Source organism: Actinocorallia aurantiaca, assembly GCF_039533685.1.
In the GTDB taxonomy this organism is placed as follows: Bacteria; Actinomycetota; Actinomycetes; order Streptosporangiales; family Streptosporangiaceae; genus Actinocorallia; species Actinocorallia aurantiaca.
Map to the genome: position 1 here is coordinate 120,471 of NZ_BAAATZ010000029.1, position 41,073 is coordinate 161,543.

Annotated in this window: 40 protein-coding genes; 20 read left to right on the top strand and 20 right to left on the bottom strand. The window is 71.3% G+C overall.

What is annotated here, in order from left to right; all coding sequences use genetic code 11:
• Nucleotides 1-22: 22 nt before the first annotated feature.
• The 5 genes from ABD327_RS28450 to ABD327_RS28470 form a co-directional block, all read right to left on the bottom strand.
• Nucleotides 23-700 (bottom strand): TetR/AcrR family transcriptional regulator, encoded by a 678-nt coding sequence (locus ABD327_RS28450; protein WP_344454726.1) that lies wholly within the window; start codon nucleotides 698-700, stop codon nucleotides 23-25.
• Nucleotides 701-949: 249 nt separating this feature from the next.
• A complete protein-coding gene (locus ABD327_RS28455; protein WP_344454728.1) occupies nucleotides 950-1,462 on the bottom strand; it encodes a DoxX family protein in 513 nt (170 codons plus the stop codon).
• A 70-nt stretch (nucleotides 1,463-1,532) separates the two neighbouring features.
• The gene (locus ABD327_RS28460) at nucleotides 1,533-2,903 is read right to left on the bottom strand and encodes a cytochrome P450 (protein ID WP_344454730.1); all 1,371 of its coding nucleotides are present in this window, start codon (nucleotides 2,901-2,903) and stop codon (nucleotides 1,533-1,535) included.
• The gene (locus ABD327_RS28465) at nucleotides 2,900-3,100 is read right to left on the bottom strand and encodes a ferredoxin (protein WP_344454732.1); all 201 of its coding nucleotides are present in this window, start codon (nucleotides 3,098-3,100) and stop codon (nucleotides 2,900-2,902) included. The genes ABD327_RS28460 and ABD327_RS28465 overlap by 4 nt, the downstream gene beginning before the upstream one ends.
• A gap of 20 nt (nucleotides 3,101-3,120) precedes the next feature.
• Entirely contained in the window at nucleotides 3,121-3,981 is an 861-nt protein-coding gene (locus ABD327_RS28470) for a mycofactocin-coupled SDR family oxidoreductase (protein WP_344454734.1), read from the bottom strand.
• Between the two features lie 201 nt (nucleotides 3,982-4,182).
• Here ABD327_RS28470 and ABD327_RS28475 point away from each other — a divergent pair, with 201 nt between their 5' ends.
• The 9 genes from ABD327_RS28475 to ABD327_RS28515 all read left to right on the top strand — a co-directional run bounded on the left by ABD327_RS28475 (nucleotide 4,183) and on the right by ABD327_RS28515 (nucleotide 14,801).
• On the top strand, nucleotides 4,183-5,637 hold the full coding sequence (locus tag ABD327_RS28475; protein ID WP_344454736.1) for an aldehyde dehydrogenase family protein: 1,455 nt from the start codon (nucleotides 4,183-4,185) through the stop codon (nucleotides 5,635-5,637).
• Complete coding sequence (locus tag ABD327_RS28480) at nucleotides 5,634-6,845, top strand: CaiB/BaiF CoA transferase family protein (protein WP_344454738.1); 1,212 nt, start codon at nucleotides 5,634-5,636, stop codon at nucleotides 6,843-6,845. The genes ABD327_RS28475 and ABD327_RS28480 overlap by 4 nt, the downstream gene beginning before the upstream one ends.
• 230 nt (nucleotides 6,846-7,075) lie before the next feature.
• The gene (locus ABD327_RS28485) at nucleotides 7,076-7,555 is read left to right on the top strand and encodes a hypothetical protein (protein WP_344454740.1); all 480 of its coding nucleotides are present in this window, start codon (nucleotides 7,076-7,078) and stop codon (nucleotides 7,553-7,555) included.
• A gap of 546 nt (nucleotides 7,556-8,101) precedes the next feature.
• Nucleotides 8,102-10,447, top strand: a complete 2,346-nt coding sequence (locus ABD327_RS28490; protein WP_344454742.1) for a xanthine dehydrogenase family protein molybdopterin-binding subunit — start codon at nucleotides 8,102-8,104, stop codon at nucleotides 10,445-10,447.
• Nucleotides 10,444-11,319: an FAD binding domain-containing protein gene (locus ABD327_RS28495; protein WP_344454744.1), complete on the top strand. Its 876-nt coding sequence runs from the start codon at nucleotides 10,444-10,446 to the stop codon at nucleotides 11,317-11,319. The genes ABD327_RS28490 and ABD327_RS28495 overlap by 4 nt, the downstream gene beginning before the upstream one ends.
• A complete protein-coding gene (locus ABD327_RS28500; RefSeq protein ID WP_344454746.1) occupies nucleotides 11,312-11,803 on the top strand; it encodes a (2Fe-2S)-binding protein in 492 nt (163 codons plus the stop codon). Before ABD327_RS28495 ends, ABD327_RS28500 begins: the two co-directional genes overlap by 8 nt.
• Nucleotides 11,800-12,474: an SRPBCC family protein gene (locus ABD327_RS28505; RefSeq protein ID WP_344454748.1), complete on the top strand. Its 675-nt coding sequence runs from the start codon at nucleotides 11,800-11,802 to the stop codon at nucleotides 12,472-12,474. The genes ABD327_RS28500 and ABD327_RS28505 overlap by 4 nt, the downstream gene beginning before the upstream one ends.
• Before the next feature lie 169 nt (nucleotides 12,475-12,643).
• A complete protein-coding gene (locus tag ABD327_RS28510; protein WP_344454750.1) occupies nucleotides 12,644-13,480 on the top strand; it encodes a mycofactocin-coupled SDR family oxidoreductase in 837 nt (278 codons plus the stop codon).
• A 127-nt stretch (nucleotides 13,481-13,607) separates the two neighbouring features.
• The gene (locus tag ABD327_RS28515; protein ID WP_344454752.1) at nucleotides 13,608-14,801 is read left to right on the top strand and encodes a cytochrome P450; all 1,194 of its coding nucleotides are present in this window, start codon (nucleotides 13,608-13,610) and stop codon (nucleotides 14,799-14,801) included.
• A gap of 6 nt (nucleotides 14,802-14,807) precedes the next feature.
• Here the strand turns inward: ABD327_RS28515 and ABD327_RS28520 are convergent, their stop codons facing one another.
• From ABD327_RS28520 to ABD327_RS28565, 10 genes are read right to left on the bottom strand one after another with little or no spacing between them, the layout of a single operon-like run.
• A complete protein-coding gene (locus ABD327_RS28520; RefSeq protein ID WP_344454754.1) occupies nucleotides 14,808-15,902 on the bottom strand; it encodes an XdhC family protein in 1,095 nt (364 codons plus the stop codon).
• A 33-nt stretch (nucleotides 15,903-15,935) separates the two neighbouring features.
• Nucleotides 15,936-16,709, bottom strand: coding sequence for a hypothetical protein (locus tag ABD327_RS28525; RefSeq protein ID WP_344454756.1), 774 nt, complete (start codon nucleotides 16,707-16,709; stop codon nucleotides 15,936-15,938).
• The gene (locus tag ABD327_RS28530; RefSeq protein WP_344454758.1) at nucleotides 16,706-18,016 is read right to left on the bottom strand and encodes an MCE family protein; all 1,311 of its coding nucleotides are present in this window, start codon (nucleotides 18,014-18,016) and stop codon (nucleotides 16,706-16,708) included. Before ABD327_RS28530 ends, ABD327_RS28525 begins: the two co-directional genes overlap by 4 nt.
• 10 nt (nucleotides 18,017-18,026) lie before the next feature.
• Nucleotides 18,027-19,019 (bottom strand): MCE family protein, encoded by a 993-nt coding sequence (locus ABD327_RS28535; RefSeq protein WP_344454759.1) that lies wholly within the window; start codon nucleotides 19,017-19,019, stop codon nucleotides 18,027-18,029.
• The gene (locus ABD327_RS28540; protein ID WP_344454761.1) at nucleotides 19,016-20,071 is read right to left on the bottom strand and encodes an MCE family protein; all 1,056 of its coding nucleotides are present in this window, start codon (nucleotides 20,069-20,071) and stop codon (nucleotides 19,016-19,018) included. Before ABD327_RS28540 ends, ABD327_RS28535 begins: the two co-directional genes overlap by 4 nt.
• Nucleotides 20,068-21,093 (bottom strand): MCE family protein, encoded by a 1,026-nt coding sequence (locus ABD327_RS28545; RefSeq protein WP_344454763.1) that lies wholly within the window; start codon nucleotides 21,091-21,093, stop codon nucleotides 20,068-20,070. Before ABD327_RS28545 ends, ABD327_RS28540 begins: the two co-directional genes overlap by 4 nt.
• Nucleotides 21,093-22,157, bottom strand: a complete 1,065-nt coding sequence (locus ABD327_RS28550; RefSeq protein WP_344454765.1) for an MCE family protein — start codon at nucleotides 22,155-22,157, stop codon at nucleotides 21,093-21,095. Before ABD327_RS28550 ends, ABD327_RS28545 begins: the two co-directional genes overlap by 1 nt.
• A gap of 1 nt (nucleotide 22,158) precedes the next feature.
• Nucleotides 22,159-23,172, bottom strand: a complete 1,014-nt coding sequence (locus ABD327_RS28555) for an MlaD family protein (RefSeq protein WP_344454767.1) — start codon at nucleotides 23,170-23,172, stop codon at nucleotides 22,159-22,161.
• A complete protein-coding gene (locus ABD327_RS28560; protein WP_344454769.1) occupies nucleotides 23,169-24,035 on the bottom strand; it encodes an ABC transporter permease in 867 nt (288 codons plus the stop codon). The genes ABD327_RS28555 and ABD327_RS28560 overlap by 4 nt, the downstream gene beginning before the upstream one ends.
• Nucleotides 24,035-24,853, bottom strand: coding sequence for an MlaE family ABC transporter permease (locus ABD327_RS28565; RefSeq protein ID WP_344454771.1), 819 nt, complete (start codon nucleotides 24,851-24,853; stop codon nucleotides 24,035-24,037). The genes ABD327_RS28560 and ABD327_RS28565 overlap by 1 nt, the downstream gene beginning before the upstream one ends.
• 198 nt (nucleotides 24,854-25,051) lie before the next feature.
• Between ABD327_RS28565 and ABD327_RS28570 the strand changes: the two genes are divergently transcribed.
• On the top strand, nucleotides 25,052-25,657 hold the full coding sequence (locus tag ABD327_RS28570; protein ID WP_344454773.1) for a TetR/AcrR family transcriptional regulator: 606 nt from the start codon (nucleotides 25,052-25,054) through the stop codon (nucleotides 25,655-25,657).
• A gap of 88 nt (nucleotides 25,658-25,745) precedes the next feature.
• On the opposite strand, the gene ABD327_RS28575 is transcribed toward ABD327_RS28570, so the two are convergent.
• Nucleotides 25,746-26,543 carry an SDR family oxidoreductase gene (locus ABD327_RS28575; RefSeq protein ID WP_344454775.1) on the bottom strand — a complete coding sequence of 266 codons (798 nt, stop codon included), beginning with the start codon at nucleotides 26,541-26,543 and terminating at the stop codon, nucleotides 25,746-25,748.
• 218 nt (nucleotides 26,544-26,761) lie between these two features.
• Here ABD327_RS28575 and ABD327_RS28580 point away from each other — a divergent pair, with 218 nt between their 5' ends.
• The 7 genes from ABD327_RS28580 to ABD327_RS28610 all read left to right on the top strand — a co-directional run bounded on the left by ABD327_RS28580 (nucleotide 26,762) and on the right by ABD327_RS28610 (nucleotide 34,400).
• The gene (locus tag ABD327_RS28580) at nucleotides 26,762-27,940 is read left to right on the top strand and encodes an amidohydrolase family protein (RefSeq protein WP_344454778.1); all 1,179 of its coding nucleotides are present in this window, start codon (nucleotides 26,762-26,764) and stop codon (nucleotides 27,938-27,940) included.
• Nucleotides 27,941-27,950: 10 nt separating this feature from the next.
• On the top strand, nucleotides 27,951-28,943 hold the full coding sequence (locus tag ABD327_RS28585) for an acyl-CoA dehydrogenase family protein (RefSeq protein ID WP_344454781.1): 993 nt from the start codon (nucleotides 27,951-27,953) through the stop codon (nucleotides 28,941-28,943).
• Nucleotides 28,934-30,106 (top strand): acyl-CoA dehydrogenase family protein, encoded by a 1,173-nt coding sequence (locus ABD327_RS28590; protein ID WP_344454783.1) that lies wholly within the window; start codon nucleotides 28,934-28,936, stop codon nucleotides 30,104-30,106. The genes ABD327_RS28585 and ABD327_RS28590 overlap by 10 nt, the downstream gene beginning before the upstream one ends.
• A 10-nt stretch (nucleotides 30,107-30,116) precedes the next feature.
• Nucleotides 30,117-30,899 carry an enoyl-CoA hydratase gene (locus ABD327_RS28595; RefSeq protein ID WP_344454785.1) on the top strand — a complete coding sequence of 261 codons (783 nt, stop codon included), beginning with the start codon at nucleotides 30,117-30,119 and terminating at the stop codon, nucleotides 30,897-30,899.
• A 141-nt stretch (nucleotides 30,900-31,040) separates the two neighbouring features.
• A complete protein-coding gene (locus tag ABD327_RS28600) occupies nucleotides 31,041-31,817 on the top strand; it encodes a carotenoid biosynthesis protein (RefSeq protein WP_344454787.1) in 777 nt (258 codons plus the stop codon).
• Nucleotides 31,810-33,258: a phytoene desaturase family protein gene (locus ABD327_RS28605; protein ID WP_344454789.1), complete on the top strand. Its 1,449-nt coding sequence runs from the start codon at nucleotides 31,810-31,812 to the stop codon at nucleotides 33,256-33,258. The genes ABD327_RS28600 and ABD327_RS28605 overlap by 8 nt, the downstream gene beginning before the upstream one ends.
• Nucleotides 33,255-34,400: a glycosyltransferase family 2 protein gene (locus tag ABD327_RS28610; protein ID WP_344454791.1), complete on the top strand. Its 1,146-nt coding sequence runs from the start codon at nucleotides 33,255-33,257 to the stop codon at nucleotides 34,398-34,400. Before ABD327_RS28605 ends, ABD327_RS28610 begins: the two co-directional genes overlap by 4 nt.
• On the opposite strand, the gene ABD327_RS28615 is transcribed toward ABD327_RS28610, so the two are convergent.
• Entirely contained in the window at nucleotides 34,351-34,956 is a 606-nt protein-coding gene (locus tag ABD327_RS28615) for a glycerol-3-phosphate acyltransferase (protein WP_344454793.1), read from the bottom strand. The genes ABD327_RS28610 and ABD327_RS28615 overlap by 50 nt on opposite strands.
• Here ABD327_RS28615 and ABD327_RS28620 point away from each other — a divergent pair.
• A complete protein-coding gene (locus ABD327_RS28620; RefSeq protein WP_344454796.1) occupies nucleotides 34,931-35,638 on the top strand; it encodes a spheroidene monooxygenase in 708 nt (235 codons plus the stop codon). The two genes, ABD327_RS28615 and ABD327_RS28620, sit on opposite strands and share 26 nt — an antisense overlap.
• Nucleotides 35,639-35,670: 32 nt before the next feature.
• Here ABD327_RS28620 and ABD327_RS28625 read toward each other — a convergent pair whose 3' ends face one another.
• The 3 genes from ABD327_RS28625 to ABD327_RS28635 are packed head-to-tail and all read right to left on the bottom strand — an operon-like array spanning nucleotide 35,671 to nucleotide 39,097.
• A complete protein-coding gene (locus tag ABD327_RS28625; protein ID WP_344454798.1) occupies nucleotides 35,671-36,579 on the bottom strand; it encodes a phytoene/squalene synthase family protein in 909 nt (302 codons plus the stop codon).
• Entirely contained in the window at nucleotides 36,576-38,033 is a 1,458-nt protein-coding gene (locus ABD327_RS28630) for a phytoene desaturase family protein (protein ID WP_344454800.1), read from the bottom strand. The genes ABD327_RS28625 and ABD327_RS28630 overlap by 4 nt, the downstream gene beginning before the upstream one ends.
• Nucleotides 38,033-39,097: a polyprenyl synthetase family protein gene (locus tag ABD327_RS28635; RefSeq protein ID WP_344454802.1), complete on the bottom strand. Its 1,065-nt coding sequence runs from the start codon at nucleotides 39,095-39,097 to the stop codon at nucleotides 38,033-38,035. The genes ABD327_RS28630 and ABD327_RS28635 overlap by 1 nt, the downstream gene beginning before the upstream one ends.
• A gap of 489 nt (nucleotides 39,098-39,586) precedes the next feature.
• On the opposite strand from ABD327_RS28635, the gene ABD327_RS28640 reads away from it, so the two are divergent.
• Both ABD327_RS28640 and ABD327_RS28645 read left to right on the top strand, forming a co-directional pair.
• Nucleotides 39,587-40,873: a cytochrome P450 gene (locus ABD327_RS28640; RefSeq protein WP_344454804.1), complete on the top strand. Its 1,287-nt coding sequence runs from the start codon at nucleotides 39,587-39,589 to the stop codon at nucleotides 40,871-40,873.
• Nucleotides 40,873-41,061, top strand: coding sequence for a ferredoxin (locus ABD327_RS28645; protein WP_344454806.1), 189 nt, complete (start codon nucleotides 40,873-40,875; stop codon nucleotides 41,059-41,061). The genes ABD327_RS28640 and ABD327_RS28645 overlap by 1 nt, the downstream gene beginning before the upstream one ends.
• Nucleotides 41,062-41,073: the final 12 nt, after the last annotated feature.

Below are 41,073 nucleotides of genomic sequence, written 5' to 3' on the forward strand. Positions count from 1 at the left end.
CTCCCCGGCCGTTTTCAGCGGATCACTTCCGGCGGCGGGCCGGCTCCAGGGGCGGGAAGAAGCCCTTGACGGTGCCCTCGCTGATCAGGGTGATCGCGCGGTGGCGGTCGAAACCCCCGCCGTGGTGGCTCTCCAGGGCCAGGACGAGCGCGATGCCCATCACCGCGCGGGCCGAGATGTCGGGGGACTCGAACGGGTAGCCGTACCGGTCCTCCACCTCGCGCCAGGCCTCGGCCAGGCGGTCCATGGCCACGGTGAAGTTCTCCTGGTAGAACCGCCGGGCCACCTGCGGGTCGCCGAAGAGGACCAGGCCCAGCAGCGGGAGGATCTCCTCCAGCGTCGAGATGAGCTGCCGGTACAGGCCGGTCATCGTCCTCAGCTGCCGCTCGGGGGTGAGGGGCTGCTCCCGGTCGATGGACTCGGTCGCGGCGACGAGGTCGTCCACGGCCTGCTGGAGCGGCTCCACGACGGCCTCGAAGAACAGCTGGTCCTTGCTCTCGAAGTGGCGGTAGATCACGCCTTCGCTGATGCCGCTGTGCTCGGCGATCACCTTGATCGTCGTGCCGTTCATGTCACCGGTCTCGATGAAGGCGCGTCTCGCGGCGGCCAGGATCGAGCTCTTGCGGGCCTCGGCGGTGAGCCGGCGGCGCGGCCGCGCGGGCTTCTCGGCGGTCGGCGAGGAGGTGACCGGTTCGCTCATGGCCGGCTCCTGAAGGCCGGTCCTCCGCAGGAGGTGAGTGGGCACATACTTTCATATTAGTCGGTGCGGCCCCGCACTTGATCCAGACCCGGTGATCCAGCGTGTCCATCCGGGCACGCGAAGGTGAGCCGCCGGTGTCCCAGAGGACACCGGCGGCTCACCTTCGGTCTTTTTCAGGGCCTCGTCAGCGGCCGTGAAGGCGGGTTCGCCGGCCGGCCGCACGCCCTGCGGAACCCTCCACGCCGGGGGTCAGACCGGCGCTTCGGCGTCCTTCGGCTGCGGCCGCCAGAAGGTCGCGAGCATTCCGGCGGTCGCGGCCACGGCGACGCCGAGGGCGATGGCGCCTCCGGCCCAGCCCGTGATCGCGATGTCGGCGGCGTGGTCGAGCGACCAGTCGCCCGGGCCCAGCAGGGCCAGGGACAGGCAGACCACGGCCAGGACCAGGACGTACTCGTAGCCGTCCTTGAAGACGAAGAACCCGTTCCCCCGGTGGGCGAGCAGCCCCGCGACGAGCATCACGGAGATGACCGCGGCGCAGGCCAGCGGGGTGAGCAGGCCGAGGACCAGCAGCGCGCCCGCGCCGATCTCGGTGACGACGCTCATCCAGGCTTGGAGGGTGCCCTGCTTGAGCCCCAGCCCGCTGAACCAGCGGGCGGTGCCCTCGATGCGGCCTCCGCCCCTCCAGTGGTTGTAGCCGTGGGCGATCATGGTGACGCCCACGACGAGCCGCACGAGCAGCAGTGCGGCGGTTTCGGCTTCCATGCGTTCGATCCTCCGTCATCTCCGGGGGTGACCGCCGGACGGCGGGCATGCCCGCCGTCCGGAAGATCCGCTAATCGGCGACTTTAGCCCTCGCCTTGCGGACGGTCACGGGCTCGGCGAGGCGCTGTTCGTCGCAGACCTTCTGGAGCTTCTCGAGGGTCTCCTCGAGTCCGGGGCCCAGCCGGGGGCCCGGGGTGAAGGTCGCGGGGAGGAAGCGCATGCCGTTGATGACGGCGATCGTGTCGTAGTGCATCGTCCCCTCGGGGTCGCACACGTAGTCCGGCATCCGGTCGAGCACCTGGAGCATCATCCGCTTGAACACCGTGCGCGCGACGTTCGAGCCGATGCACCGGTGGATGCCCAGCCCGAAGCTGGCGTGCCGGTTGCCCTCCCGCTCCATCTTGATCTGGTCGGGGTCCTCGAAGACCGCGGGGTCGCGGTTGGCCATCGCCCACGACAGCCAGAGGCGGTCGCCCTCCTTGAACCGCACCCCGGCGACCTCGCAGTCGGCGGAGACGGTGCGCCCGTCGCCGACGGCGGGGGTGTAGAAGCGCAGGAACTCCTCGGTCGCCGAGTCCAGCAGGGTGTCGCGCTCGCGGCTGAGCCGCTCGCGTTCCGCCGGGTTCTCCGAGAGCCACTCGATGGCGTGGGCGCTGAGCGCGGTGGTGGTGTCGAACCCGCCGCCGATGAGCAGGCCGAGCACGCCGAGCAGCTCGTCGTCGGGCGCCTTCTTGCCGTTGATGTCGGCGTTGAGCAGCCCGTCGATCAGGCCCGGCCGGGGGTTCGCCTTGATCTCTCCGAGCCGCTTGACCAGCTCCATCCCCATCGCCATGTGGAGCTCCCCGACCCGCATGATGTCGGGCGAGGTCAGAGGCGTGTAGATGGCGGCGTGGGCGGGCTCGCAGTAGATGGTCCAGTCCTTGATGGGGATGCCCATCATGGCCAGGGTGAACACGGCCGGCACGATGTTGACGAGGTCCTCGACGAAGTCGATGCGGCCTTCCTCGATCTTCTCGTCCAGGCAGGCGCGCACCACCTCGTCGATCCACGGGATCCAGCGGCTGATGGCAGCGGGGGAGAGGTAGGGGTTGAGCGCCTGGCGGTAGTGCCGCTGCTCGGGCGGGTCCATCTCCAGGAACCCGCCGCGGCGGCCGCGCGCCCGCGGCGGCGCGGGGATGGAGATGCCCTGGTAGCCGCGGCGCTCGCCCTTGACGTCGTTGTCGTTGGAGAGGTACTCGGCGGACCGGGCGGCCAGCTCGAAGACCTCGCGGTTGCCGGCGGCGACCCAGTGCCCGCCGTGGGTCTCCGTCCAGGCGATGGGGCACCGGGAGTGCATCTCGTGCGTGATGTCCTCGAACCGCTCGCGGTAGCCCTCCGCGTGCCGGTCGAAGTGGAACGAGATCTTCTTGCGCTCCTCGTCGCTGACGACGTCGTCGCTCACGGTGCTCCCTCCACGGAGATGGCCCGCTCCGGGCAGGACTTGACGGCGTTGAGGACGTTGGCCTCCTGGCCCGCCGGGACCTCCGGGCTGATCGGCGACGAGTGGCCGTCGACGTCGTCCAGTTCGAAGACCTCGGGGGCCTTCATCGCGCACAGCGTGTGCCCCTGGCAGAGTGACTGATCGACTTTGACCTTCACGATGGTTTCTCCTTCGCCGCTCAGATGTGGAAGTCGTGCCACTTGAGGTAGCCGCCGGCGTCGACCCGCAGCTGCATGCCGGTCACGTAGCGGGCCTCGTCGGAGGCGAGGAAGAGGATGGCGTTGCTGATGTCCACCGGGTCGATGTAGGGGACCGGCATGGCCTGCTGCACGCGGAAGGCCGGCTCGGCGTCCTCGCGCTGCGGGTCCTCGAGGTCGGGGCGGAAGGACCGGTACATCGGCTTGCTCTGCAGCATCTGGGTGTTGACGTTGGTCGGGTGCACGACGTTGGCCCGGATGGAGCGGGGGGCGAGCTGGCGCGCCAGTTCGTGCGTGTAGTCCGACAGGGCGCGCTTGGCCCAGGCGTAGCCGCTGCCGCCGGGGTTGGAGCCCGGGTTCTGGACCATGCCCTGGGACATGAGGGCGGCGGCGGAGGCCACCGTGATGACCGAGGCGCCCTCGGACAGGTGGGGGAGGGCGGCCTGGACGGCGTTGATCGACCCGATGAGGTTGACGTTGACGACGTCGGTCCACGCCTGGAGCGGCGGGTTGCCGTGCAGCGGGGCGATGCCGGCCTGCGCGACGACCACGTCGACCTTGCCGAGCTCGCCGATGCCCTGCTCCAGGGCCTCGCGCAGCTGCGCCGCCTCGCGGACGTCGGCCTGCAGCGCCACGATGCGGCGGCCCTGCGCCTCCACCAGCCGGGCGGTCTCCTTCAGGTCGTCCGGGGTGGACATCGGGTAGTCGACGGTCCCGTAGTCCTGGCAGAGGTCGACCGCGATGATGTCGGCGCCCTCCTCGGCCAGCCGGACCGCGTGGCTGCGGCCCTGGCCGCGGGCGGCGCCGGTGATGAACGCGACCTTTCCCTCAACTCGTCCCATGGGGTGGCTCCTTCATTTTCGGGTCGTTCTGAGCACAGGGGAGAAAGCAGACCGCTCTCGCCGGGTGAGATCGGTTACTTTTTTTAGAAGCTCGATTTCAGCTAGAGAGAACCTTATTCTCGGAACAGTGTCAATGCCAGATATTGATGAGTGACCACTTACTTATCTAGAGTGACGGTCACTCGACGAGGAGGAGAACCGGTGGAAGAACAGGGCAGGCGCGCCAAGTTGCTCATCGACGGGCGGTTGCTGGACGACGGCAAGACGTTCGCTTCGCTCAACCCCGCTACCGGCGAGGTGGTCGGCCACGCCCCGGACGCCACGGTCGCCGACGCCGAGGCCGCCGTCGCGGCCGCGCGCCGCGCCTTCGACACGACGGCCTGGTCGACCGACACCGAGCTGCGCGTCCGCTGCCTCGACCAGCTGCACCGGGCGCTGGTCGAGCACAAGGAGGAGCTGCGCGAACTGGTGATCGCCGAGGTCGGCGCCCCCCGCATGATCACCTACGGGGCCCAGCTCGACGAGCCGATCGAGATCGTCCGCTACTACGCCGACCTGCTGAAGACCTACCCGATGTCCGAGGAGCTCGGCGAGATCGAGGCCAGGGGCCGGCGCCACCGCCGCTGGGTGGAGAAGGAGGCCACGGGCGTCGTCGCGGCGGTCATCCCGTACAACTACCCGGTCCAGATCGCGCTGGCCAAGGCGGCGCCCGCGCTCGCCGCGGGCTGCACGGTCGTGCTCAAGGGCGCGCCCGACACCCCCCTCGTCACGCAGGCCCTGGGCGAGCTCATCCACCAGCACACCGACATCCCGCCCGGCGTCATCAACGTCCTGTCCTCGACCGACGTCGCCGTGGGCGAGGCGCTCACCACCCACCCCGACGTCGACCTGGTCACCTTCACCGGCTCGACCGCCACCGGACGGCGCATCATGGCGGCCGCGAGCGGGACGGTGAAGAAGGTCTTCCTGGAGCTCGGCGGCAAGTCCGCCATGGTCGTGCTCGACGACGCCGACCTCGGCCTGTGCGCGATGGCCTCCGCGTTCATGATCTGCAGCCACGCGGGACAGGGCTGCGCGATCACCTCCCGGGTGCTCGTGCCGAGGGAGCGGCACGACGAGCTCGTCGGGCAGATCGCGGGCATGATGGCCGGGATCAACTACGGCGACCCCGCCGACCCCGCGGTCTACATGGGGCCGCTCATCAGCGAGCGGCAGCGCGACAAGGTCCACGGCCTGGTCCAGCGCGCCGTCGAGGCGGGGGCGACGCTGGTGGCCGGCGGCCAGAAGGTCGATCCGGGCCACTTCTACCAGCCGACCCTCCTCACCGGCGTCGACCCCGACAGCGAGATCGCCCAGGAGGAGGTCTTCGGGCCGGTGCTCGTGGTCATCCCGTTCGATGACGACGACGACGCGGTGCGCATCGCCAACAACTCGATCTACGGGCTCTCCGGCGCGGTCTTCGGCGCCGACGAGGAGCGCGCCCTCTCCGTGGCCCGCAGGATCCGCACCGGGACGATGAGCGTCAACGGCGGCTACTACTTCGGCGGGAACGCGCCCTTCGGCGGGTACAAGCAGTCGGGCATCGGCCGGGAGGGCGGAGTCCCGGGCATGGAGGAGTTCCTGGAGCACAAGACGCTCGCGACGGTGGTCTCATGACGTCCGGGCCGCTGGAGGGCATCAGAGTCCTCGAAGTCGCGATGTACGGGTTCGTCCCCTCGGCCGGCGGGGTGCTCGCCGACTGGGGCGCGGACGTCGTCAAGGTCGAGCACGCCGTCAACGGCGACCCTCAGCGCGGGCTCCGGCAGACCGGCACGATGCGCGTCGAGGGCGATCCGAACCCCAACTTCGAGCACGCCAACCGGGGGAAGCGCAGCATCGGCCTCGACATGTCGACGCCGGAGGGCCGCGAGGTCCTCTACGAGCTGGCCAAGCGGTCCGATGTGTTCCTGACCAGCTTCCTGCCCGGCCACCGCCGGAAGTTCGGCATCGACGTGGACGACGTCCGCGCGGCCAACCCGAAGATCATCTACGCGCGGGGCAGCGCGCTCGGACCCCGCGGCGCGGAGGCCGAACGCGGCGGGTACGACATGACGGCCTTCTGGTCGAGGGCCGGCACCGCCGCCAGCATCACCCCGCCGGACGTCGAGGGGCTGATCAACCCGCCGTCCCCCGCCTACGGCGACACCATCTCCGGCACGAACCTCGCGGGAGGCATCGCGGCGGCGCTGGTGAAGCTCGGCCGCACGGGCGAGCCGTCGGTCGTGGACGTCTCGCTGCTCGGCAGCGGCGTGTGGTCGCTGGGGCACGGCGTCGCACTGTCGGCTCACCTCGGCCAACCCCTGGCGGCCTCCGCGACGGGGACCCACGGCTCGCCGGTCAACCCCCTGGTCGGCCTGTACCGCACGGCCGACGGCCGGTACCTGTCCCTCGTCATGCTGCAGCCCGGCAAGTTCTGGGCGGACGTGTGCCGGCACATCGACCGCCCGGAACTGATCGACGATCCGCGCTTCGCCACCGGCGAGCTCGTCGCGGCCAACACGGCGGAGGCCGTCGAGATCCTCCGGGAGGTGATCGCCACCCGCACTCTGGCCGAGTGGTCGGAGCGCTTCGCCACCCTCGCGGGGCCCTGGGCCCCGGTGCAGGACTCCCTGCAGGCGCTCGACGACGGGCAGATCCGGGCGAACGACTACGTGGTCCAGGCGGGCGGGCTCAGGCTGGCGGCGAGCCCCGTGCAGTTCGACGTCCGCAGCCCCGCCTCGGGCCCGGCCCCCGGGTTCGCGGCCCAGACCGAGGAGGTCCTCCTGGAACTCGGCCTGGACTGGGAGCGCATCATCGAGCTCAAGACGGCCGGCGCCATCACCTGAGACCCGGCCGCGCGGCCTGCGGACGAGTCCTCCGCCCCGAGGCGCGGCTGAGGCCGGTTTCGGACGGAGGCCGCTCGTACCGCAGGCGGGGCGACTGACCTAACGTGTCTTCAGTAGCTCGGATGGAGAGGTCCCATATGGCTCATCGCCCCCTCGACACCGGTGAACGAGGTGTTCAGGGAGTACATCGCATCGCTCGCCCGGCGGCTCGCCGGTCCCGGGGCCACCTGATGAGGCAGCGGCTGCTGGTGGTCGCGCGCAGGCCCGCCGACATCGTGCGGATGGCCGGGGGCTGGATGGTCGACCAGGTGTTCGTCGGCTGGGAGGTCATGGTGCTCACCGAAGGCCGCGCCGATCCGGCGATGCGGATCCTGGGCGCGCGCTGCCACGACCTGGAGTGCGCGCTGGGCACGGCGGAGTCGGGCCGGTGGCCGACGGCCGTCGCGGTCGACCCCGGCCTCTACGATCGCGACGAGCGGGTCAGGCGGATGGTGAACGCGGCGCTCGAGAGCGGAGTCTCCGACTGCAGGTTCTGGTCCGATCCCGCGGCGCCCGGCGAGGAGGACGCCGCGGTGCGGCACCGGCTGAGCGCGGCGGCGCGGGCGTTCAAGGCCCAGGCCCTGGCCGCGCTGGCCGTGCCGGCCGGTCCGGTGGAGGGCACGGAGACGTTCCGGCCGGTCGCGCTGCTCCACCCTTTCGGCCGGATCTGATCGCGCCGAACAGGTCTTCACGGCGGTGAGGGAGCCCTGATCCGGCCCGGCGCGCGGCCGGGCCGGGAACGGGTTCGGCGGGGACGGCCGGACCCGTTCGCCGACTTCGGCGCCGGGCCGCCCTTTGCGCTGCCCTTGCCCGCCTGACGTGGCCGAATTCGGCCGAGGCGGATTCCGAAGCCCGCACTGCCCGCGTGAACGAGCCGCTTCCGGCGTGCTGCGCGCGGTGGCGAAACATGCCCGCTTTGTCGTGTTCTCGGGGTATCGGAGTGGGCGAACCTTGACGGCGGATTCGGCTGATGCTAGGCATGTGCTCAGCACTGCTGAGCAGTCGCCCAGCAGTGCGGGGCGCAGGCGCCCCGCGCACCTCGACGCGCGGTGGTGGCCGCGCATCTGGTCAGAGGAGGCCTGGGTGAGCGACTTCGGTCCGGTCGACCGCTTCGCTGGTGAACGTGTGATTTCTGATCCCCCCGGTCGTGGACCGGACCGGGCGCTCCGCGGCTCCGCCGGCCGTCCGGCCGCGAGCGGTACGAGGCCGGTGGGCCGGTGAGCGCGGAGGAGGCGCCGGCGCGCCGCTACGCCGGCACCCGGGTGCCCCGGGTGGAGGACGCCCGGCTGCTGACCGGCCGCGGGACCTACGTGGACGACGTGGTGCGCCCCGGCATGCTCCACGCGTGCTTCGTGCGCAGCCCCCTGGCGCGCGCCCGGATCGAGGGCGTCGACGCCTCCGAGGCGCTCGCCCTCGAAGGCGTCCACGCCGTCTTCACGGCGGAGGACCTCAACCCGACCGCGCGCGAGCAGTGGTACACCCTGATCGGCAAGGACGTCCCCGACACGCCGCGGCCCCCGCTGGCCGAGGACGAGGTGCGCTTCGTCGGCGACCCGGTGGCGCTGGTGATCGCCGACGACCGCTACATCGCCGAGGACGCCGCTGAACTGGTCGTCGTCGAGTACGAGCCGCTGCCGCCGGTCGTCGACTACGCGACGGGGCGGGAGTCCGGCGATCTGGTGCACGAAGGCTTCCCGAACAACATCGCGTGCGAGCTCGCGGGGCTTCCCGTCGAGGACCTGCCGGTGTTCGACGAGGCCGCGTTCACGGCACGGGAGACGATCTACCAGCAGGCCTACGCGGCGGTCCCCATCGAGACGCGGGGGCTCGTGGCCGAGTGGTCGCCCTCCACCGGCGAGATGACGATCTGGGCGGCGACCCAGTCGCCGCACGAGGTGCGCCTGTTCTGCGCCCGGCTGCTCGGCCTCGACGAGCACCGGGTGCGCGTCGTCATGCGCGACACCGGCGGCGGCTTCGGGCAGAAGGTCCTGCCGCTGCGCGAGGAGATCTGCGTGATGCTGGCCTCGGTGAAGGTGCCGGGCCCGCTGAAGTGGATCGAGGACCGGCGGGAGAACCTGCTGGCGGCCGGGCAGGCGCGCCACGAGCACGCCGACGCGCGGATCGCCTTCGACGCCGACGGCATGATCCTGGCCACCGCGATCGACTACGTCCAGGACGTGGGCGCCTACCCGACACCGGCTCCGATGAACACCTGCGCCGTCGTCGGCATCCTGTTCCCCGGCCCCTACCGGATCCCGCAGGGCACGTTCGCGACCACGGGGGTCTTCTCCAACACCGTGGGCCGCACCGCCTACCGGGGGCCGTGGCAGTTCGAGTCGGTGGCGCGCGAGGTGCTCCTGGACATCGCGGCGCGCGAGATGGGCAGGGATCCCGCCGAGCTGCGCCGCAAGAACCTGCTGCGGCGCGACGAGTTCCCCTGCACCAACCACAGCGGCATGCCCTACAGCGACGTCACCCCCCTGGAGACGTTCGAGCAGGCCCTGGAGATGCTGGACTACGACGCCTTCCGCCGGGAGCAGGAGCGGGCCAGGGCCGAGGGGCGCTACCTGGGCGTGGGCACGTCCACCTACATCGAGCCCACCACGGACTCGCTGTCGCTGCACGCCACCGAGGGCGCGACGATCCGGATCGAGCCCTCGGGCAAGGTGAACGTGTACGTCTCGGGCGGCTCGAGCGGCAACAGCATCGAGACGACTGTCGTCCAGCTCACCGCCGACGCCCTGGGCGTGGACATCGAAGACGTCAACACCATCCAGGGCGACACCGCCGTCACGCCGTTCGGCGGCGGCACGGGCGGCAGCCGGTCCGGCTCGATGAACGCGGGGGCCGTCGAGGCGACCGCCTCCATCCTGCGGGAGCGGATCGCCGCGATCGCCGCGGACCGCCTGGGGGTCTCGGCGGAGGACGTCGAGACGGTCGGCGGCCACGCGCGGGTCCGGGGCAAGCCCGAGACCGGCCTGCCGCTGTCGGAGATCGCGTCGATCGCCTACTTCCAGCCGGAGAGCCTGCCGCCGGGCGTGCCGCCGGGCCTGGAGGCCAGCGGCCGGTACCGGGCGCAGAGCCCGGTGATCTGGGCCAACGCCACCCACCTGTGCACCTGCGAGGTGGACCTGACGACGGGCGCGGTGAAGCTGCTGCGCTACATCGTCAGCGAGGACTGCGGCCCCATGATCAACCCCACCGTGGTGGAGGGCCAGATCGCGGGCGGCGTCGTCCAGGGGATCGGCGGAGCGCTGTACGAGCACCTCGCCTACGACGAGGACGGCAACCCCGTCTCCACGACCTTCATGGACTACCTCCTGCCCACGTCCACCGAGGTCCCGGTCATCGAGTACGGCCACATCGAGACCCCGGGGCCGGGCCCCGGCGGCTACAAGGGGGTCGGCGAGGGCGGCGCGATCGGAGCGCCTCCCGCGGTCGTGAACGCGGTCGCCGACGCGCTCGCGCCGCTCGGAGTGAAGATCACCCGCCTGCCGCTGACGCCGGAGTCGCTCGTGACGCTGGTACGCGAAGCGAAGGCCCGTCAGGAGGCGGCCGGATGAAGCCCGCAGCTTTCACCTACCACGCGCCCGAGACCGCGGCAGAGGCCGCCGGCCTGCTCGCCGACCTGGGAGACGAGGCCAAGGCCATCGCCGGAGGACAGAGCCTGGTCCCCATGCTCGCCCTGCGGCTGGCGGTCTTCGACCACCTCGTCGACCTGCGCCGCGTCGGGGGACTGCGCGGCGTCGAGCGGCGGAACGGGGACGTGTGGATCGGAGCAGGGACGACCCAGACCGAGGTCCAGCGGTCCGCCCTGGTCGCCGAGGCCGTCCCGCTCCTGTCCCGCGCCACCCCGCTGATCGGGCACTTCCAGATCCGCAACCGCGGCACGATCGGCGGGTCGATCGCCCACGCCGACGCCGCGGCGGAGTACCCGGCGGTGGCCCTGGCGCTCGACGCCCGGCTCGAGGCGCTGTCGCCTCGCGGCAGCCGGACCATCCCCGCCACGGAGTTCTTCACCGGCCTGTGGAGCACCGCCCTGGAGCCGGACGAACTGCTGACGGGGATCTCGTTCCCCGTCCGGGGAGCCCGCAGCGGGTTCGCCGTCGAGGAGTTCGCCCGGCGGAGCGGCGACTTCGCCATCGCGGGCGCCGCGGTCGCCGTCGAACTCGACGCCGACGGGCGCGTCCTCCGCTGCGGCATCGGCCTGTTCGGCCTCGGCTCGACCCCGAGGCGGGCCTCGGCCGCGGAGGCCGCGGCGACCGGCGGCGGCGCCGACTCCCTTTCGGCGGAGGAGATCGGGCGCGACGCCATCGCGGAACTGGACTCGGTTCCCTCCGACCTGCACGCCTCCGCCGACTACCGAAGACACCTCGGGGCCGTCATGGTGGCGCGCGCCTGGCAGAGAGCCGTCAAGGAGGCGAGCGATGCCTGACATCGAGATCCGGGTGACCGTCAACGGAAGGCCGAGGCGCGCGACCGTGCCGCCCCGGCTGACCCTCGCCGACTACCTGCGCGAGACCTGCGGGCTCACCGGCACCCATCTGGGCTGCGAGCACGGCGTCTGCGGCTCGTGCACGGTGCTCCTGGACGGGGAGGCGGTCCGCGCCTGCCTGATGTTCGCCGTGCAGGCCGACGGGGCGGAGGTCACCACCGTGGAGGGGATGGCCGCGGCGGACGGAGCGCTCTCCCCGGTCCAGTGCGCCTTCCGCGACCACCACGGGCTGCAGTGCGGTTTCTGCACCCCGGGCCTGGTCGTCTCCGCCACCGCGTTCCTGCGCGACAACCCCGACCCCACCGACGAGCAGATCCGCGACGGCCTCTCCGGGAACCTGTGCCGCTGCACCGGCTACCAGGGGATCCTCAAGGCCGTCCGGGCGGCGGCCGACGGCACGGGCGCCGCGGAGGAGACCGCGTGAAACTCCAGAACACCCTCAGCGTCCCCGTACCCGCCCGCGAGGCGTGGAAGGTCCTGCTCGACATCGAGCGGATCGCCCCCTGCGTGCCCGGCGCGACCCTGACCTCGCACGACGGAGACCGCTTCGGCGGCAAGGTCAAGGTCAGGCTCGGGCCGATCGGGCTGACCTACAGCGGCACCGTCGCCTTCGTCTCCCGCGACGAGGAGGCCGGAACCGTGGTCATGGAGGCCAGCGGCCGGGAGACCCGGGGCGGCGGGACCGCCAAGGCCGTCATCACCTGCACGCTCACCGACCACGGGGACACCACCGGCGTCCTCGTCGACACCGACCTCGCCATCACCGGCAGGCCGGCGCAGTTCGGCCGCAGCACGCTCGCCGACGTCGCCGCCACCCTCATCGACCAGTTCGCGGCCAACCTCGCCGCCGACCTGACCGCATCCGCGACCCCTGCCGCCCCCACCGCACCCGACGTGCGGGAGCCGGAGGCGGCCGACACCGCCGCCCCACAGCCCGCAACCCACGCCCCCCAGCCCTCCGCCGAACCGATCGACCTTCTTCAGGCGACCGGCGGAGGGCTCCTCAAGCAGTTCGGACCCGTCGCGGCCGCGACGGTCCTGCTGATCCTCCTGCTCACCATCCTGCGCCGCCGGCGAAACAACGGATCCGCCTGACGCCGGCCTACCCCGGACCCGCCCCGAGATCCGCCGAACCCGCTCGAGCCGTCCCGATCCCGCGTCCCCGACGCTCCCGGACGGCCCTCGGCTCTGTTCGCCATGCCCACCGCGCCGCCCACCGCCGGCGCGCCCCCCTGAGACAGCAATGTCAAGAAACGAGGTAACGATGTCCGGACGAGTAGAAGGAAAGGTCGCCTTCATCACCGGCGCGGCACGCGGCCAGGGCCGCAGCCACGCCGTACGGCTGGCAGAGGAGGGGGCGGACATCATCGCCGTCGACATCTGCAAGCAGATCGACACGGTGCCCATCCCCATGTCCACCCCGGAGGACCTGGAGGAGACGGCGGCCCAGGTGAAGGCACTGGGCCGGCGCATCGTCACCGCCCAGGTGGACGTGCGCGACTTCGACGCGCTGAAGGACGCCGTCGACGAGGGCGTGCGCCAGCTGGGCCGGCTGGACATCGTCGTGGCCAACGCCGGCCTCGCGGCCGCCGGCAACGAGATCCACAAGATGGAGAGGGAGCTCTGGCAGGATTCGATCGACGTCAACCTGACCGGTGTCTGGCACACCGCCAAGGCCTCGGTCCAGCACCTCATCGACGGCGGCCGCGGCGGCTCCGTCGTGCTGACCAGCTCCGTGGGCGGGCTGAAGGCCTACCCGAACGTCGGCAACTACATCTCGTCCAAGCACGGGGTGGTCGGCCTGATGCGCACCATGGCGGTGGAGCTCGCGCAGCACAACATCCGGGTCAACTCCGTCCACCCCACCCAGGTGAGCACGCCGATGCTGCTGAACGACATGACGTTCCGGATGTTCCGGCCCGACCTGGAGAACCCGACCGCCGAGGACATGGCGCCGATCTCCCAGATGATGAACGCGCTGCCCATCCCGTGGGTGGAGGCGGTGGACATCAGCAACGCGGTGCTCTTCCTCAGTTCGGACGAGGGCCGCTACATCACCGGTGTGACCCTCCCGATCGACGCGGGATCCATGCTCAAGTGACCGGGTGAACGCGCCGCACCCGGCCCGCGGCGGCGCAGGGACGGCCACCGCGTGACCCTCCGGCCGGAACCGGAGGAGGGCGCGCGGTGGCCTCGGGACGATCCGTACGATTCCTGGAGATGCGCAGATGGAAGCCAACGACGAGGTCTACTGGGACCCCTACGACGCCGCGTTCGCGAAGGACCCCTACCCGATATACCGGCGGCTCAGGGAAGAGGCGCCGCTCTACCACAACGAGAAATACGACTTCTACGCGGTCAGCCGCTTCGAGGACTGCGAGCGCGGCCTCCCGGACTGGAAGTCCCTCCCGTCGGGCCGCGGCAACATCCTCGAACTGATCAAATCGGACTTCGAGATCCCGCCGGGCACCCTCATCTTCGAGGACCCGCCCACCCACGACATCCGCCGCCGCATGCTCTCCCGCGTCTTCACCCCCCGGCGGATCGGCATGCTGGAGCCGCAGGTGCGGCGGTTCTGCACCAACGCCCTCGACCAGGTGGTCGGCGCGGACCGCTTCGACCTCATGGCGGCCCTCGGCGCCGAGATGCCGATGCGCGTGATCGGCATGCTCCTCGGCATCCCCGAGGCCGACCAGGCCGCCATCCGCGACACGACGGACGAGGTCCTGCGCACCGAGGACGGCGGGCAGATGGACTTCAAGGAGGGCGATGTCCTCAGCAACGAGGCGTTCGGCGAGTACATCGACTGGCGGATGAAGAACCCGTCGGACGACCTCATGACCGAGCTGCTGAACGTCGAGTTCGAGGACGAGACCGGCGTCACCCGCACCCTCACCCGCGACGAGATCCTGACCTACATCACGGTCGTCGCGGGCGCCGGGAACGAGACGACGGGACGGCTCGTCGGCTGGATGGGGTCCCTGCTGGCCCAGCACCCCGACCAGCGCCGCGACCTGGTGGCCGACCCGTCCCTGATCCCCGGCGCCGTCGAGGAGGTCCTGCGGTTCGAGCCGGCCGGCCACTCCATCGCCCGGTACGTGACCGAGGATCTGGAGTTCCACGGCACGACCGTGCCGGCCGGCAGCGCCCTGCTCCTCCTGGTGGCCTCCGCCAACCGCGACGACCGGCGCTATCCCGAAGGGGACGGTTTCGACATCCGCCGCACCATGAGCCAGCACCTGACCTTCGGCCTGGGCGGCCACTACTGCCTGGGCGCCGCGCTCGCGCGGCTGGAGGGCCGGATCGCGATGGAGGAGATCCTGCGGCGCTTCCCGGAATGGGACGTGGACTGGGACGGCGCGAAGCTGGCGCAGACCTCGACGGTCCGCGGCTGGGAGACCCTTCCGCTCGTCCTCGGCTGAACCGGATCAGCCGGACCGGTCCGCCACGGCCGCGACGTCGCGGTCGCGGTCGTGGTGGATGGGCCCGCCGGTCCGGCTCAGGGGCAGCGCGCCGCCCCCGCGGCGCGACGCGACGAACTCCGCCGCGATGGACACCGCGGTCTCCGCCGGGGTGCGGGCGCCCAGGTCGAGCCCGATGGGGGAGCGCAGCCGCGCCAGCTCCCCGTCCGTGAGCCCGGCCTCGCGCAGCCGGGCCAGCCGTTCGGCGTGGGTGCGGCGCGAGCCCATCGCGCCGACGTAGCCGACGGGCAGCCGGAGGGCCACCTTCAGCAGCGGTATGTCGAACTTCGCGTCATGGGTGAGCACCACGACGTTGGTGCGGGCGTCGACCTCGGTCGAGGCCAGGTAGCGGTGCGGCCAGTCCACGACGACCTCGTCGGCGTCGGGGAACCGGGCCTCGGTGGCGAACACGGGACGGGCGTCGCAGACCGTCACGTGGTAGCCGAGGAACCTCCCGAGGGTCGCCACGGCGGCGGCGTGGTCGATCGCGCCGAAGACCAGGAGGCGCGGCCTGGTCGCGTACGAGCGGATGAAGACGTCCAGGCCGGGACGGCAGCGGACCGAGCGGATCCCGGTCGCGCCGCCGTCCAGCATGGCCCGCGCCTCCGCCACCACCACGGAGTCGACGTCGGCCAGGCCGGTGGAGCCGTGGTGCCGGCCGGCCAGGACCGCGAGGGTCGCGCCCGAGGCGTCCAGGAGGTGCGCCACGGCCACCGGGGCCTCACCCGAGACGGCCTCGACCACCCGTGGCGGCGGCGCCGGCTGCACGAACACCTCGACGGTGCCGCCGCACGTCAGGCCGACCGAGAACGCGGTGTCGTCGGAGTAGCCGAAGCTCTCCCGCACCGCCTCCCCGGTCTCCAGGGCCTCGCGGCACAGTTCGTACACCGCGCCTTCGACGCACCCTCCGGAGACGCTGCCCACCGCTTCGCCGTCCTCGGCGACGGCCATGGCGGCCCCGGGAGAGCGGGGAGCGCTGCCTCCGGTGCCGATGACGGTGGCCAGGGCGTACCGCACGCCCGCCGCGTTCCAGGCCGCGAGCCTCTCGGCGATCTCACGCATGGCGTTTCCGTCTTCCCATCCTGTGCGGGTCCCTTACGGGGCCGCGGGTTCCGTGCCGTCGCCGGTGTCGCCGTCCCGGGGGTTCTCGACGGTGCCGTCGGGCTTGGTGAGCGTCTCGTCGTCGGCGGGGAGCGTCTCCATGTCGTCGACGCGCCAGGATCCCTTCTCCAGGACCAGTTCCAGCAGGAGCTTCGTGCCCAGGACCTGGCGCACCCCGATGGTGCTGCGCACCTCGCTGTCGAGGGTGACGAGGGTCTTGGCGCGCCCGCCGTCGAGGTCGTTGAGGTAGACGTCGCGCACGGTGGCGGTGGCGTCCGCCTTGTACTTGGTGATGACGTCGGCCAGGCCGTCGAAGGCAGTCTGGTAGGAGTCGCCGAAATCCGCTGACGTCAGGTCGCGGATGCGCTTCTGCGTGGAGGCCAGGTCGGTGTGCCGGTAGGCGAGCAGCGCCCGCGCGAAGTCCGCGGACCGGGTGCGCACCCGCTGCTCGGTGCCGTCCTGGTCGGCCAGCCGGCCGGCCTCCCGCCACTGGATGCCGGCCGTCGCCAAGGCGGTGAGGAACACCAGCGCCAGCGCTGCCACGACCAGCCGCCTCGACACCCCCGCGGACAGCCGTGGCGCCCGCCGCGGCTTCGGCTTCGCGGCGGAACTCTTCGGCCCGGGCTTCTTCGGCGTCTTCTCGACCGCGGCCTCTTCGACCGCGGCCTCGGCCTCTTCGGCTGCGGGCTCCTCGAGAGCGCCCTCCGCGGAGGCGGTGTCCTCCGGGGCCTCTTCGGCCGGGAGCCCTTCCGTGGTCTTCGTGGTCATGATCTCCTCCTCGGACCGGACACGGAACGTACCCGGCGTACGGTGTGGGCTGCGGTGCCCAGCAGGACCAGGGCGGCGACCACCATCGGGAGCCGCGGCAGCCAGGTGTCGGTCAGGCTCTCTTCCTCCGGCGCGGCGACGGGACGGGGCGCGACGGTCCGGAAGACGTCCTGGGGATCGGTCCCCGCGGGACGCGCCGCCTCTTCGGGCTTCTGCTCCGGCCGCTCGGTCTTCTTCGGGGCACTGCTCCTGGCGGGTGCGTCGCGGCAGTGGTAGATCGGCGGCTCCTCGGGGTCGGGCCGCGGCTGCGAGTACTCCGGCGGGTTCGGCACCGGCCCGGCGACGCTGATGACGGCGGTGGCCCGGACGTAGGTACCGCCGTTCCCGGGCCTCTCCAGGACGTCCGCGACCATCTTGGGGAAGACGTCACGGAGGTTCTTCATGGCGTGCCGGACGGCCTCGCTGTTCGTGTCGTCGAACACCGAGGGGGCGGGGGTTCCCGCCGCGGTGAGCACGCACCGCAGGCCCGGACGCACCTCCTTGAGCAGCGCGTTCACCTGCTGCATGAGATTCGGCCCGTTGTCGAGCAGGCTGTCGATCTTCTTGCTGTCGCCGCTCAGCGTGGAGGTGAAGAGCGCGAGGTCGTTCATCCCGGAGGCGAGCTGCGTCCTCTTGTCCGAGAGGGTGCCGGCCAGGGCGGTCAACTGCACCGAGAGGGCGTCGAGCACGCCCGCCTGGTCGGCGATGGCGCCGGTGAGGTGGTCGAGGTCGGCGAGGGCGTCGTGCAGCTGCTGGCCGCGGCCGTCCAGCCCGACCGCCAGCTCGCGCGTGAGGGTCTTCAGGTCGGCTGGGTCGATCGAGCGCAGCATCCGCCCGGCGCTGTCGAACAGCTTCTGGTACTGGACAGTGGAGTCGGTGCGCTCCACCGGGATGACGTCGCCGTCCTTCAGCGCCGTCGCGATGGGGCCCGAAGAGGGCGGGGCGAGTTCCACATAGGGTTCGCCGACCGCGGACTTGCGCAGGACCTGTGCGGTCACGGTGTTCGGCACCTTCCTGCCCTGCTCCACGAGCAGGGTGACCGTCACCCGGCCGGGACGCAGCTCGACGGACTCGACACTGCCGATCGGCACGCCCAGGTAGTCGACCTCCAGGCCGGAGCGCAGGCCGGGGGAGGAGGCGAAGTCGGCCTTCACCTCGATGAAGTCCTCGCCGAACCGGATCGGCAGCAGCGTCAGCGCCGCCCAGGCGAACATGAGGACGGCGACCGCGGCGAAGACGGCGAGGTTCAGCAGGATGCGCGGCCTCAACGCGGCCCCCTCACTTCGGTGCCAGCAGGGTCTTGAGGCTCTCGTCGAGCCCGGGCTTCGGCTTCTTCTCGCCGGGCAGGAATCCGGCCAGCCAGGCGACGGCGAGGACCTGCCCCCCGTTCGAGATGCGCGGCGCCAGCATGAGCTTGTCCGTGATGTCCTTGAGGACGGTCTTCAGCTGGTCCTTGCCGCGGGTCATCGCGCGCAGGACGGCGTCCAGCCTCAGCAGCGTGGTCCGCAGCCGTGCGCCGTGCCGCTCCTTGATCACGCTGTTCGCCTCCTCGGCGAGGTCGGTGAGGCCGGTCAGCGTCTTCTTGAGTTCGGTCCGGTCCTTGTCGACCCGTTCGGTCATCTCCAGCAGGGAGCCGGGCAGCCGGTCCAGGGCGGGCGACGCCTTGGCCAGGGAGTCGCCCAGCCGCCCCAGGCCGTCGATCAGCGTGCGCAGGTCGCGGCCCGCGTCCGCGTAGCTCTCGGAGATGTCCGCGGCCCGCTTGATGATCTTCTGCAGGCGAGGCCCGGCGCCGTCGAGCCCGGTGGAGAGCTCGGAGACGATGTCCGTCAGGTTCTCCCCGCCGAGCGCGCCCAGCACCGGCCCGACCCGGTCGGTGATCCGCTCCAGGTCGGGCTGGACGGCGGTCTGCGTGATCAGGGATCCGCCGGCCATCGCGGGCGCGATCCGCGGCACGGAGCCGACGGGCGGGGTCAGCCGCACGTAGTTCTCGCCGAGCAGGCTGGTCTGGGCGATGGTCGCGCTCGTCCCCACCGGGATCCGCGTGCCGTCGACCAGCGAGAGCGTCACCCTGCTGCGGTAGCCCTGGAGCCGGATGTCGACGACCGAGCCGATCCGCACGTCGTACATCTGCACGCCGTGGCCGGCCACCAGGTTCTGCACGTCGTCGAAGACCGCGTACAGGGTGAGGTCGCCCTTGGGGGCGCCGAGGGTCTGCAGGGAGCAGCCCGTCAGCGAGGAGAGGGCCAGCAGCAGCGCCAGGACGCGTCTCATGGCCGCCCCTTCTTCTCGATCTTCGTGGGGCAGTTGCCGATCGGCGCGTCGAGGCAGGGCACCCGGCCCCAGCCCATGGCGGTGAAGATCGGCTGGAGCCAGATGCGCAGGGTCGGGCTGAGCTGGGCCCGGATGACGAAGACGTGCTGCTCCGGGTCCCAGGCGTCGGCGATCGCATCGGTCATCCCGGACATGCCGGTCATGGCCTGGCCGAGCGCGGCGCTGTTGGCCTTCATGGTCATCAGCAGGGACGAGGCCTGCGCGAGGGTGGGGGGCAGCGTCTCGCGGTAGGAGACGACGATCAGCTGCCCCCTGCGGATCAGGGCCTCGAGGCCGACGAGCAGGTTCTTCAGCTGCGTCCGCTCGTCGGCGAGCTGCCTGCCGGTGGCGCTGAACGCGTCGATGAGCGACCTCAGCTGGGTGTCGCGCCGGTTCAGCGAGGCGGCCAGGTCGCGCAGCCTGGTCGCCGCGGACACGATCTGCTCGTCCTGCGAGGCCAGGGTCTCGGCCAGCGCCGCGGTGTCGCCCAGCGCGTCGTTCATGCCCTCGCCGCGGCCGTCCAGGAGCCCGGCCCCGGTGTGCACGAGCCCGCGCAGTTTGTCGGGGTCGAGGGAGTCGGCCAGGGCGGTGAAGGAGCCGAGCGCCTCGTCGATCTCGACCGGCGGGTCGGTGCGCTCGACGGGGATCACCGAGCCGGACTCGGCCCGCTCCGCTCCAGGCTTCCACGCCGGGTACAGGATGACGCTCCGTTCGCCGATCGCGCTGTCCGCGGCGATCGTGGCGCGCGCGTCGGCGGGGACGGGGACGTGTCCGTCGACGCGCAGGTCGATCCGGACCCGCTGCCCGGCGATGTGGACGCCCTCCACCACGCCGACGTTCGCCCCCATGATCTTCACCCGTGACTTCTCGTACATCGACGGGGCCTTGGTGAAGTACACGGAGATCCGGTAGCCGTCGGATCCGCCGAGTCCACCGAGGACAGAGCATCCTCCGGCGGTGACGGCCAGCCCTGCGGCGAGCAGGGCGGCGGTGAGGATCCGCGGGGGTCTCATCGCTTCCTCCCGAACTGGGCGGCGAGCTTGGACAGGTCCTCGGGGGCGACCGGGCCGAGCTGCGTGATGGCGGCGTCGAGGAAGGGGCCGTAGGAGTTGGCGGTGGAGAAGCCGGACATGGCGGGGCCGAGCCAGGCCAGCAGGGTGTTGATGTCGTCGAGCTCCGGCTGGAGACCGCCGACGGTGCCGCCCATGTCCTCCATTAGGCTGATCAGCTTCTGCTGCTGGTGGTCGATGAGCTTGGAGAGCCGGGTGACCGCCCTGCTGCCGCTGCCCAGCAGGACCGACAGTTCGGCCTGCCGGTCGCGCAGCTGGTCGAGCAGCCCCTGGAGGCCGCGGGCGAGCCGGGCGAGCTGGGCGTCCTTGGCCCGGACCATGCCCAGGAGGCGGTCGCTGCTGGAGATGAGCTCGCGCAGCTGCGGGCTCGCCTTCTCCATGGCGTCGGCCAGCTGCGCCAGGTCGTGCAGCGCCCCGGCGAGGCGCTCGCGGGTCCGGGGGGAGGCTCCGCCGAGCTGGTCGACGACGTCGCCGATCAGCTTGGTGTCCAGCTGCGCGAACGTGCGGGTGCCGGTGGCGACCAGGTCGTTGGCGGTGACGGGCAGGCGGGTGCGCTCCAGGGGGACGCGGCGCTGCTCGTCGGGGAGGCCGGCCAGGTAGGGCCTGGTGATGGGGCCGCTGAGCCGCAGGTAGCGGCCGCCCAGGATGTTGGAGGTGCTGATCTCGGCACGGATCTGGCGGCCGAGGTCGACGTCCCGGTCCACCTTCCAGGTGACGAGGACGGTGCCGCGGGTGAAGTCCGGCTCGACCGCGGTGACCTCGCCGGCCTTGATCCCGGCGACCCTCACCTCGTTGCCCGAGTGCAGGCCGCCCGTCCCGGCGAACACGCCGGTCATCGTGTACCTGCTCTGGAGCAGGCCGGTGCTGCCGACGACGAACACGGCGACGAGCGCCAGGGTGAGGACCAGCAGCGAGGAGATGCCGAGCATCGCGGGGTCGCGGTCGCGGAAGGACTTGAGCGCCATCAGTTCCCCCCTACGACGAGTTCGTTCAGGGAACGGGAGGTCATGGGGCCTTCGGGGATCTCGGTGAGCCGCATGTCGTCGGGGCACGGGCTGGGCGTCAGGAAGATGCAGGGGGCGGCGCCGACGAGAAACCCTCCGCGCTTGGAGAGTTCGAACACGTGCTGGAACTTGGGCCAGGTGACGGGCAGCATCTCCTTGAGCAGCCCCAGGTTGCGCTGGGTACCGCCCATCACGAAGGACAGCCGCTCGATCATCTCGTCCAGTTCGTCGGCGTTGTCGCCTGCGACCTTGTCAGTGGTGCGCAGGGTCTCGGACAACTGGCTGATGGCGGTGTCCACGAGGGCGCGGTTCTCGCCGAACGCCTCGGTCAGCGTGGCCAGGTCGTCGGCGGCGCGGGCGATCTGCTGGTCGCGCCGGGCCAGGACGCGGGTGACGGTGGAGAAGTCGTCCAGCATGTTCCGCAGCGTCTGCTTGCGTCCGGCGATGGTCGACGACAGCCGGTCGACGTTGGCCAGCAGCCGCGAGGCGTCGTCCTCGGTGCCGTCCATGGCGGTGTAGATCGCCAGGAGGATGGTGTTGAGCTGCTCGGGCTTGAGCCCGTGGGCCAGCGGCTCGAGCCGGTTGATCAGGTCGCTGAGGTCGACGACCGACCGGGTGCGCGCCACCCGGTCGCCGTCGCGCAGCATGGCCGCCTCGGTGCCGGGCATCAGGTACACCACCCGCTGGCCGATGGCGTCGCGCCAGCGGATCGCCGCCTCGCTGTCCTTCGGCACCCGGTGCTTGACCGCGATCTTCAGTTCGACCTCGGCCTTGCCCTGGCGGATCCGGATCGCGCCGACCTGGCCGACCGGCGTTCCGGCGATCTTCACCTTGTCGCCCTCCATGAGCCCGCTGGCGTCGGTGAAGACCGCGGTGAGCCGGTAGGTGTCGCCGAACCCGACCCGCGCGATCTGGACGGTGATGAAGAAGGTGAGCAGCCCGGTGAGGAGGAGGAACGCGACGACCTGGACCACCGAGGATCCGCGCTGCCGGGTCCGGGCGTCCTTGAGACGTGCTCTCGGCATGTCAGCGGCCTCCCTCGGAGCCGGGGCAGATGCCGAGGATCAGCTTGCACGGATCGGTCGGCAGGAGGACCTGGGCTCCGATCAGGTGCCTGTCCCCCGGGCCCGGGGTCCAGCCCAGCGCCTTGTAGACGGGGATCATGTCGATGATCGCGCGGACGCTGTCCCCGGCGAGGGGGAGCAGCGAGGCGATGAAGGCCGAGGACCTCTCCATGGACCGGAACAGCTGCCTCAGGTCGTTCTCGTGCGCGCCCAGGCCGTGGGCGACCGCGGAGGTCATCTCCGTGATGCCCCGGGCGAAGCGCAGTCCGCGGTCCTGCCCCGAGACGAGGGCGTCCATCAGCGGGTCGGCGGAGGTGACGAGGGTGTTCAGGTCGTCGCCCACGCCGCGTATCTCGGCGATCCGGGCGAGGTCGGCCAGGAAGCCCTGGGCCCGCTCGCGCTGACGGTGCGCGACGTCCACCAGGGTTCCGGTGCTCTGCAGCATCCCGGCGAGGTCGGGGCCAGTGCCGTGCAGCCCCTGGCCGAGCGCGTCCATGATCACCACCATGTCCCGCGGATCGACGGCGGACACGATGGCGTCGGCGTCGCCGAGCATCGAGGTGAGGTCGAGGCTGTCGGAGGTGCGGGCGATCCGGGCGCCGTCGCGCAGGAACGGCCCGGCGGTCTCGTGGTCGCCGGGGACGAGGTCGATGAACTTGGGGCCGAACACGGACTCGGGCTCCAGGGAGGCCAGCGCGGTGTCGGGGATCCGGACGCCCTCGTCGATGCGCAGCGTCAGCCGTGCGCCGCCGTCGGGCGCCAGCCCGATCTCCTCGACCCGGCCGACCGAGACCCCGCGCAGCTTGACCGGTGAGGAGGTGGTGAGCCCCTGCCCTGCGCCGCCGAAGTCGGCGGTCAGCCGGGTTCCCTCGGCGGCGAACGGCTTGGTGGTCAGGAGGTAGAGGGCCAGGGCGAGGACCAGCGCGGTGGCCCAGGTGACCATGATGCGCCGGCCGCGGGAGGGATTCTGGTTCATCCGGCGAGCCTCACTGTTCCGCCCTGCCCCCAGAACACGTACGACAGCAGCAGGTTCAGCGTCACGATCGTGATGATCGACAGGCGGATCGCCTGGCCCGCGGCGCGGCCGACGCCGACCGGGCCGCCGCTGGCGTAGTAGCCGTAGTAGCAGTGGATCGTGATGACGGCGAAGGCGAAGACCCCCACCTTGATCGCGCTGTAGAACAGGTCGAGGGGCGGCAGGTACATGTAGAAGTAGTAGTCGTAGACGCCCGGCGCCAGGGTGAAGAAGGACGTGGAGATGAACCGGGTGGCGAAGAAGCTGGCGAACAGGGCGATGAGGTACAGCGGCACCAGCGCGATGAGCGCGGCGACGACGCGGGTGCACACGAGGTAGACGAACGAGTTGATGCCCATCACCTCGAGGGCGTCGATCTCCTCGGCGATGCGCATCGCGCCGAGCTCCGCGGTGAAGGAGGAGCCGCACTGGGCGGCCAGGGCGATCGCGGCGATGATCGGGGTGGTCTCGCGGACGTTCATGAACGCCCCGATCAGCCCCATGAACGACTCGGCGCCGATGACCTGGAGGCCGGTGTAGGCCTGCAGGCCGACCTCGGTGCCCAGGAACAGCGACATGATGAAGATGACGAAGATCATGCCGCCGCCGACGACGGTGGCGCCGACGCCGATGACGATGTCGCTGACCTGGAGGGCGACGGTCTTGGCGTACTTGAACCGGAACACGATGTCGCGGATCGAGTAGAAGACCACCTTGAGGAAGAACAGCGGCCATTCGGCGAGGTCGGCCGTGCGGTCCGCGGCCGTGGACGAGACCCGCAGGAGCCGCACCGCCGCGCTGCGGGGGGCGTCGACGATGATCATCAGACCTCCGGCGGGTAGGCGAGGTAGTAGATGGTGGTGATGATGTAGTTGAAGGCGAAGACGAGCATGAAGGCCACGACCGTCGCCTGGTTGACCGCGCGTCCCACCCCGACCGGGCTCAGCTCGCAGTTCATGCCCTTGTGGCAGGCGACCAGCGCGGCGATCAGCCCGAACAGCCAGGCCTTGAGCAGGGTGACGAACAGGTCGGACACCCGCAGCATGCCGAGGGCGCCGTCGAAGTAGGCGCCGGGGGTCACGCCCTGGAGCAGGACGTTGAAGACGAACCCGCCGACGGCCCCCGACATGATCACCAGCGAGGCGAGCATCATGGACACGATGCTCGCCGCCCACATGCGCGGGGTGACCAGGCGGTGGACGGGGTTGACCCCCATCACCTCCATGGCCGCCAGTTCGTCGCGGATGTTGCGCGCGCCCATGTCGGCGGTCATCGCCGAGCCGCCGGCCCCGGCGATGATGAGGGCCGCCGCCATCGGGGCGACCTCGCGGACGAGGCCGACGATGACGGCGCCGCCGGTGGCCGACTGGGCGCCGAGCTGGCCGGCCAGGTCGCCGACCTGGAGGGCGACGGTGGCGCCCAGCGGCAGCGCCACCAGGATCACCGGGAGGGTGGTCACCCGCGCCAGGAAGGCGAACTGGTCGATGAACTCCCAGAACCAGTTCTTCACGTCCCACGTGCGGCGAAGTCCCTCCAGGCCGACGGAGAACAGCTCTCCGGTGGAGACCAGGCCGCGGTGGGCGCGGTTCAGGGGCGGGCGGTCGAGGAGGGAGCGGTGGGGGGACAGCGAGGGAGAGGCCATGCCGGCTCTTTCTCCAGGGGGTGGGAAAATGCCCTGCCGAGACTCTGCGTGTACCATTCTGCTGAGCAGCTGCACAGCAATGCTGAGCACATGCTTAGCACGGCTCGAATCTTGTGGTCAAGGTCACAAGCGGGGCGGCATCGGAGTGCCGGTCGGCGCCGGGCGGCGCGACCGGACCGAGTTCCTGGAGGTCATGACATGACATCGCCGCGCCGGATCGGTGCGTTGGACGCGAAGAACCGCACCGTTCTGATCGACGCGGCCGAACGGCTCCTGCTGGAGGAGGGCCACACCGCGGTGAGCTCGCGGCGGGTCGCCGCGAGGGCCGGCCTCAAGCCGCAACTGGTGCACTACTACTTCCGGAGCATGGACGATCTGCTCCTGGAGGTCTTCCGGCGCCGTGCGGAGGAGGGGCTGGAGTACCAGGCGCTGGCGCTGGCGTCGGAACAGCCGCTGTGGGCGCTGTGGAAGTTCAGCACCGACACGGCGGGAACCTCGCTGACGATGGAGTTCACCGGCCTCGCCAACCGGAGCGAGGTGATCCGCGCGGAGATCGCCCACTACTCGGAGAGGTTTCGCGTCGCGCAGATCGAGGCGCTGCCCGCGATCCTGGAGCGCTACGGGATCCCTCCCGAGGAGCTTCCGCCCGTGGTGCTGACGGTCCTCCTCTCCAGTCTCTCCCGCATGATCATGCTGGAGGACGCGCTCGGTTTCACCACCGGCCACGCCGAGACGCTGGAGCTCGTCGAACAGCAGATCCGCAAGCTCGAGGGCGAGCCGAGGTTCGCGGACGCGACGCCGTAGGGGCTCGTCCGCTCACCGGACTTTCAAGAATGAGAATAGTGTTCTTCGCCGGATAGATTCAAGTTCTATCCGGCGAATCTTTCTCCGCTCACAATCCGTAGCGCCCCAGGACGTCGCGCTTGCCCGGGATGAGGAACTTGCGGGTCATGCGGGCGGTGGTGAGCCAGGCGATGGCGTCGCCGTTCTTGGTGCTGGCGAGCATCTTGTCGACGAGGTACGGGGCGACGTCGTCGACGTGGTCGCACAGGATGTTGAGGATCTTGCGCTGCTTCGCCACCTGCTCGGGGGCGGCGGCGGCCTCGCGGAGCCATCCTTCGGTGATGAGCACGCCGGGGCTGACCTGGCCGACGCGTACGCCCGTGCCCGCGACCTCCTTGACCAGCGCCTTGGTGAAGGAGTCGAGGCCGCGCTTGGTGGCGGAGTAGACGCCCATGCCGGGGCGGGTGCGGCCGTCGCTGCCGCCGCCGAGGACGTTGAAGACCTGGCCTCCGCCGCCGGCGAGCATGCCGCGGACGGCGGTCTGGGAACCGTGGATGGTGCCGAGCATGTTCGTCTCGACCATCGTGCGGACGTCGTCGGGCGAGGTCTCGATGATGGGCCGCGTGGTGTTGGCGACGCCGGCGTTGTTGATCCACAGGTCGAGGCCGCCGAGCGCCTCCGCCGCGGCGTTCCACAGCCCCTCGACCTGCGCGGCGTCGGTGACGTCCACCGGGAGGCCGTGGACGGCGGCGTCTCCGGCCGCCTCCGGGCGCAGCTTCTCGACGGCCTCGTCCACCGCCTCCCGGGTGCGTCCCGAGACGACGACGGAGTGCCCGCGCCGGAGCAGCTCGCGCGCGAGCGCGAAGCCGATCCCCTTGGTGCTGCCGGTGATGACTGCCTTGCGCATGGCCGCTCCTGGGAGGTCAGAGGTCGGCGTCGATCGTACGCCGCGCCCCTTCGTTTTGGATACACCGTTTACCCAGTGGTAACAGATTCGCCGGTCAGGAGCCCCGGATCGGGGCCGCGAAGAGCCGATATCGCGATACCAGATAAAGAGAAGTTCAATTTCAGATCGGAGAACGCTACTCTCTTCTTAGTTCGACGAGTCCGACGAAGGAGATCCCCATGCCCTCGCGTGAGCTGGCCTATCCGCTGTTCGACGCGGACAACCACCTGTACGAGACCGAGGAGGCGCTGACCAAGTACCTCCCGGAGAAGTACAAGGGCGCGATCAAGTACGTGAAGGTCGACGGCCGTACGAAGATCGCCGTCCGCGGCCACATCAGCGAGTACATCCCCAACCCCACCTTCGAGGTCGTCGCCCGGCCCGGTGCGATGGAGGAGTACTTCCGCGTGGGCAACCCCGAGGGCAAGGACCGCCGGGCGATCTTCGGCGAGCCGATGCGCTCGATCCCCGCCTTCCGCGAGCCCGGGCCCCGCCTCGAGCTGATGGACGAGCTGGGCATCCAGCGGACACTGATGTTCCCCACCCTCGCCAGCCTCATCGAGGAGCGGATGCGGGACGACCCGGACATGATCCACGCGGTCATCCACGCCCTCAACCAGTGGCTGCTGGAGACCTGGTCCTTCAACTACCAGGACCGCATCTTCACCACCCCGGTCATCAGCCTCCCCGTCGTCGAGAAGGCGATCGAGGAACTCGACTGGGTGGTGGAGAACGGCGCACGGGCCATCCTGGTGCGTCCCGCCCCGGTCCCCGGCTACCGGGGCTCCCGCTCCTTCGGGCTGCCGGAGTTCGACCCGTTCTGGCAGCGGGTCGTCGACCACGGCGTCCTGGTCGCGCTGCACTCCTCCGACAGCGGCTACAACCGCTACGTCAGCGACTGGATGGGCGTCGACCAGGAGATGCTGCCGTTCCAGCCCAGCACCTTCAAGATGGTGTTCGAGTGGAGGCCGATCCAGGACACCGTCGCCGCCCTGGTCTGCCACGGCGCGCTCTCCCGCTTCCCCGACCTGAAGATCGCCGTGATCGAGAACGGCTCGGTCTGGGTGGAGCCGCTGCTCAGGCAGCTCTCCTCCATCTACAAGAAGATGCCGCACGAGTTCACCGAGGACCCGGTCGCCGCGGTCAAGCGCTCCGTCCACGTCAGCCCGTTCTGGGAGGACGACATGGCCGAGCTGGCCGAGGTCATCGGCCCGGAGCGGGTCCTGTTCGGCTCCGACTACCCCCACCCCGAGGGCCTGGCCGACCCGATCACCTACGTGGACGAGCTCAAGGGCCTCAGCGAGGAGCACAAGGCCCTGATCATGGGCGGCAACCTGGCCAGACTGATCGGCGTGTGAAGGAGAAGCGATGATCTTCGAATTCGATGACGACCAGAGGTTGTGGCAGACGACCGTCCGTGAGGCGGTCGCCAAGGAGTGCCCGCCGTCGCTGGTCCGGGGGATCGTCGACGAGGGAGTCGACCCCGGACCGCTCTGGGCGGCCTACACCCGCCACGGCTGGACCGAGCTGACCGAGCCCGCGGAGGCGGTGGAACTGGCGATCGTGCTGGAGGAACTGGGCCGGGCCGTCGACCCGACCCCGTACCTGGCGACGATGACGCAGTTCGTGCCGTTCTTCCCCGCGACCGTCGGCCGCGGAGAGTCCGGCACCGCCGTCTTCGACGGCGTCACCGCCCGCCGGGACGAAGGCGGGTGGCTGCTGAACGGCACCGCCCGCCACGTCCTGGACGGGGACCGCGCGGACTGGTTCGCGGTCGTCACCGGGGAAGGGGCCTTCGCCGTGCCCGCGTCCCTGGCCACCGCGGTCGGCACGCCGGTCTTCGATCCGCTCCTTCACATCGCGGAGGTCTCGTTCACGGACGTCCGGGTCACCGAAGGGGACCTGAGCGCGGCCGATCCGGGCAGGGCCCGCCACCTCGCGCTCACCGGCCTGGCACTGACGATGGTCGGAGCCTGCCAGCGCATCCTCGACCTGACGTTGGAGCACGCTCGCACCCGTCAGCAGTTCGGCGCGCCGATCGGGTCGTTCCAGGCGGTCAAGCACAAGCTCGCCGACATGCACGTGGCGGTCGAACGCGCACGCGCCCTGGCCTACTACGCGGCGCTGACGATCGCCGCCGACGACCCGCTCCGCGGACTGGCGGCCTCGATGGCCAAGGCCGCGGCGGGCGAGTGCCAGTCGCTGGTGTTCCGCCACGGCTTCCAGCTGTTCGGCGGCATGGGCTACACGTGGGAGAACGACCTTCAGTTCGCGCTCAAACGGGCCAAGGCGGGTGAGCTGCTGCTCGGCGGCGCCGCCGAGCACCGGGCGCTGATCGCAGAGGAGCACCTGTGCGGCTGACCTTCGACCCCGAGGTGGAGGAGTTCCGCGCCGAGTTCGCGGCCTTCCTCGCCGAGCACGCGCCCGAGGAGGCCGAGGCCGCCGAACGGCCGCGCTCCAGCTCGCACATCCCCGAATGGGCGCGCCGCTGGCAGCGGCTGATGTTCGACGAGGGCTGGCTGCTGCCCGGCAACCCGCCGGAGTTCGGCGGCCGCGACGCGACGCTCCTCCAGCAGTACGTGCACCTGGAGGAGATGGCCGCCCGGAAGATGTACCACAGCTTCAACCCCCAGGGACTGGGCATCATCGCGGCCTCGCTGCTGTCCTTCGGCACCGAGGAGCAGAAGCGCCGCTGGGTCGTCCCGATCCTGCGCGCGGAGATCACCGCGTCACTCGGGATGAGCGAGCCCGGCGCGGGCTCCGACCTGGCGTCCCTGCGCACCCGCGCGGTGCTGGAGGGCGACCACTTCACGGTGAACGGGCAGAAGGTCTGGACGTCCGGCGCGCACGACGCCGACGTCCTGCTCACCTTCGTCCGCACCGACCCGGACGCCCCCAAGCACAAGGGCATCAGCGTGCTGCTGATCCCGACGGACACCCCGGGGCTGACCCGCCGCCCGTTCGGCTCGATCGCGGGCCGCGACGACCTGGACTTCAACGAGGTCTTCTTCGAGGACGTCCGGGTCCCCAAGGAGAACCTCGTCGGCGGGCTGAACGACGGGTGGCGGGTGGCCAACGGCTCCCTCGGCCACGAGCGCAACATGTTGTGGCTGCACTTCGCCACCCGGCTGGAGGAGCAGGTCCGCGACTTCCGCCCGGCGACGGAGCTCGACCGCGACTGGTACGCCACGCTCGTCATGGACGCCCAGGCCCTGCGGCTGATGGGTTCGGCGGCCCTGGCCCGCGCGGCCCGCGGCGAGCAGGACGTCGCCGCGCTGTCCGTCCTCAAGCTGTTCGGCTCCGAAGCGGCGCAGAAGGCGGCGGAGCGGACGCTGGAGGCACAAGGTGCCGAGGGCTTGTACCCCACGCCCACGGGTCCCTACGCCCACCTGAATCTGGACGTGTTCATCACGGGCTGGTTCGAACGCTATGCGCGGAGCTTCGGCGGCACCATCGCCGGCGGTACCTCCGAGATCCAGCGCACGGTCATCGCCGAGCGGGTGCTCGGTCTGCCCCGAGGCTGAGGAGCCCGACGTGTACATCGACTACGAGGTCGCCGACAAGATCGCGACCATCACCCTCAACCGTCCCGAAGCAGCCAACGCCCAGAACAAGGAGCTCCTCGAGGAACTCGACGCCGCCTGGAGCAGGGCGGCGGCGGACGAGGAGGTCGCGGTGATCCTTCTGCGGGCGGAGGGAAAGCACTTCTCCGCGGGCCACGACCTGAGAGGGGGCGGTCCGGCTCCGGAGAAGATCACTCTGGAGTGGATCTACCAGGAGGAGACTCGGCGCTACCTGGACTTCTCCCTGCGCTGGCGCAACGTGCCCAAGCCGTCGATCGCGGCCGTGCAGGGCCGCTGCATCGCCGGCGGCCTGCTGCTGTGCTGGCCGTGCGACCTCATCGTCGCCTCGGAGGACGCCCTGTTCTCGGATCCGGTCGTCACGATGGGCATCGGCGGCGTCGAGTACCACGGCCACACTTGGGAGCTGGGCCCGCGTAAGGCCAAGGAGATCTTGTTCACCGGCCGTCCTCTGACGGCCGAGGAGGCCGAGAAGGTCGGCATGGTCAACCGCGTCGTGGCCCGCGCCGACCTGGACACCGCGTCTCGTGAGCTCGCCGCGCAGATCGCGGAGATGCCTCCCTTCGGGTTGCGTCAGGCCAAGCGTGCGGTCAACCAGACCCAGGACGTGCAGGGTTTCTATGCCGCGATCCAGTCGGTGTTCGACATCCACCAGACCGGCCACGGCAACGCCCTCAGCGTCAGCGGCTACCCGATTCTGGTGAAGCTCGACGAGATGAAGGCCAAGCTGAAATAAGCGACACGCACAGACCTGGATCGTCGAGCGGTTCCGCCGGGGCGAGGGCCCCGGCGGTCCCGGGCTTCTTTTCCGTCTCGTGCATGTGATCGGGGCGGAGGCCGCGGAGTTCTTTAAGGTGCGGGACGTAGCGTCCTTGACGTGGGAGACACGGGAATCAGGGCCTCCCCTCCGGTACGGCAGGGGGCCGTCGCCGCGGGGGCGGTGTCGCTGGCGGCCATGACGGCCGCGCAGGTCGCGTCGGGGGTGCGTCCCGGGTCGGTTCTTCTCGTCGCCGTGGTCGTGCTGCTGCTGGCCGGGTGCGCGGTCGCCTTCACCGCGGCGGTCACCTCCTGGCGGGCGGCCGCCGTCGCGTTCTGCGTGGCGGCGTGCATCGGGCTGGCGGCGGAGTGGGTGGGGACGCGGACGGGGTTCCCGTTCGGCGGCTACCGCTACACGGACGTGCTGTGGCCGCAGCTCGGCGGCGTCCCGGTGGTCGTCGCGCTGGCGTGGGCCGGGATGGGGCTGGCCGCGTACGCGGTCGCGCCGGGCGAGGGACTGGCGCGGATCGGGACGGGAGCGGTCGCGCTGACGGCCTGGGACCTGTTCCTCGACCCGCAGATGCTCCGGCTGGGTGCGTGGACGTGGGCCGAGCCCGGGGCATACCGGGGCGTGCCGCTGAGCAACTTCGCCGGCTGGCTGCTGGTGTCGGCGGTGCTGATGGCGGTGATCCACGTCGTCGTCGGCCGGAACGCCTCGGGCGCCGCAGGGCTGGTCGGCCTGTACACGGTCATGGCGGTGATGGAGACGGTCGGGTTCGCGGCGGTGTTCGAGCCGCGCGATCCGTTCGTGGCCGTCGTGGGAGGAGCGGCCATGGGGGGTTTCGCGGTGTCGGCGTGGAGACGCCGGACGGATCGGAACGGAGTCGGGTGTGGCTGAGGTCGTCGTGGTCGGCGGGGGTGTGGGCGGCATGGTCGCGGCACTGCTCCTGGCCCGGGAAGGACACGCCGTCCGCCTGTACGAGCGGCTGCCGCGGCTGGGAGGCAAGCTTGCCGAACACCGGCGTGACGGTTTCACCTTCTCCTTGGGCCCCTCGCTGCTGACGCTCCCGGAGGTCTTCACCGAACTCGGGATCACCCGGAACCTCGTGGAACCCGCCGTGCTGTGCGACTACCGCTTCGCCGACGGCTCCCGGCTGTCCGCGCCCAGAGATCCGGCGCGGATGGCCGCCGAGGTGGACAGGCTCGCGCCGGGGGAGGGGCCGCGCTGGCGCGCCTTCCACGCGTGGGCGCGCGGCTGCATGGACGCCTCCCGCCGCACGTTCTTCTCCGGCCCGCTGTTCGGAAGGCCGACACGAGGAACGGGGATCTCGGACGTGCTGGCGGTGGCCCCCGGACAGACGCTCGCCGGGCTGGCACGCAAGTACTTCCGCGACCCCAGACTGCAGCAGTACGTCGGCCGCTACGCCACCTACGCCGGGTCGAACCCCTACCGGGCGCCCGCCGCGCTGGGCTGCGTCCCGGCGATCGAACACGACCAGGGCGGCTGGTACGTCCCCGGAGGGCTGCCGCGCCTGGCCGACGACCTGGCGGTGCTGCTGAAGGACGCCGGAGTGGAGGTCTTCCTCTCCGCCCGGGTCGAGGCGATCGTCGCCGACGGAGAGAAGGTCCAGGGCGTGCGCCTCGCGGACGGCGAGACGGTGCGCGCGGACGCCGTCGTCGCCAACACCGACGCGACGGTCCTGTACGCGCGGCTCCTGCCCAACCGAAGAAGGCTGCGCCGCATCGCGGGACTCGGCCCGTCGTCCTCGGCGTTCCTGATGCTGGCCGGAGTGGAGGGCCGGACAGAGGGGCTGGCGCACCACACGGTCGTCTTCTCCGGCGGCTACCGGGCGGAGTTCGACGACATCTTCGAGCGCCGCCGCCCGTCCCTGGACCCGACCGTCTACATCGGCTGCTCCGCGGTGGACGATCCCTCGCAGGCGCCCGACGGCATGGAGAACTGGACGATGCTGGTCAACGTGCCCGCGCACGACCCGTCGCGCTGGCCGCTGATGCCCGAGGCCTACCGCGACCTGGTGCTGGAGCGGCTGGCGGCCCGGGGCCACGACCTGTCGGGAAGGCTGCGGTTCGTCGACCTCTTCACCCCCGCCGACCTGCGCGAACGCTACGGCGGATGGAACGGGGCGATCTACGGCACCGCCTACGACGGGGTGCTGGCGCCGCTGCGCCGCCCCGGCAACCGCGGGCCCCGGCGCGGGCTGTACCTGGTGGGCGGCTCGGTCCACCCCGGCGGCGGCCTGCCGCTGGTGGCGATGGGCGGACGTATCGTCGCGTCCCTCGTCGGCGAGGACTTCCCGGTGACGGGGGGAGCCCGATGAGGTTCTCGCGGCTGGTCACGGCCGCTCAGGCGGGAGCGGCGGCGGTGGTCTGGACGCGCCTCGCCCAGGGACGGGACCGGCTGCCCGCCCTGGTGCCCGCCGCACGGCCGGTGAAGCCCGTCTCGGTGGTGGTCCCCGCCCGGGACGAGGAGGCGCGCCTGGGCCCCTGCCTGCGCGCGGTGCTCGCCGACCCCGCGGTCGGCGAGGTGATCGTCGTCGACGACGAGTCCCGGGACGGCACCGCGCGGCTGGCCGCCGGACTCGGCGCGCGGGTGGTGCGGGGGGCTCCGCTGCCGCCGGGCTGGGTGGGAAAGCAGTGGGCCCTGCACCAGGGCGCGGAGGCGGCGGCGCACGAGGTGGTGGTCGCCCTCGACGCCGACGCGCGGCCACGGGCCGGCCTGGTCTCCGCGCTGGTCGCGGCCCTCGACGAGTACGACCTGGTGACGGCCGCGCCCCGGTTCGTCTGCGACGGCGCCGCGGAGCAGGCTCTGCACGCGGCGTTCCTGGCCACCCTCGTCTACCGGTTCGGCCCGGTGGGCCCGCGGGTCCCGCCTCCGCCGCACCGCGTTCTCGCCAACGGCCAGTGCGTCGCCTTCCACAGGGACCGGATGGCCGCGGCGGGCGGCTTCGAACGCGTCCGCAAGCACATGACGGACGACGTCGCGCTCGCCCGCACCCTGGCCGCCGACGGGTGGAAGGTCGGCTTCCTCGACGCGGGCGGCCTGCTGGAAGTGGACATGCACGCGTCGGCGGGCGAGGTCTGGCGCGAGTGGGGCCGTTCCCTCCCGCTCAGGGACGTGACCGGCGCGGGCCCGCTCGCCGCCGACCTGGCGGTGGTCTGGCTGACGTGCGCCCTGCCCGCGGCGCGCCTGGCGCTCGGCCGCCCCACCCGGCTCGATCTGGTGCTGCTGGGGACCCGGCTGCTGCTGACGGGGGCGCTGCGCGGCAGCTACACCCGTCCCGGTACGGGCATGTGGCTGTCGCCGCTGCTCGACCCGGCCGCGGCCGTCCGCCTGACGTGGACGGCGCTGCGCCCGGTCCGCACCTGGCGCGGACGCGTCTACCCCGCCTCCGGGGAGGGCGCGGCGCGGGTCAGCGGCGGCGAGATGCCAGCGCGGCCTGCCCGAACCGGAGCCCGATGAGGCACATCAGCAGCCCGGTGAGGACCACCTGCCTCGCCGGGGTGAACAGCAGTTGCAGGACGGGCGCGCCGAAGACCGCGACTCTGGCGCCGACCGCGAACGAGCGGGTGGCCGCCGTCGTCGCGGCCAGCACCGCCAGGCCCAGCAGAAAGGCGGGCGGGCAGATCACCGCGAAGCCTCCGACGAAGGTGAGGATCGACCTCCCTCCCCGGAACCCGGCGAAGACCGGCCACGCGTGCCCCACCATGGCGGCGCCCACCGCCGCGTACACCAGCACGACGTCGGGCACCGTCCACAGGACGGACCGCATGCCGGTGCCGGGCGCGCAGGCCGAGCCGAGCAGCCCGAGCAGTCCCGCGCACACGCCCTTCAGCAGGTCGCCGACGAACACCGGGGCCGAATACCGGGGGCCGAGCTGCTCCTTCATGTTCCAGAAGCCGGGGTTGCGGTCGCCCACCAGCCGCGGGTCGAACCCGTGGGCCCGGGCGACCAGCACCGCCACCGGCACCGAGCCGAGAAGGTAACCGCCGATGACCACCGCGAACAGGAGAACCATCGCCTCGTTCCACCTCGTCAGGTATGCCGGTACCGGAGCCATGCGGCACATGGGCTTCGACCGGCCGGTGCTGCGCCGGACCGGAGGTCTGCTGTTCTGGAGGCTACTGGGCACGGGCCGTGGCGCGTCGATGACACTCGGTGCGGATCTGAGGCGCTGGGCGATGCTCGCGGTATGGCGTGAAGAACGGCACCTGGACGACTTCCTGCGGCGCTCGCCCGTCGCGGACCGCTGGCGGAACGAGGCGTCCGAGCACTGGCAGGTCCGGCTGGCTCCGCTGGCCTCACGTGGCCGGTGGGGCGGGACGGACCCGTTCGGGACGGGACGGCCGACGGCGGCGGAGCCCTTCTCCGGCCCGGTCGCGGTACTCACCCGCGCCTCCATCCGCCCCGCCAGGCTGCTCGCCTTCTACCGCTCCGTCGCACCGGTCCAGGATGCGCTGCTGCGGCAGAAGGGCTGCCTGGCCTCGGTCGGGGTGGGGGAGTGGCCGCTGGCCCGGCAGGCGACCTTCTCCCTGTGGCGGGACGCCGCCTCGGTGCGGGAGTTCGCCTACGGGGGCCTGGCGCACCGCCGGGTGATCGAGCGCGTGCGCTCGGAGAGCTGGTACTCCGAGGAGCTCTTCGCCCGGTTCTCCCCCTACGGCAGCGAGGGCACCTGGGACGGGACGGACCCGCTCGGCTGAGCCCTTCGCCCGGTGCTCCGGGCTCCCTCCCGTCAGGCCCATCCGGGGATCTCCGTCCCCAGGCGGCGGTCGGTCCTGGCCGCGGACGAAGCCGCCGCCAGATGGCGGGCGAAGACGGCGAGCCTGCGGTGGTGCGGGACCGCGGCGCGGCGGGAGAGGACCTCGAAGCCCGACCGCTCGATCTCGTCCAGGATGCCGCCGTACAGTTCGTGGGCCGCCCGTATGCAGGGGCGGGAGGAGGGGACGAGCAGCTCGACGCCGGGCAGCGCCGCCCGGTAGTGCTCACGGGCTCGTTCGGCCTCGAAGGCGAGGAGCTCGCGCAGCCGCGGCGAGACCAGCGGCCTGCCGAGATCGGCCTCCTCCACTCCGAACCGGGCCAGGTCGTCCAGCGGCAGGTACACCCGGCCCCTGGCCAGGTCCTCCTTCACGTCGCGCAGGAAGTTGGTGAGCTGGAAGGCCAGGCCGAGCTGGCGGGCGGGCTCGCGGGCCTCCTTCTCCCGGCCGGGCATGGGCTCCAGCACCGGGAGCATCATGGTGCCGATCACCGCCGCGGAGCCCTCCATGTAGTCCAGCAGGTCGTCGTAGGAGGAGTACCGGGCGATCGCCAGGTCCGCGCGCATCGACCGGAGGAAGGCGTCGATGTCGCCGTGGTCGATCCTGAAGGACCGGACGGTGTGGATGAACGCGGGCAGGACGTGGTCGTCGGACGGCTCGCCGGCCAGGCCCGTCGCGAGCCGGGAGGTCAGGCGGTCCAGCGCCGCGGCGCGGTCGTCCGCGCCGTCGAGGGCGTCCACGATCTCGTCGGCGTACCTGGCGAAGCCGTAGATGGCGTGCACGTGCCGCCGCTTCCAGGCCGGCAGCAGCCTCGTGGCGAGGTAGTAGGAGCGGCCGAACCGGGCGTGCAGCCTCCGGCAGGTCTCGTAGCTGGCGGTCAGGGTCATCTTCGGTCCTCCAGGATGCGGTGCGCCGCGAGGCGCCCCGAGATCAGCACGGGCGGGACTCCGACGCCGGGGGCGGTGTGCATGCCCGCGAAGTGCAGGCCCGGCACGCGCCGGGCGGCTCCCGCGGGGCGGAACCAGGCGGTCTGGGTGAAGCGGTGGTCCAGCGCGAAGGGGGTGCCCGCCGAGTGGCCCTCCCGCGCCCAGGAGTCCGGGTCCAGCACCAGGCGGGGCGCTTCGTCCAGGCCTTCGTATCCGAGCCGGGCGAGCCGGGAGAGCAGGCGTTCCCGCAGCCGGCCGGCGAGGCCGGGATCCCAGCTGCCCTTCAGGTTGGGAACCGGTTCCAGGACGCTCAGCGTGGAGTGCCCGTCCGGGGCGGCTCCGGCGTCCGAGAAGGGGTGGGTGACCAGCAGGCTCGGGTCGGGCTGCGGAAGGCCCTGCCGGAGCGCGGTGAACGTCGAGTCCCACTCCGTGCCGAAGTGCAGGGTGTGGTGGGCCTGCCCGGGGAGCCTCCGGTCCAGGCCGAAGTGCATCACCAGGCACGAGGGGGAGAAGCGGGGATCGCGCAGCCGCCAGTCCCGGGCCGCCTTCGGGAGCAGCCCGGATGCGTGCGCGTGCGGCAGGTCGCAGGCGACCACGACGTGCCGTGCGGCGAGCCGTTCCCCGGTTTCCAGCCGCACTCCGGTGACGCTGGAGCCGTCGGCCTCGACCTCGGCCGCGCGCACCCCGTACCGGAGGGAGGCGCCCTTCTTCTCCGCCAGCGCCGCCAGTGCCTTCGGGATGGCGTGCATGCCGCCCTTCTCGGGGAAGAAGACTCCGCCGACGGTGTCCATGTGCGCGATCACGGCGTAGATGCCGAGGGCCTGCCCGGGAGGCAGGCCGACGTACAGCGCCTGGAAGGTATGCGCCCTGATCAGCCGGTCGTCGGTGAGGTGGGAGCCGACCAGCCGGTCCAGCCGCCGGAACCCGCCGAGCGCGGCCAGCCGCAGCAGGGCGTACGGGCGTGCGAGGTCGCGCAGCGAGGTCATGTCCCGGTCGATGAAGGACGACCACTCCACCTCGAACATCTCGCTCAGCAGGGAGCGGAACCGCAGGTAGCGGGCGGCCTCGGCCGGACCGCACAGCGCGCGGACCTGCTCGGCCATCGCGTCGGCTCCGGACAGGACGTCCAGGTGGGAGCCGTCATGGTAGGAGAGCCGGTAGTAGGGGTCGAGGCGGCGCAGCGGCAGCCAGGAGTCCATGTCCTCTCCGGCGGCGCCGAAGACGTCGGCGAGCACGCCGGGCATGGTGAGCACCGAAGGGCCGGTGTCGAACCGGTACGGGCCCTCGGTCGCCGTGCCGCAGCAGCCGCCCGGCTCGTCCCGCGCCTCGACCACCGTCACGTCGCGCCCCGCCGCCGCCAGGCGCACGGCGGCCGCCAGCCCGCCGAGCCCGGCCCCGATCACGACGACCCCCATCACGCGCTCCTGTCCGTAGCAAGGAAGGCCAGCTCCGCCAGCGCGGCCGCCGCGTCGGCGGGGACGCCGGCGTCGTCGAGCGCGGCGGACGCGCGCCGTGCCAGCCCGGCGATGCGGTCCTCGACGGCGCTCAGCGCGCCGCAGGCGACGATGAGTTCGCGTGCCGTCGCGAGGCCGGCCTCGTCGTGCACGCCGTCCAGCAGCGCGGCGCCGTACGAGCCCGTCCTCCGCCGGGTCTCGACGACCAGATACGTCTGCTTGCCCTGGCGGAGGTCGGCCCCGGCGGGCTTTCCGGTCAGCGCGGGGTCGCCGAACACACCGAGCACGTCGTCCCTGAGCTGGAACGCCTCTCCGAGGGGCAGCGCGTACGCGCTCAGCACGGCGCGCAGCGCGGGATCGCCCCCGGCGATCGCGTGCCCCAGGTGCAGCGGCCGTTCGACGGTGTACTTGCCGGACTTGTAGACCGAGACGAGAGCGGTCTCCCGCAGGGTGCTCGTGCCGCGGGCGGCGCACGTGAGGTCCAGGAGCTGGCCGCCGATGACCTCGGACCTCAGCCGGTTGAACACCTCCAGCGACTCCGCGAGCCGGGGGCCGGTGCCCAGCAGCGCCGCGTCCGCCCAGGTGAAGGCGAGCATCCCGAGCAGGGTCGCCGCGGACTCGCCGAACCGCGCTGAATCGCCCTGCCACCGCGCGTCCCCGTGCCGGTCGGCCAGCGCCAGGTGCGCGGTGCGCCGGCCGCGGCGCAGATCCGCCTCGTCCATCACGTCGTCGAGGAGCAGGGCGCAGGCGTGCAGCAGTTCGACCGCGCACCCGGCCGCGAGCACCGCGGCCTCTCCGGCGGGGTCGCCGGGGAGGCCCCCCGACGCCCGGTACCCCCAGTGCACGAGGCGGGACCGCAGCCGCTTTCCGCCGCCGCACACGAGCCCCGTCAGGTGGCGGGCCAGCATCTCGTGCTCCTCCGGGCCGAGGAAGGGCATCCGCCGGAGCTCCCGCTCGACCAGTTCGCCGAGCCGCAGCTCGACCAGTGCGAGGACCCCCTCGTCGGTCGGGGCCGCCACCGCCATGGAACCTCCTCGCCTCCCGCTCCGGTGGAGCGCCCACCCCGGCTGTTCCGGAGAGTGAAGATCTCCTTGCTTAGAGTTACCTGTCGTGGAGTGATCAAACAGGGACCGCCCGCTTCGGGGTCGGTCTTGACGTCGTGGTCGCGCCATGAAAACGTGACTCGCACAACAGAGAATGTTATTCTCGCCACGGGGATCGAGGCGCGTGGGCTTGCGGCGGGGGCGGTATCCCGTGTCGCCGCGGCGCCCGATGCGCTTGTTCTCGTGAACGTCCCGATGTGTTGTTGGGAAGGTGTGATGTCTCTTTATCCGCACATAACCGAATGCGATTCGGTTATGTGCCGCCACCGCTGACCTGGTCCGACTCCCGGAGGTCCGAGGGCGTGGCCGGTGGCACGATGTTCATCCCGGATGCTGCGTTTCCTGCGCAAAAGTGTGAATTATCCGCTATAACCGACGAAGCCTTTATGATCTACAAGGAGCCGACAAGCAGTGAGCGACCTCGAGACGAAGAACTTCTTCCAAGACCAGGACCTGGTCGCGGACCCCTACCCGTACTACAAGGCACTGCGTGACAAGTGCCCCGTAGCGCACGAGCCCCACCACAACGTGGTGATGCTGAGCGGGTACGACGAGGTGTCCGAGGTGGCCCAGGACGCCGAGAAGTGGTCGTCCTGCACCTCGGTGATCGGACCCTTCGCGAGCTTCCCCGTGCCGCTCGAGGGCGACGACATCACCGCCTTGATCGAGGAGTACCGGGACCAGCTCCCGATGAACGACCAGCTCCCCACGTTCGACCCGCCGATGCACACCAAGCACCGTGCGCTGCTCATGAAGCTGATCACCCCCAAGCGCCTCAAGGAGAACAGCGACCGCCTGGTCGAGTTCGCCGACGCCGTCCTGGACGACTTCCTCGCCGGCGGCGAGGGCGAGACGCTCAGCGAGCTGGCCGTCCCCTTCTCCCTTTACGTCATCGCCGACCTCCTGGGCGTGCCCGAGGAGGACCGGGACTCGTTCGCCGCGGTGCTGCAGGGCAAGTCGGTCGAGGAGACCACCCTGGGCAGCACCGAGGGCGAGCTGGCGCACTCCCCGATGGAGTTCCTGTACAAGAGCTTCGTCAAGTACATCGAGGAGCGCCGCACCGAGCCGCGCGAGGACGTGCTCACGGCCATGGCCCAGGCGACGTTCCCCGACGGCTCCCTCCCCGAGGTCATGGACGTCGTGCGCGTGGCCGCCAACCTGTACTCGGCCGGCCAGGAGACCACCGTCCGGCTCATCAGCTCGGCCGTCCAGATCCTCGCCGACAACCCCGACATCCAGAAGCGGCTCCGCGAGGAGCCCGCGCTCATCGGGAACTTCATCGAGGAGACGCTGCGCACGGAGAGCCCGATCAAGGGCGACTTCCGGCTGTCGAAGGTGCCGGTCACCGTGGGCGGGGTCGACCTGCCCGCCGGCACCACGGTCATGCTGATGAACGGCGCCGCCAACCGCGACCCCGCCCACTTCGAGGACCCCGACACCTTCGACCTCGAGCGCAAGAACGCCCGCCACCACATCGCGTTCGGCCGCGGCATCCACACCTGCCCCGGCGCGCCCCTCGCCCGGGCCGAGGCGAAGGTCTGCATCGAGCGGCTCCTCGCCCGCACCGCCGACATCCGGGTCTCCGAGAAGGTCCACGGTCCCGCGGACGCCCGCGACTACCAGTACCTGCCGACCTTCATCCTCCGCGGCCTGATGAGCCTCAACCTGGAGTTCACCCTCGCGGAGGGCGAGTCCTGATGAAAGTCACGATCGACGACGACAACTGCCGCGGCCACGGCGCTTGCTGCGCGATCAGCCCCGACGTGTTCGACATCAACGACGACGGCTACGCCGAGGTCCTGCTGGACGTGATCCCCGCCGAGCTCGAGGAGTCCGTCCGCAAGGCCGCGGCCAACTGCCCCGAGCGCGCCATCACGGTGGGCTGACGGCTCCGGAGC

What these genes read in the sequence shown, in the direction of transcription:
- ABD327_RS28510 (WP_344454750.1), top strand. Translation starts at nt 12,644, where the DNA reads ATGTCCGGACGAGTAGAAGGAAAGGTCGCCTTCATCACCGGCGCGGCA.
- ABD327_RS28555 (WP_344454767.1), bottom strand. Translation starts at nt 23,172, where the DNA reads ATGAACCAGAATCCCTCCCGCGGCCGGCGCATCATGGTCACCTGGGCC.
- ABD327_RS28545 (WP_344454763.1), bottom strand. Translation starts at nt 21,093, where the DNA reads ATGGCGCTCAAGTCCTTCCGCGACCGCGACCCCGCGATGCTCGGCATC.
- ABD327_RS28620 (WP_344454796.1), top strand. Translation starts at nt 34,931, where the DNA reads ATGACCACCGCGAACAGGAGAACCATCGCCTCGTTCCACCTCGTCAGG.
- ABD327_RS28470 (WP_344454734.1), bottom strand. Translation starts at nt 3,981, where the DNA reads ATGGGACGAGTTGAGGGAAAGGTCGCGTTCATCACCGGCGCCGCCCGC.
- ABD327_RS28520 (WP_344454754.1), bottom strand. Translation starts at nt 15,902, where the DNA reads ATGCGTGAGATCGCCGAGAGGCTCGCGGCCTGGAACGCGGCGGGCGTG.
- ABD327_RS28495 (WP_344454744.1), top strand. Translation starts at nt 10,444, where the DNA reads ATGAAGCCCGCAGCTTTCACCTACCACGCGCCCGAGACCGCGGCAGAG.
- ABD327_RS28525 (WP_344454756.1), bottom strand. Translation starts at nt 16,709, where the DNA reads ATGACCACGAAGACCACGGAAGGGCTCCCGGCCGAAGAGGCCCCGGAG.
- ABD327_RS28585 (WP_344454781.1), top strand. Translation starts at nt 27,951, where the DNA reads ATGATCTTCGAATTCGATGACGACCAGAGGTTGTGGCAGACGACCGTC.
- ABD327_RS28500 (WP_344454746.1), top strand. Translation starts at nt 11,312, where the DNA reads ATGCCTGACATCGAGATCCGGGTGACCGTCAACGGAAGGCCGAGGCGC.
- ABD327_RS28560 (WP_344454769.1), bottom strand. Translation starts at nt 24,035, where the DNA reads ATGATCATCGTCGACGCCCCCCGCAGCGCGGCGGTGCGGCTCCTGCGG.
- ABD327_RS28610 (WP_344454791.1), top strand. Translation starts at nt 33,255, where the DNA reads ATGAGGTTCTCGCGGCTGGTCACGGCCGCTCAGGCGGGAGCGGCGGCG.
- ABD327_RS28450 (WP_344454726.1), bottom strand. Translation starts at nt 700, where the DNA reads ATGAGCGAACCGGTCACCTCCTCGCCGACCGCCGAGAAGCCCGCGCGG.
- ABD327_RS28635 (WP_344454802.1), bottom strand. Translation starts at nt 39,097, where the DNA reads ATGGCGGTGGCGGCCCCGACCGACGAGGGGGTCCTCGCACTGGTCGAG.
- ABD327_RS28575 (WP_344454775.1), bottom strand. Translation starts at nt 26,543, where the DNA reads ATGCGCAAGGCAGTCATCACCGGCAGCACCAAGGGGATCGGCTTCGCG.
- ABD327_RS28630 (WP_344454800.1), bottom strand. Translation starts at nt 38,033, where the DNA reads ATGGGGGTCGTCGTGATCGGGGCCGGGCTCGGCGGGCTGGCGGCCGCC.
- ABD327_RS28515 (WP_344454752.1), top strand. Translation starts at nt 13,608, where the DNA reads ATGGAAGCCAACGACGAGGTCTACTGGGACCCCTACGACGCCGCGTTC.
- ABD327_RS28455 (WP_344454728.1), bottom strand. Translation starts at nt 1,462, where the DNA reads ATGGAAGCCGAAACCGCCGCACTGCTGCTCGTGCGGCTCGTCGTGGGC.
- ABD327_RS28535 (WP_344454759.1), bottom strand. Translation starts at nt 19,019, where the DNA reads ATGAGACGCGTCCTGGCGCTGCTGCTGGCCCTCTCCTCGCTGACGGGC.
- ABD327_RS28565 (WP_344454771.1), bottom strand. Translation starts at nt 24,853, where the DNA reads ATGGCCTCTCCCTCGCTGTCCCCCCACCGCTCCCTCCTCGACCGCCCG.
- ABD327_RS28580 (WP_344454778.1), top strand. Translation starts at nt 26,762, where the DNA reads ATGCCCTCGCGTGAGCTGGCCTATCCGCTGTTCGACGCGGACAACCAC.
- ABD327_RS28480 (WP_344454738.1), top strand. Translation starts at nt 5,634, where the DNA reads ATGACGTCCGGGCCGCTGGAGGGCATCAGAGTCCTCGAAGTCGCGATG.
- ABD327_RS28540 (WP_344454761.1), bottom strand. Translation starts at nt 20,071, where the DNA reads ATGAGACCCCCGCGGATCCTCACCGCCGCCCTGCTCGCCGCAGGGCTG.
- ABD327_RS28645 (WP_344454806.1), top strand. Translation starts at nt 40,873, where the DNA reads ATGAAAGTCACGATCGACGACGACAACTGCCGCGGCCACGGCGCTTGC.
- ABD327_RS28615 (WP_344454793.1), bottom strand. Translation starts at nt 34,956, where the DNA reads ATGGTTCTCCTGTTCGCGGTGGTCATCGGCGGTTACCTTCTCGGCTCG.
- ABD327_RS28550 (WP_344454765.1), bottom strand. Translation starts at nt 22,157, where the DNA reads ATGCCGAGAGCACGTCTCAAGGACGCCCGGACCCGGCAGCGCGGATCC.
- ABD327_RS28570 (WP_344454773.1), top strand. Translation starts at nt 25,052, where the DNA reads ATGACATCGCCGCGCCGGATCGGTGCGTTGGACGCGAAGAACCGCACC.
- ABD327_RS28625 (WP_344454798.1), bottom strand. Translation starts at nt 36,579, where the DNA reads ATGACCCTGACCGCCAGCTACGAGACCTGCCGGAGGCTGCACGCCCGG.
- ABD327_RS28485 (WP_344454740.1), top strand. Translation starts at nt 7,076, where the DNA reads ATGAGGCAGCGGCTGCTGGTGGTCGCGCGCAGGCCCGCCGACATCGTG.